The 57073-nt window shown below is 73.0% G+C and carries 51 protein-coding genes and 1 tRNA gene (2 of these 52 running past the window's edge); 27 read left to right on the forward strand and 25 right to left on the reverse strand.

Features of this window, described 5'->3' with window-relative positions:
- Positions 1–1204, forward strand: the 3' portion of a protein-coding gene (locus BJ958_RS05920) for a phospholipase D-like domain-containing protein (RefSeq protein WP_179725986.1). Its footprint begins 143 nt before the window's first position; 1204 of the gene's 1347 nt are visible here — the last part of the coding sequence; its start codon lies beyond the left edge, outside the window; the stop codon is at positions 1202–1204.
- Positions 1205–1472: 268 nt separating this feature from the next.
- Here BJ958_RS05920 and BJ958_RS05925 read toward each other — a convergent pair whose 3' ends face one another.
- Positions 1473–1955, reverse strand: coding sequence for a nuclear transport factor 2 family protein (locus BJ958_RS05925; protein WP_179725987.1), 483 nt, complete (start codon positions 1953–1955; stop codon positions 1473–1475).
- Between the two features lie 69 nt (positions 1956–2024).
- On the opposite strand from BJ958_RS05925, the gene BJ958_RS05930 reads away from it, so the two are divergent.
- On the forward strand, positions 2025–2354 hold the full coding sequence (locus tag BJ958_RS05930) for a TraR/DksA family transcriptional regulator (protein ID WP_179725988.1): 330 nt from the start codon (positions 2025–2027) through the stop codon (positions 2352–2354).
- Here the strand turns inward: BJ958_RS05930 and BJ958_RS05935 are convergent, their stop codons facing one another.
- Together BJ958_RS05935 and BJ958_RS05940 are read right to left on the reverse strand one after the other, a co-directional pair.
- Positions 2355–2795 carry a VOC family protein gene (locus BJ958_RS05935; RefSeq protein ID WP_179725989.1) on the reverse strand — a complete coding sequence of 147 codons (441 nt, stop codon included), beginning with the start codon at positions 2793–2795 and terminating at the stop codon, positions 2355–2357.
- A gap of 26 nt (positions 2796–2821) precedes the next feature.
- Entirely contained in the window at positions 2822–3784 is a 963-nt protein-coding gene (locus tag BJ958_RS05940) for an RNA polymerase subunit sigma-70 (RefSeq protein ID WP_179725990.1), read from the reverse strand.
- 95 nt (positions 3785–3879) lie between these two features.
- Here BJ958_RS05940 and arr point away from each other — a divergent pair, with 95 nt between their 5' ends.
- From arr to BJ958_RS05965, 5 genes are all read left to right on the forward strand, one after another.
- Positions 3880–4290 (forward strand): NAD(+)--rifampin ADP-ribosyltransferase, encoded by a 411-nt coding sequence (arr, locus tag BJ958_RS05945; RefSeq protein WP_179725991.1) that lies wholly within the window; start codon positions 3880–3882, stop codon positions 4288–4290.
- A 90-nt stretch (positions 4291–4380) separates the two neighbouring features.
- Positions 4381–6549, forward strand: a complete 2169-nt coding sequence (gene glgX, locus BJ958_RS05950) for a glycogen debranching protein GlgX (RefSeq protein ID WP_179730007.1) — start codon at positions 4381–4383, stop codon at positions 6547–6549.
- A complete protein-coding gene (treY, locus tag BJ958_RS05955) occupies positions 6546–8876 on the forward strand; it encodes a malto-oligosyltrehalose synthase (protein ID WP_179725992.1) in 2331 nt (776 codons plus the stop codon). Before glgX ends, treY begins: the two co-directional genes overlap by 4 nt.
- Complete coding sequence (treZ, locus tag BJ958_RS05960) at positions 8873–10606, forward strand: malto-oligosyltrehalose trehalohydrolase (RefSeq protein ID WP_179725993.1); 1734 nt, start codon at positions 8873–8875, stop codon at positions 10604–10606. Before treY ends, treZ begins: the two co-directional genes overlap by 4 nt.
- Before the next feature lie 106 nt (positions 10607–10712).
- Positions 10713–11540, forward strand: coding sequence for an SCO6745 family protein (locus BJ958_RS05965; protein WP_179725994.1), 828 nt, complete (start codon positions 10713–10715; stop codon positions 11538–11540).
- A gap of 3 nt (positions 11541–11543) precedes the next feature.
- Here the strand turns inward: BJ958_RS05965 and BJ958_RS05970 are convergent, their stop codons facing one another.
- The 3 genes from BJ958_RS05970 to BJ958_RS05980 form a co-directional block, all read right to left on the reverse strand.
- A complete protein-coding gene (locus tag BJ958_RS05970; protein ID WP_179725995.1) occupies positions 11544–12017 on the reverse strand; it encodes a VOC family protein in 474 nt (157 codons plus the stop codon).
- Positions 12018–12101: 84 nt separating this feature from the next.
- The gene (locus BJ958_RS05975; RefSeq protein WP_179725996.1) at positions 12102–12494 is read right to left on the reverse strand and encodes a VOC family protein; all 393 of its coding nucleotides are present in this window, start codon (positions 12492–12494) and stop codon (positions 12102–12104) included.
- 69 nt (positions 12495–12563) lie between these two features.
- A complete protein-coding gene (locus BJ958_RS05980; RefSeq protein WP_179725997.1) occupies positions 12564–12902 on the reverse strand; it encodes a PRC-barrel domain-containing protein in 339 nt (112 codons plus the stop codon).
- A 118-nt stretch (positions 12903–13020) separates the two neighbouring features.
- Between BJ958_RS05980 and BJ958_RS05985 the strand changes: the two genes are divergently transcribed.
- The gene (locus BJ958_RS05985; RefSeq protein ID WP_179725998.1) at positions 13021–16329 is read left to right on the forward strand and encodes an error-prone DNA polymerase; all 3309 of its coding nucleotides are present in this window, start codon (positions 13021–13023) and stop codon (positions 16327–16329) included.
- Positions 16330–16336: 7 nt separating this feature from the next.
- Here BJ958_RS05985 and BJ958_RS05990 read toward each other — a convergent pair whose 3' ends face one another.
- Entirely contained in the window at positions 16337–16855 is a 519-nt protein-coding gene (locus tag BJ958_RS05990; RefSeq protein WP_179725999.1) for a hypothetical protein, read from the reverse strand.
- A gap of 108 nt (positions 16856–16963) precedes the next feature.
- Here BJ958_RS05990 and BJ958_RS05995 point away from each other — a divergent pair.
- Positions 16964–17037: transfer RNA gene (locus BJ958_RS05995), tRNA-Pro, on the forward strand.
- Positions 17038–17209: 172 nt separating this feature from the next.
- On the opposite strand, the gene BJ958_RS06000 is transcribed toward BJ958_RS05995, so the two are convergent.
- The 9 genes from BJ958_RS06000 to BJ958_RS06040 form a co-directional block, all read right to left on the reverse strand.
- A complete protein-coding gene (locus BJ958_RS06000) occupies positions 17210–18127 on the reverse strand; it encodes a slipin family protein (protein ID WP_179726000.1) in 918 nt (305 codons plus the stop codon).
- Between the two features lie 57 nt (positions 18128–18184).
- Positions 18185–18733, reverse strand: a complete 549-nt coding sequence (locus BJ958_RS06005) for a flavodoxin family protein (RefSeq protein ID WP_179726001.1) — start codon at positions 18731–18733, stop codon at positions 18185–18187.
- Positions 18730–19575 (reverse strand): universal stress protein, encoded by an 846-nt coding sequence (locus BJ958_RS06010; protein ID WP_179726002.1) that lies wholly within the window; start codon positions 19573–19575, stop codon positions 18730–18732. The genes BJ958_RS06005 and BJ958_RS06010 overlap by 4 nt, the downstream gene beginning before the upstream one ends.
- Before the next feature lie 8 nt (positions 19576–19583).
- Positions 19584–20507 carry a universal stress protein gene (locus tag BJ958_RS06015; RefSeq protein WP_179726003.1) on the reverse strand — a complete coding sequence of 308 codons (924 nt, stop codon included), beginning with the start codon at positions 20505–20507 and terminating at the stop codon, positions 19584–19586.
- Positions 20497–23856, reverse strand: coding sequence for a thiol reductant ABC exporter subunit CydD (cydD, locus tag BJ958_RS06020; RefSeq protein WP_179726004.1), 3360 nt, complete (start codon positions 23854–23856; stop codon positions 20497–20499). The genes BJ958_RS06015 and cydD overlap by 11 nt, the downstream gene beginning before the upstream one ends.
- Entirely contained in the window at positions 23853–24872 is a 1020-nt protein-coding gene (gene cydB / locus BJ958_RS06025) for a cytochrome d ubiquinol oxidase subunit II (protein WP_179726005.1), read from the reverse strand. Before cydB ends, cydD begins: the two co-directional genes overlap by 4 nt.
- Before the next feature lie 22 nt (positions 24873–24894).
- Positions 24895–26328 carry a cytochrome ubiquinol oxidase subunit I gene (locus tag BJ958_RS06030; RefSeq protein WP_179726006.1) on the reverse strand — a complete coding sequence of 478 codons (1434 nt, stop codon included), beginning with the start codon at positions 26326–26328 and terminating at the stop codon, positions 24895–24897.
- Between the two features lie 83 nt (positions 26329–26411).
- Positions 26412–27077: a hypothetical protein gene (locus BJ958_RS06035; RefSeq protein ID WP_179726007.1), complete on the reverse strand. Its 666-nt coding sequence runs from the start codon at positions 27075–27077 to the stop codon at positions 26412–26414.
- Positions 27074–28060 carry an Acg family FMN-binding oxidoreductase gene (locus BJ958_RS06040; protein WP_179726008.1) on the reverse strand — a complete coding sequence of 329 codons (987 nt, stop codon included), beginning with the start codon at positions 28058–28060 and terminating at the stop codon, positions 27074–27076. Before BJ958_RS06040 ends, BJ958_RS06035 begins: the two co-directional genes overlap by 4 nt.
- A gap of 135 nt (positions 28061–28195) precedes the next feature.
- On the opposite strand from BJ958_RS06040, the gene BJ958_RS06045 reads away from it, so the two are divergent.
- The gene (locus tag BJ958_RS06045; RefSeq protein ID WP_179726009.1) at positions 28196–28867 is read left to right on the forward strand and encodes a response regulator; all 672 of its coding nucleotides are present in this window, start codon (positions 28196–28198) and stop codon (positions 28865–28867) included.
- Here BJ958_RS06045 and BJ958_RS06050 read toward each other — a convergent pair.
- A complete protein-coding gene (locus tag BJ958_RS06050; RefSeq protein WP_179726010.1) occupies positions 28842–29255 on the reverse strand; it encodes a pyridoxamine 5'-phosphate oxidase family protein in 414 nt (137 codons plus the stop codon). The genes BJ958_RS06045 and BJ958_RS06050 overlap by 26 nt on opposite strands.
- A 119-nt stretch (positions 29256–29374) precedes the next feature.
- On the opposite strand from BJ958_RS06050, the gene BJ958_RS06055 reads away from it, so the two are divergent.
- Positions 29375–30973: a GAF domain-containing protein gene (locus BJ958_RS06055; RefSeq protein WP_179726011.1), complete on the forward strand. Its 1599-nt coding sequence runs from the start codon at positions 29375–29377 to the stop codon at positions 30971–30973.
- Here BJ958_RS06055 and BJ958_RS06060 read toward each other — a convergent pair.
- Positions 30960–31859: a GerMN domain-containing protein gene (locus BJ958_RS06060; RefSeq protein ID WP_179726012.1), complete on the reverse strand. Its 900-nt coding sequence runs from the start codon at positions 31857–31859 to the stop codon at positions 30960–30962. The genes BJ958_RS06055 and BJ958_RS06060 overlap by 14 nt on opposite strands.
- Before the next feature lie 9 nt (positions 31860–31868).
- On the reverse strand, positions 31869–33413 hold the full coding sequence (locus tag BJ958_RS06065) for a YfcC family protein (protein WP_179726013.1): 1545 nt from the start codon (positions 33411–33413) through the stop codon (positions 31869–31871).
- 158 nt (positions 33414–33571) lie between these two features.
- Here BJ958_RS06065 and BJ958_RS06070 point away from each other — a divergent pair, with 158 nt between their 5' ends.
- The 6 genes from BJ958_RS06070 to BJ958_RS06095 are packed head-to-tail and all read left to right on the forward strand — an operon-like array spanning position 33572 to position 40524.
- Positions 33572–34795, forward strand: a complete 1224-nt coding sequence (locus BJ958_RS06070) for an arginine deiminase (protein WP_179726014.1) — start codon at positions 33572–33574, stop codon at positions 34793–34795.
- 4 nt (positions 34796–34799) lie between these two features.
- The gene (gene argF / locus BJ958_RS06075; protein WP_179726015.1) at positions 34800–35801 is read left to right on the forward strand and encodes an ornithine carbamoyltransferase; all 1002 of its coding nucleotides are present in this window, start codon (positions 34800–34802) and stop codon (positions 35799–35801) included.
- Position 35802: 1 nt separating this feature from the next.
- On the forward strand, positions 35803–36753 hold the full coding sequence (locus BJ958_RS06080; RefSeq protein WP_179726016.1) for a carbamate kinase: 951 nt from the start codon (positions 35803–35805) through the stop codon (positions 36751–36753).
- Positions 36750–39386 (forward strand): cation-translocating P-type ATPase, encoded by a 2637-nt coding sequence (locus tag BJ958_RS06085; protein ID WP_218865620.1) that lies wholly within the window; start codon positions 36750–36752, stop codon positions 39384–39386. The genes BJ958_RS06080 and BJ958_RS06085 overlap by 4 nt, the downstream gene beginning before the upstream one ends.
- Positions 39383–40312 carry a universal stress protein gene (locus BJ958_RS06090; protein WP_179726017.1) on the forward strand — a complete coding sequence of 310 codons (930 nt, stop codon included), beginning with the start codon at positions 39383–39385 and terminating at the stop codon, positions 40310–40312. The genes BJ958_RS06085 and BJ958_RS06090 overlap by 4 nt, the downstream gene beginning before the upstream one ends.
- Positions 40309–40524: a hypothetical protein gene (locus BJ958_RS06095; protein ID WP_179726018.1), complete on the forward strand. Its 216-nt coding sequence runs from the start codon at positions 40309–40311 to the stop codon at positions 40522–40524. Before BJ958_RS06090 ends, BJ958_RS06095 begins: the two co-directional genes overlap by 4 nt.
- On the opposite strand, the gene BJ958_RS06100 is transcribed toward BJ958_RS06095, so the two are convergent.
- The 3 genes from BJ958_RS06100 to BJ958_RS06110 are packed head-to-tail and all read right to left on the reverse strand — an operon-like array spanning position 40506 to position 42225.
- On the reverse strand, positions 40506–40919 hold the full coding sequence (locus BJ958_RS06100) for a hypothetical protein (protein WP_179726019.1): 414 nt from the start codon (positions 40917–40919) through the stop codon (positions 40506–40508). The genes BJ958_RS06095 and BJ958_RS06100 overlap by 19 nt on opposite strands.
- The gene (locus BJ958_RS06105; protein WP_179726020.1) at positions 40916–41788 is read right to left on the reverse strand and encodes a hypothetical protein; all 873 of its coding nucleotides are present in this window, start codon (positions 41786–41788) and stop codon (positions 40916–40918) included. The genes BJ958_RS06100 and BJ958_RS06105 overlap by 4 nt, the downstream gene beginning before the upstream one ends.
- On the reverse strand, positions 41785–42225 hold the full coding sequence (locus tag BJ958_RS06110; RefSeq protein ID WP_179726021.1) for a DUF1003 domain-containing protein: 441 nt from the start codon (positions 42223–42225) through the stop codon (positions 41785–41787). Before BJ958_RS06110 ends, BJ958_RS06105 begins: the two co-directional genes overlap by 4 nt.
- Positions 42226–42389: 164 nt before the next feature.
- Here BJ958_RS06110 and BJ958_RS06115 point away from each other — a divergent pair, with 164 nt between their 5' ends.
- The 7 genes from BJ958_RS06115 to BJ958_RS06145 all read left to right on the forward strand — a co-directional run bounded on the left by BJ958_RS06115 (position 42390) and on the right by BJ958_RS06145 (position 51685).
- Positions 42390–42635 (forward strand): SHOCT domain-containing protein, encoded by a 246-nt coding sequence (locus BJ958_RS06115; protein ID WP_179726022.1) that lies wholly within the window; start codon positions 42390–42392, stop codon positions 42633–42635.
- Between the two features lie 62 nt (positions 42636–42697).
- A complete protein-coding gene (ppdK, locus tag BJ958_RS06120; RefSeq protein ID WP_343052584.1) occupies positions 42698–45415 on the forward strand; it encodes a pyruvate, phosphate dikinase in 2718 nt (905 codons plus the stop codon).
- 5 nt (positions 45416–45420) lie between these two features.
- Entirely contained in the window at positions 45421–45978 is a 558-nt protein-coding gene (locus BJ958_RS06125; RefSeq protein WP_179726024.1) for a CBS domain-containing protein, read from the forward strand.
- 5 nt (positions 45979–45983) lie between these two features.
- On the forward strand, positions 45984–46427 hold the full coding sequence (locus tag BJ958_RS06130) for a pyridoxamine 5'-phosphate oxidase family protein (protein ID WP_179726025.1): 444 nt from the start codon (positions 45984–45986) through the stop codon (positions 46425–46427).
- Positions 46424–49051, forward strand: a complete 2628-nt coding sequence (locus BJ958_RS06135; RefSeq protein ID WP_179726026.1) for a bifunctional acetate--CoA ligase family protein/GNAT family N-acetyltransferase — start codon at positions 46424–46426, stop codon at positions 49049–49051. The genes BJ958_RS06130 and BJ958_RS06135 overlap by 4 nt, the downstream gene beginning before the upstream one ends.
- 109 nt (positions 49052–49160) lie before the next feature.
- Positions 49161–50246: a DUF2157 domain-containing protein gene (locus BJ958_RS06140; RefSeq protein ID WP_179726027.1), complete on the forward strand. Its 1086-nt coding sequence runs from the start codon at positions 49161–49163 to the stop codon at positions 50244–50246.
- Positions 50243–51685, forward strand: coding sequence for an MBL fold metallo-hydrolase (locus tag BJ958_RS06145; protein ID WP_343052585.1), 1443 nt, complete (start codon positions 50243–50245; stop codon positions 51683–51685). Before BJ958_RS06140 ends, BJ958_RS06145 begins: the two co-directional genes overlap by 4 nt.
- A gap of 51 nt (positions 51686–51736) precedes the next feature.
- Here the strand turns inward: BJ958_RS06145 and BJ958_RS06150 are convergent, their stop codons facing one another.
- The gene (locus BJ958_RS06150; RefSeq protein ID WP_179726028.1) at positions 51737–51979 is read right to left on the reverse strand and encodes a hypothetical protein; all 243 of its coding nucleotides are present in this window, start codon (positions 51977–51979) and stop codon (positions 51737–51739) included.
- Between the two features lie 176 nt (positions 51980–52155).
- Positions 52156–52749 carry an Rv1733c family protein gene (locus BJ958_RS06155; RefSeq protein ID WP_179726029.1) on the reverse strand — a complete coding sequence of 198 codons (594 nt, stop codon included), beginning with the start codon at positions 52747–52749 and terminating at the stop codon, positions 52156–52158.
- A gap of 213 nt (positions 52750–52962) precedes the next feature.
- Between BJ958_RS06155 and BJ958_RS06160 the strand changes: the two genes are divergently transcribed.
- Both BJ958_RS06160 and BJ958_RS06165 read left to right on the forward strand, forming a co-directional pair.
- A complete protein-coding gene (locus BJ958_RS06160) occupies positions 52963–53853 on the forward strand; it encodes a universal stress protein (RefSeq protein WP_179726030.1) in 891 nt (296 codons plus the stop codon).
- Positions 53850–56399, forward strand: a complete 2550-nt coding sequence (locus BJ958_RS06165; protein WP_179726031.1) for a cation-translocating P-type ATPase — start codon at positions 53850–53852, stop codon at positions 56397–56399. Before BJ958_RS06160 ends, BJ958_RS06165 begins: the two co-directional genes overlap by 4 nt.
- Here BJ958_RS06165 and BJ958_RS06170 read toward each other — a convergent pair.
- A complete protein-coding gene (locus BJ958_RS06170; protein WP_179726032.1) occupies positions 56351–56575 on the reverse strand; it encodes a DUF1918 domain-containing protein in 225 nt (74 codons plus the stop codon). The genes BJ958_RS06165 and BJ958_RS06170 overlap by 49 nt on opposite strands.
- A gap of 144 nt (positions 56576–56719) precedes the next feature.
- Here BJ958_RS06170 and BJ958_RS06175 point away from each other — a divergent pair, with 144 nt between their 5' ends.
- On the forward strand, positions 56720–57073 hold the 5' end (the start) of the coding sequence (locus tag BJ958_RS06175; protein ID WP_179726033.1) for a zinc-binding alcohol dehydrogenase family protein. Its footprint extends 651 nt past the window's final position; only the first 354 of its 1005 coding nucleotides appear in the window; it begins with the start codon at positions 56720–56722; its stop codon lies off the right edge, out of view.

Here is a 57073-nt window from a genome sequence, read left to right on the forward strand (position 1 = left end):
CGTCGTGAAGCCGGGGATCGTCTTCAACCACCCGTTCCGCAGTGCCAGGAAGAAGACGAAGATCCAGCGGCGGATCGTCAAGACGGTCAAGAACGTCCCGGCGGGGGAGTCGATCCGGCTGATGACCTGGAACTTCGACTCGCCGCGGCTGGCGAAGGTGTTCGTCAACGCCCACAAGCGCGGTGTCTCGGTGCAGATCATCATGTCCCGCGGGCTGGCGAGGAGCCAGGGCCCCGGGCGGTCCTACCCGACGCTGCGCAGGGCGCTCGCGAAGGGCAACGCCGACCGGCCCAAGCAGCTGCGCAGCTGGATCCGCACGTGCTCCTCGACGTGTCGCGGCAAGGGCGGCGCGATGCACTCCAAGCTGATGCTGGTGAGCCGCTCGGGCGCGACGAGGTGGATCGCGATGCAGGGCTCCGGCAACTTCACGGGTGCCGCGGCGGTGCAGCAGTTCAACGACTGGACCACGATCACCGAGAACCAGCCCCTCTACGACGGCTGGATGACGATGTGGAAGCAGGCCAAGAAGGACCGGAACGCCAAGCCGCTGCGGTTCACGGTGCCGAGCACCACGACCCCCGGCTCGACGATCACCTCGATGTTCGCGCCCCACAAGAAGAAGACCGATCCGGCGCTCAAGGTGCTCAACCAGGTCCAGTGCACCGGCGCGACCAACGTCCCCGGCGGGCGGACGAAGGTGCGCGTCGCCAACGCGGTCTGGGGCGACCAGCGCGGCGTCAGGGTCGCCCGCAAGGTCCGCGAGCTGGCGAACGCGGGCTGCGACGTGCGCATCGTGTTCATGATGATGCCGCTGAAGATCCGCACCATCCTGCGGGGGCTGCCGGCGAAGCAGATGGTCTACATCACCGGTGCGACGGCCAACAAGTTCAAGGACCGCTACGTCCACATGAAGGGGCTGTCGGTGCAGGGCAACGTCGCCGGACGCGCCGACGGCAACGCCGTGCTGTCCAGCAGCGAGAACTGGACCCAGCTCGGGTGGCACTCCGACGAGCAGGACGTCATCTTCTGGGACGACGCCGCGATGGCGGAGCAGTACGCCGCGTGGGTGGACCTGGTCTACCGCCAGGCGCCGCGCAGCCTCAACAACTACGTCAGCTCCGCCGACCCGAACGGCCGGGTCGTGCCGGGCACCGAGTTCCTCGCGCCGAAGGACTACCCGTTCGAGGAGCTCGAGCTCCACTGAGGCCGCTCACCCGCCGGGCGTCTGGCTGCTGTCCCGGCGGGTTCCCTCGGGGTCGTCCGTGCGCTCGTCGGACTCCTCCAGGATCGCGGCCGCCTGGTCCTCGGGGTCGTCGCTGCCCGCCTCCTGCTCCTCGGGCAGGGTCCGGCACGCCGGCCGACCCGGTCGTCCTCGCGCTGCTCGTCGTGCCCGTCGTTCGGTGTGTCGCCCATGGGGGCGACCTACCCGGTGCACGGGGCTGCAGACGGCGGCGTGGGCCGACGTGCTGTGCTCAGTGCTGGAGCGAGGGGTCCCAACGGTTGGCGATCAGCTTGAAGCTGGGGGTGTCGTCGAGCGAGGTCATCGCCTCGTAGATGCGCTCGTACTGCGTCGACGCGATCCGCCAGGCCCCGTCCGGGTCTCGGCGGTAGGTGTCGACGTAGTACCCGCCCCCGCGGATCTGGACCTTGAAGTCGGGCACGATCACGGTGTCCTCGAAGGCCCACGACCCGGTGGCCGTGTCGCCGTCGACGTCGATCTCGGGGTGGTTGGCGATGTGGATCGTGACGATCCCGGGACCGAGGTTCTTCGACATGTACTCGACCACCGCGTCCCGGCCGTCGAAGTGCAGCGGTTCGCCCATCGCCTGCGTGCCGTACCGCGCGTCGACGTCCTCGGCCAGGCAGTCGGCGTACTCGTCCCACTTCTTGAGGTCGAGCGTGCGGAAGTAGCGGTGCTTGAGGCGCTTGATCTCCTCGATCGCGACAAGGTCCATGGCCGCACTGTAGAACCTGTTCTAGAAATGGTCGAGGGTTGTCGGCACGTGGTGGCAGGATCGTTCGGCATGGAACGGGTGCGGGGGCTGCTGGCTGCCGAGCGCGACGAGGCCAGGCGACGCCTCGCCGACCTGACCGGCAGCTTCGACGAGGTCGTCGCCGCGTCCCGGGACACCAACGCCGACGACGAGCACGACCCCGAGGGCACGACGATCGCCTTCGAGCGCTCACAGCTGGCCACCCTGGTGGCGCAGGTACGACGCCACCTCGCCGAGGTCGACGCTGCCCTGGCCCGCCTCGACGCCGGTGCGTACGGCGTGTGCGAGACCTGCGGCCTGCCGATCGCCGCGGCCCGGCTCGAGGTGCGGCCGACCGCCCGGACCTGTGTCGGCTGCTGATCAGCCGAGCTGCTCGAACAGGGACACGACGATCCCCTCCGGTCCGCGCACGTAGGCCATCCGCACGCTGCCCTCGTACTCGCCGATCCCGCCGACCAGCCCGTAGCCGTCGGCCGCCACCGCGTCCACGGCCGCCTGCAGGTCCACGACCTCGAAGGAGACGTTGCGCAGGCCGACCTCGGTGGCCAGCGCCTGCGGCGAGCCGGGCGTGTGCTCGGGCGTCACGAAGCTCGAGAGCTCCAGGCGCGGCCCGCCGCCGGGCGTGCGCAGCATCGCGATCCGGCAGTGCGCGCCCGGGACGGCGCAGACGGTCTCGACGAACTCGCCTGCCACCTCACCGGTGCCCTCGACCTCGAGCCCGAGCCGGACGAAGAACTCCGTCGCCGCCTCGAGGTCCGCGACGGTGATGCCGATGTGGTCGAAGCGTCGTACGTGCGTCATGTGCCCCATCCTGCCCGGAGTGCGGCTCAGGCCGGGGCGTCCAGCCGCGAGGGCAGCGCCAGGCTGGGGAACCGGTCGGCGCCGAAGATGACGACGTCCGCGACGGCGCCGTCGGTGATGCGCAGGACGTCGATGGTCAGCGGCAGGTGGGCCGCCGCGTCCTCGCGCCACAGGTAGAAGGCGATCGCCGGCTGCCGGTTCACGGCGGTGGGTACGGCGCGCAGGCCGTCGAGCTCGGTGAACCCGTCGGCGACCCAGTCGGCCAGGACCGCGTCGCGCCCGACGCGCAGGCCCGGGGTGGGCGGCATCGAGGACGTGACGTCGGGACGCAGCATCGCCGCGATCGCCTCGACGTCGGTGGCCACGGTCGCCTCCGTGAACCGGCGCACCAGCTCTCGGGTGGCGTCGTCGTCGCCGGAACCTCCGCTGCCGCCGGTCCAGTCCTGCCGGTCGGCGGGCAGGTGCTCGCGCAGGGCGGCCCGGGCGCGTTGCAGGGCGCTGTTGACCGAGTTGACGGAGTCGCCGAGCAGCTCGGCGACGTCCCTGGCCGGCCAACCGAGCACGTCGCGCAGGATCAGCACCGCGCGCGGTCGCGGGGCGAGGTGCTGCACCGCGACGACGTACGCCAGCTCGATCGTCTCCTGCGCGACGACCGCCGACTCGGGATCCGCCGCCGGGTCGGCCAGCTCGTCGAGAAGGCGGTCGGGGTAGGGCTGCAGCCAGGGCACCTCGCCGCCCGTGGCCGGTTCCGGGCGCCGCTGGGCGAGCAGGTCCAGGGACGCGTTGGTGGCGATCCGGTACAGCCAGGCGCGGAACGACGCACGCCCCTCGTAGGTCTCGCGCCGCCGCCAGGCCCGCAGGAAGGTCTCCTGCACGGTGTCCTCGGCGTCCTCGAAGGAGCCCAGCATCCGGTAGCAGTGCACGTGCAGCTCCCGGCGGTGCCGCTGCGCCAGCCCCGTGAACTCGGCCTCACCGACCTCGATGCTCATCACGTCATCCTTCCCTCTCGTTGCTGTCGTGTCGTCCGTGTGACGGTGGCGCGCGGCAGAACTCATCACTTCGCCCGGCCACCTAGGCTGGCCCGGTGAGCGACGCGCTGGACGAGGGACCGTTCTTCCACGGCACGAAGGCCGACCTGCAGGTCGGGGACCTGCTCACCGCGGGCTTCCGGTCGAACTACCGGCCCGAGGTCGTGATGAACCACATCTACTTCACCGCCCTGCCCGACGGCGCCGGGCTGGCAGCCGAGCTCGCGGCCGGTGACGGGGAGCCGCGGGTGTACGCCGTCGAGCCGACCGGACCGTTCGAGAACGACCCGAACGTCACCGACAAGAAGTTCCCCGGCAACCCCACGCGGTCCTACCGCAGCCGCGAGCCGTTGCGGGTCGTGGGCGAGGTGCACGACTGGAACCGGCTGACGCCCGAGGCACTGCAGGGCTGGCGGGACCGGTTGGCTGTGCTGCTCGAGCACGAGCGGGGCGAGATCATCAACTGACCGCCGCGTCGGCACCCCGGGGTGAACGACGGCCCCAGGGGTACCCACTGCGCGGAGGCAGCCGAGCAACGAGGGGAGCGTGCGGCCGTGGTGGAGACCTGGCCCGGGGCGGCGTACCCGCTGGGGGCGTCGTACGACGGCAGCGGCACCAACTTCGCGCTGTTCAGCGAGGTGGCCGAGCGCGTCGAGCTGTGCCTGGTCGACGTCGGCGACGACGGCACGCGCACCGAGACCAGGGTCGGCCTCACCGAGGTCGACGGCTACGTGTGGCACGCCTACCTGCCGGGGGTCCAACCCGGTCAGCGCTACGGCTACCGCGTCCACGGGCCCTGGGACCCCGCGCAGGGACTGCGCTGCAACCCCGCCAAGCTGCTGCTCGACCCCTACGCCAAGGCGACGGTGGGCGAGGTCGACTGGGGACAGAGCCTGTTCGGCTACGACTTCGAGGACCCGGACTCCCGCAACGACGAGGACTCGCTCGACCGGATGGTGCTCGGCGTGGTCACCAACCCGTACTTCGACTGGGAGGGCGACCGCCACCCGCGCACGCCGTACGCCGAGAGCGTGATCTACGAGGCCCACGTGAAGGGCCTCACCGCCACCCATCCCCTCGTCCCCGAGGCGCTCCGGGGGACGTACGCGGGCCTTGCGCACCCGTCCGTCATCGACCACCTGCGCGCGCTGGGGGTCACCGCGGTGGAGCTGATGCCGGTGCACCAGTTCGTCCACGACGACGTCCTCCTCCAGCGCGGCCTGCGCAACTACTGGGGCTACAACACGCTCGGCTTCTTCGCGCCGCACGAGGGCTACGCATCCGGGGCGACGCCCGGTGGACAGGTGCAGGAGTTCCGGGCGATGGTCAAGGAGCTGCACGCCGCCGGCATCGAGGTGATCCTCGACGTGGTCTACAACCACACCGCGGAGGGCAACCACCTCGGCCCGACGCTGAGCTTCAAGGGCATCGACAACCCGGCCTACTACCGTCTCGTCGACGACGACCGCCGGTACTACATGGACTACACCGGCACCGGGAACTCCCTCAACGCCGGCAACCCGCACTCGCTGCAGCTGATCATGGACTCGCTGCGCTACTGGGTGAGCGAGATGCACGTCGACGGATTCCGCTTCGACCTCGCCTCGGCCCTTGCCCGGGAGTTCTACGACGTCGACCGGCTCGCTACCTTCTTCGAGCTCGTCCAGCAGGACCCGGTCGTCAGCCAGGTCAAGCTCATCGCCGAGCCGTGGGACGTCGGCCCCGGGGGCTACCAGGTCGGCGGCTTCCCGCCGCAGTGGACGGAGTGGAACGGCGCCTACCGCGACACCGTGCGCGACTTCTGGCGCGGCGAGCACAACCTCGGTGCCCTCGCGAGCCGCCTCGCCGGCTCGGCGGACCTCTACGAGCACACGGGCCGCCGCCCCGTGGCGAGCGTCAACTTCGTCACCGCGCACGACGGCTTCACGCTGCGCGACCTGGTGTCCTACGAGGTCAAGCACAACGAGGCCAACGGCGAGGACGGCCGCGACGGCGCCGACGACAACCGGTCCTGGAACCACGGCGTGGAGGGCCCCAGCGACGACCCGGCGGTCAACGAGGCGCGGGCGCGCGACCAGCGCAACCTGCTCGCGACGCTGCTGCTCAGCCAGGGTGTGCCGATGGTGCTGCACGGCGACGAGCTGGGGCGCACCCAGCAGGGCAACAACAACACCTACGCCCAGGACTCCGCCCTGAGCTGGATGGACTGGGAGCACACCGACCGGCCGTTGTGCGAGTTCGTCAGCGAGCTGACCCGGCTGCGTGCCGAGCACCCGTCGCTGCGCCGCCAGCGCTTCTTCACCGGTACGACGGTGCGCGCGGGCGAGGGCGAGCGGCTCAACGACATCGTGTGGTTGCACCCGCAGGGCCGGCCGATGGAGGACGGCGACTGGGACGCGCTGCGCACGCTGGGGATGTACCTCAACGGAGACGGCATCGCGGGCCGGGACCGGCAGGGCCGGCCGATCCGCGACGACCACTTCCTGATCCTGCTCAACGGCGACGGCGACCAGGACCTGACGCTGCCGGACGAGGAGTACGCCGCCGCGTGGCAGGTCGTCGTGGACACGAGCGGGAGCTGCGACACCGAGGCCCGGGTCGAGGCGGGCGGTGTGTTCGCGCTGCCGCACCGCAGCGTCGTGGTGCTGCGCCAGTGGCACGAGCCGACCCCCGAGGCGGACGTCAGCCCGGCCGCGTCCGTCGCGTCCATGGCGGGCGAGCAGTGAGCCGCGTCCCGAGCAGCACCTACCGGCTCCAGGTACGCGAGTCGTTCGACCTCGACGCGGCCCGTGAGCTGCTGGCCTACCTCGACGAGCTCGGTGTGGGCTGGGTCTACCTCTCGCCGATCCTGGAGGCGCACCCCGGCAGCGACCACGGCTACGACGTCGTCGACCCCACCCGCGTGGACCCGGCGCGCGGAGGCGCGGAGGCCCTCGCCCGGCTCTCCGCGGAGGCCCACCGGCGCGGGATGGGGGTGCTAGTGGACATCGTGCCGAACCACGTCGGCGTGGAGAGCCCGGCCACGAACGGCTGGTGGTGGGACGTGCTCAGGCACGGACGCGACTCGCGCTTCGCCCGCTTCTTCGACGTCGACTGGGCGGCCGGGCGCGGCCGGATCCTGCTACCCGTCGTGGGAGACGACGACCAGCCCGACGCCGGCGGGCCGATCGCGAACCTGCGGCTGGTCGACGGCCTGCTCGGCTACCACGACCACCGCTTCCCGCTCGCGCCCGGCACCGCCGGTGACGGGGACGACGCCCAGGCGGTGCACGAACGCCAGCACTACCGGCTCGTCAGCTGGCGCGCGGCGGACGACGAGCTCGACTACCGCCGCTTCTTCGCGGTCAACTCGCTGGCCGGCGTGCGCGTGGAGGACCGCGACGTCTTCGAGGCCAGCCACGTCGAGATCGCCCGCTGGTTCCGCGAGCGCCTGGTGGACGGGCTGCGCGTCGACCACCCCGACGGGCTGCGGCACCCGGCGGCCTACCTCGACGACCTCGCCGACCTCACCGGCTCGGCGTGGGTGGTCGTCGAGAAGATCCTCGAGCCCGGTGAGGACCTCCCCGCACGCTGGAGCACCTCGGGCACGACGGGCTACGAGGTGCTGGCGATGGTCGACCGGGTCCTCGTCGACCCGGCCGGCGAGTCGGCGCTCGGCGCCCTCGACGAGCGGTTGCGCGGCGGCGTACCTCCCTGGCCCGAGCTCGTGCGCGCCAGCAAGCGGCACGTCGCCGACACCATCCTGCACGCGGAGGTGCGCCGCATCGCCCGCGAGATCGCCGTCGAGCTGGACGTCGTCCCCGACCGGGCGTGGCGCCGGCCGGTCGAGGAGGTGCTGGTCGAGCTGCTCGCCGCGTTCCCCGTCTACCGCAGCTACCTGCCCGAGGGGCGCGAGCACCTGCGGCAGGCGGCCGGCGCCGTGCGCCGCGACCGGCCGGACCTGGGCGGTGCGCTCGAGCTGGTGCTTCCGCTGCTGGAGGACCGGGTGCGTGCGCCCTCGCTGCGCTTCCAGCAGACCAGCGGGATGATCATGGCCAAGGGTGTCGAGGACCGCGCGTTCTACCGCTGGTCGCGGCTCACCTCGCTCAACGAGGTGGGCGCGGATCCGGCGGAGTTCTCGCTCGCTCCCGTGGCCTTCCACGCCGCGATGGCCCGCCGGCAGGCCGTGGCCCCCGAGGCGATGACCACGCTGAGCACCCACGACACCAAGCGCGGCGAGGACGTCCGCGCTCGCATCAGCGTCCTCGCCGAGGACCCGGACTGGTGGGACAGCACGCTCTCCGGCCTGCTCGCCGCGGTGCCCGCGCCCGACGAGGGCTTCGCCAACCTGCTGTGGCAGGCCGCCATCGGCGCGTGGCCGCTCAGCCGCGACCGCCTGCACGGGTACGCCGAGAAGGCGATGCGCGAGGCCGGCGACCGGACGACGTGGACCGAGCCCGATGCGGCCCACGAGAAGGCGGTCCACGCCCTCGTCGACGCGGCGTACGACGACCCGGCCGTCGTCGCCCGCCTCGACGCCGCCGCCGGTCGGCTGGCCGGGCCGGGCTGGAGCAACGCACTCGCGGCCAAGCTGCTGAGTCTCACCGTGCCCGGGGTGCCCGACGTCTACCAGGGCAGCGAGCTGTGGGAGCAGAGCCTGGTCGACCCGGACAACCGGCGGCCGGTCGACTTCGGTCTGCGGCGCCGGCTGCTGGGCGCGGCCGGGCCGGTGCGGCCCGAGGGGCCGGCGGACGACGGCCGGGCCAAGCTGCACGTCGTACGGACGGCACTGCGGCTGCGCCGGGACCGGCCCGACCTGTTCGCCCGCTACGACCCGCTCACCGCCGCGGGAGCGGCTGCCGAGCACGTGCTGGCGTTCGACCGGGGCGGTGCGGTCAGCGTCGTCACCCGACTGCCGGTCGGTCTCGAGCGCCGCGGCGGCTGGGGTGAGACCCGGCTGGACCTGCCGGCAGGGGAGTGGCGCGACCTGCTCACCGACCGCCCCGCCTCGCCCGAGCTGGGCTCCCTCCTGGCCGACCTGCCGGTCGCCCTCCTCGTCCGGGAGGACCGATGAGCTTCGAGGTGTGGGCGCCGCGCGCTCGACGGGTCCGGCTCGCGCTCGACGATCACGTGCTGGCGATGGAGGCGACCGCCGGCGGGTGGTGGGCAGCGGACACGGGGCCGGTGCCCGACGGCACACGCTACGGCTACCTGCTCGACGACGACGAGACGCCAGTTCCCGATCCACGCTCGCGGCGCCAGCCCGACGGCGTGCACGGGCTGTCGGCGACCTTCGACGCATCGGCGCACCCGTGGGGCGACGGCGCGTGGACGGGGAGGCAGCTCGCCGGCGCCACCATCTACGAGCTGCACGTGGGCACCTTCACCCCGGAAGGCACCCTCGACGCCGTGGCCTCCCGGCTGGACCACCTGAAGGAGCTCGGTGTCGGCTTCGTGGAGCTCATGCCGGTCAACGCCTTCAACGGCGTGCACAACTGGGGGTACGACGGCGTCCTCTGGTCCGCGGTCCACGAGCCCTACGGCGGCCCGGCGGCGTACCAGCGACTGGTCGACGCCTGCCACCGGGCGGGCATCGGCGTGATCCAGGACGTCGTCCACAACCACCTCGGGCCGTCGGGGAACCACCTGCCGCGCTTCGGCCCCTACCTCAAGGACGGCCGCAACACCTGGGGCGACCTGGTGAACCTCGACGGCGAGGGATCCGCCGAGGTGCGCCGCTACATCATCGACAGCGCACTGATGTGGCTGCGCGACCTGCACGTCGACGGCCTGCGGCTCGACGCGGTGCACGCGCTGTCGGACGAGTCCGACGTCCACCTGCTGGAGGAGCTGGCCGTCGAGGTGGCAGCGCTCTCCGCCCACCAGAACCGCCCGCTCACCCTGATCGCAGAGTCCGACCTCAACGACACCCGGATGGTCATCCCGCGCGAGGCCGGCGGCCACGGTCTGGACGCGCAGTGGAGCGACGACTTCCACCACGCCGTGCACGTGGCACTGACCGGCGAGACCTCCGGCTACTACGCCGACTTCGCCCCGCTGGGAGCGCTGGCCAAGGTGCTCGACCGCGGCTTCTTCCACGACGGCACCTGGTCGAGCTTCCGCCAGCGCAACCACGGCCGACCGGTCGACACGGACCGCATGCCCGCCTGGCGCCTCGTCGTGTGCGCCCAGAACCACGACCAGATCGGCAACCGGGCGCGCGGCGACCGCACCGCCGAGCACCTCGACGACGAGCGCCTGCTCTGCGCGGCGCTGCTCACCTTGGCCTCGCCGTTCACCCCGATGCTCTTCCAGGGCGAGGAGTGGGCCGCGAGCACGCCCTTCGCCTTCTTCACCTCCCACCCCGAGCCCGAACTGGCGACGGCCACCGCCGAGGGCCGGCTCGCCGAGTTCGAGCGGATGGGCTGGGACCCCGACCAGGTGCTCGACCCCCAGGACCCGGCGACCTTCGAGCGGAGCAGGCTCGACTGGTCGGAGCTGTCGGGGGGCCGGCACGCCCGCGTCCTGGAGGGCTACCGGCGCCTTGCCACGCTGCGGCGCGAGCTCCCGGAGCTGACCGATCCGGGCTTCGGCACGACCACCCTCGACGAGGCCGAGGGCCGGCTCACCCTCGATCGGGGCACCGTCGCCCTCCACCTCAACCTCGGTGAGCGGGACTGGGAGGTGCCTGCCGTCGAGGTGCTCTTCAGCACGAGCGAGCGGATCGCCCCCGGCCGCGGTGACCGGCCGGTGGTCGTGCTGCCCGGCAACGGCCTGCTGGTGCGCACCTCGCCGGCCGCCTGAGCACGCGAGAACAGAATTCCTGCGACCTGCTGTCGTTTCCACGTCGGCTCGTTCGTAGCGTGGGTGAACGCACCCCACCGGGAGCAACGACCCAGGAGACGAGCCCATGCAGGACCCAGCACAGGTCGCCCGTCGGCTGTTCGAGCTGACCGAGCCGATCGCGGCGGTCGGCTTCACTGCCGACGAGCCCAACGAGGCGATGGCGGAGCTCGGCCTCCGCGGCTACTGGGACGGCTACTTCGCAGGACGCGCGGCGCCGCTGGGCGTCGTCCCCGCCGAGGTCGTGCACGCTGCCTTCTACAACTTCGCCGACGGCGAGGTCGCCCGGCACGTGCCCAGGGTGTGGGAGACGACCACACCCGACGCCGCGTACGCCGCGCGGCTGCGCGGATGTGTCGCGGCCTTGCGGCGCATCCTCGGAGAACCGGGCGGGGGAGGCGAGGTCTCGCGCGCTGCGGACCTCCTGGCGCGGGCGGCGACGAGCGCGCCGATCGAGGGGCGTGTCATGTACGCCGGGCTGCGTGCTCTGCCCCTGCCGGGCGAGCCGCTCGCGCTCCTGTGGCACGCCTCGAACATGCTGCGCGAGCACCGCGGCGACGGCCACGTCGTCGCACTCGTGGCGGCAGGGATCGGCGGCCTCGAGTCGCACGTCCTGTGTGCTCTCGACATGGGCATCCACCCGGCGGAGTCGTTCGGCCGCATCCACCACCTTCCCCGCAGGCAGCTGTCCGGGGTGATGGAGGGCTTGCGGCGGCGCGGCCTGATCGACCCCGACGGTCGCTTCACCCAGGCGGGACGGGAAACGAAGGCGAGGATCGAGGCGATGACCGACGCCCTCGCCGCAGCGCCCTACCAGGCGCTCGGCGCCGAGGAGCTGGACGAGCTGGTCACGGCGCTCGAGCCGATCGCCCGCCGTGTGGGAGCCGGCCGCTAGGGCTCACTCCCCGTCGTAGGCCGCCTGCAGCGCCGCGACGTCGATCTTGCCCATGGTCAGCATCGCCCGGCACACCCGCTGGTTCGCCTCGGTGGTGTAGTCGCCACTGAGCTCCTCGAGCTCGACGGGGACGACCTGCCAGGAGACGCCGTACCTGTCGCGGCACCAGCCGCACGGGCCGGGCTCGCCACCGTCGGCGGTGAGCAGGTCCCAGTAGTGGTCGACCTCGGCCTGGCCCTGGACGCGCAGGTAGAAGGAGAACGCCTCATTGAGGTGGAACTCGGGCCCGGCGTTGAGGCCGATCACCTCGTGGCCGGCGACGGTGAACTCGACGACCTCGGCGACGGAGTTGCCGGGTTCGGTCCAAGCGGTGGTGACGGGGCCGACGGACGAGCCGGGGATGTGCTCGGCGTAGAAGGTCGCGGCCTCGACGGCCAGGTTGTTGCCGAACCACAGGTGCGTGCGTACCGAAACCATCGCGATCTCCCTCGGGGGGACCCTCCGGTCGAGGGTCACTGCCGAGGACGACCGCACCGGACGCGCAGACTCATCGCGCGATCCTCAGTCGAGGCAGAACTCGTTGCCCTCGACGTCGTACATGTTCTGGCACGACTCGTTCTCCTCGTCAGCGGGCAGGAGCGTGCCCCGGCGGGCGCCGAGGGCCTCCAGGCGGGAGGCCTCCGCCTCGAGCGCGGCCAGCCGTTCGGCGCCGGTCAGGCCGGTGACGACCCGGACGTCGAGGTGGACCCGGTTCTTGGCGACCTTGGTCTCGGGGACGCGCTGGAAGTACAGCCGTGGGCCGACACCCGTGGGGTCCTGGCAGGCGGCCCAGGCGTCGTCGGGGTCGGGCGGGTACGGCGGATCGACGTACCCGAGGGTGGCCTTCCAGAACTCGGCGACGGCCCGGGGGCTCGCGCAGTCGAAGGTCACCTGAACCTGACGTACCGAGGTCATGGAGGCAGCCTAGGGAAGCGCTGGGCACGTGGCCCCGCCGGCGTACGACGGGGCCACGTGCGGCACCGATCACCAGGAGAAGGGCCCGTAGTAGTCGGAGTACTGTGCTCGCGACTCGTCCCCCCAGCGGTCCGCGTCGTGATCGGGCGCCGACTTGATCTGGTCCTTGGTCATGTTCACCCTGACCGACTCGTCGGCGTGGTCGACCCCGGTGATCGCGCCGGCCGGGATCAGCCGCTTCTTGCCGAAGATCCACGGCCCGGTGTCGACCACCACGTGCGCGGCATCGACCTCGTTGGTCGCCTCGTCGATCTTGCCGATCGATCCGTCGGTCGCCTCGACCGAGTAGCCGACGAGGTCGCCGCCCTCGAGCCACGACGTCTCCCGGTAGTTCCACACGTTGCTCATCTGAGCTCCCCCCTTGTTGTCGAGTCCTGCGCGGTACCCGGGCCTGCCCCCCGGAAACAGGAAGGCGGGTGATCGAGCGGATCTTGAGATCGAACAGGTGTTCGACTACGGTCGGGTCATGGGCTGGAACAACCCACCGGTCCCGTGGAGCGAGCTCGAGCGGCGGCTGTCCGGGCGCGCGCCCGCGCTCGAGGCGCCGGTGTCGCGTCGCAAGCGGCCGCGGGTCGAGCCCGACGACGTGGTCAGGCCGACAGCGTCGACGCCGTACGCCGAGCTCCACTGCCACAGCCACTTCAGCTTCCTCGACGGTGCCAGCTCACCGGGCGAGCTGGTCAAGGAGGCCGTCCGCCTCGGGCTCGATGCGCTCGCCCTGACCGACCACGACGGGTTCGCGGGGGCGCCGCTGTTCGCGGAGGCGGGGGCGGACTACGAGCTGCGGACGGTCTACGGCGCCGAGCTGACCCTCGACGTGCACCGCTCGCAGAACGGCATCCCCGACCCCGAGGGCAGCCACCTGCTGGTGCTCGCGCGCGGGGTGGAGGGCTACCACCGGATGTCGGGGGCGATCACCGAGGCCGGGCTGCGCGCGCCGGAGAAGGGCAGTCCCGCCCACGACCTCGACGAGCTCGCCGAGCGCGGACGCGGGCACTGGGTGGTGCTCACCGGGTGCCGCAAGGGCGCGGTCCGCCAGGCGCTCGCGGCGAGCGGTCCCGCCGCGGCGGCGAGCGCCCTCGACGCCCTCGTCGACAGGTTCGGGCACGACCACGTCGTGGTCGAGCTGACCGCCAGCGACCACCCGGGCGGCGAGGAGGACAACGACCTGCTGGCCCGGATCGCCGACGACCGCGGCCTGCCGGTGCTGGCGACGGGCAACGTCCACTTCGCCGTGCCGGAGAGGCGGCGGCTGGCCGCGGCGATGGCGGCCGTGCGAGCCCGGCGCAGCATCGCCGAGCTCGACGGCTGGCTCGACCTGTCCGGCGGTGCGCACCTGCGCAGCGGCGAGGAGATGCTGCAGCGCTTCGCGCACCGGCCCGATGCGGTGCGGCGCTCCGTCATGCTCGCCCGTGAGCTGGCCTTCGACCTGCGCAAGGCCTCACCGCGGCTGCCGAAGCAGGGCATCCCGGAAGGACGTACGCCGGGCGAGCACCTGCGCGACCTGCTGGAGCGGGGCTTCGCGCAGCGCTACGCGCGCGAGCCGCACGCGGAGGCCGCGCGGCAGCGGGTCGAGGCGGAGATGAAGGTGATCCTGGAGAAGGACTTCGCCGGCTACTTCATCATCGTCCACGACATCGTCGCCTTCGCGCGCGAGCAGAAGATCCTGTGCCAGGGCAGGGGATCGGCGGCGAGCAGCGCGGTCTGCTACGCGCTCGGGATCACCGCCATCGACTCGGTCTTCTACAACCTGCCGTTCGAGCGGTTCATCTCCCAGCACCGCGAGGAGGAGCCCGACATCGACGTCGACTTCGACTCCGACCGGCGCGAGGAGGTGATCCAGTGGGTCTACGACACCTACGGCCGCCGCAACGCCGCGCAGGTGTGCAACGTGATCAGCTACCGGCCGCGGATGGCGGTGCGCGATGCCGCGAAGGCGCTCGGGCACTCGCCGGGGCAGCAGGACGCCTGGTCCAAGCAGGTCGACAGCTGGGGGAGCGAGGTCGAGAAGGACCTCGGCATCCCCGAGCCCGTCGTCGCGCTCGCCGAGGAGCTGATCGGCGCACCCCGCCACCTCGGCATCCACTCCGGCGGCATGGTCCTCACCGAGCGACCGATCGGGGAGGTCTGCCCGATCGAGAAGGCGCGGATGGACAAGCGGACCGTGCTGCAGTGGGACAAGGACGGCTGCGAGTCGATGGGGCTGGTGAAGTTCGACCTGCTCGGCCTCGGCATGCTCGGCGCTCTCGACCACATGATCCGTCTCGTCGCCGAGCACCTCGGCCAGGAGTGGACGCTGGCGACACTGCCCAAGGAGGAGGAGGCGGTCTACGAGATGCTCGGCCGCGCCGACTCGATCGGCGTCTTCCAGGTCGAGTCCCGCGCCCAGATCGGCACCCTGCCGCGGCTCAAGCCCGACAGCTTCTACCAGCTGGCCATCGAGATCGCACTGATCCGCCCCGGCCCCATCCAGGGCGGCGCGGTCCACCCCTACATCCGCCGCAAGACCGGGCGGGAGAAGGTGACCTACCCCCACCCGCTGCTGGAGCCGATCCTCGGCCGCACGCTCGGCGTACCGCTGTTCCAGGAGCAGCTCATGCAGATGGCGGTCGCGCTGGGCGACTGCTCGCCCGACGACGCCGACCTGCTGCGCCGTGCGATGGGATCGAAGCGGGGGATCGAGCGGATCGAGAAGGTCAAGGACAAACTGTACGCCGGCATGGCGCGCAAGGGGATCACCGGCGAGGCCGCCGACGCGATCTACGTCCAGGTGCTGTCCTTCGCCGGCTTCGGGTTCGCCGAGTCCCACGCGCTCAGCTTCGCGCTGCTCGTCTACGCCTCGTCGTGGTTCAAGCTGCACTACCCGGCGGCCTTCCTCGCCGGGCTGCTGCGCAACCAGCCGATGGGCTTCTACTCCCCGCAGTCCCTGGTCGCCGACGCCCGCCGCCACGGCGTCGTCGTCCTGCCGCCGGACCTGGTCCACTCCGACGTCCAGGCCGGGCTGGAGCCGTGTCCGGCAGACGAGGTCGACGACGCCGTGCGGTACGACGGCTCGCTCGGCGTGCGCCTGGGACTCGACTCGGTCAAGGGGATCGGCACCGAGGTCGCGACCCGGATCGTGACGGCACGTGCCGACTCGCCGTACGCCGACATCCGTGACCTCTCCCGCCGCGCCGCACTGACCCAGGCCCAGCTCGAGGCCCTCGCCACCGCCGGAGCGCTCGACGGGTTCGGCCTCGACCGACGCCAGGCGCTGTGGATGGCCGGGTACGCCGAGGACGACGGCCAGCTGCCCGGCAGCACCCCCGCTCCGGCGCCGCCGACGCTGCCGGAGATGACGCCGCTCGAGGTGACCCTCGCCGACCTGTGGGCGACCCGGATCTCGACCGACGTCCACCCGATCCAGCACTTCCGGGAGACGCTGAGCGCTGCGGGCATCAAGCCGGTGGGCGACCTGCCGACCACCGAGGCGGGGCGCCGGGTGCATGTGGCCGGCCTGGTCACCCACCGCCAGCGGCCGGGCACCGCCGGCGGGATCACCTTCCTCAACCTCGAGGACGAGACCGGGATGCTCAACGTGGTGTGCTCGCAGGGCGTGATGCGCGCCCACCGGCAGGCCGCACGCAACCGGGTCGCCGTCGTGATCCGCGGGATGGTCGAGCGCCAGGACGGCGTCACCAACCTGGTCGCCGACCGGGTCGAGCCGCTGGACACCGTCCTTCCCGGTGCGGGCGACGCGCTCCAGGCCCGCCAGTCCTCGCGGGACTTCCGGTGAGTCGCGCCTACAGGCCGTCGGTGTTGAACTCGTCCCCACTGACCAGCCAGGTCCCGTCGGTCAGGGTGAGCTGGTAGAGCGTCGTGATGTTGGCGAGGTCCGAGCCGACCTTGACCGTGGCCACCCCGTCGCTGCCCTCGAGCTCGGTCAGCCGGACGTCGTCCTCGCCGAACAGCGGCTTGCTGAACACCTTCTCCCAGCTCGCGCACGCCTCCTCGCGCGAGGTCGACTCGTCGGCGAACAGGGCGATCGAGCGCAGGTAGTCGTCGGTCGCCAGGTCGCAGTCACCGGTGACGAGGAACTCCTTGAGCGTCGCCGAGATCGCTGCCTCGTCCCCGTCGGTGATCGGCCCGCTCCCGGACCCGGCCTCCGGCGAGGGAGCGGCCCCGGATGTCCCAGCCGTCGTGGAGGCACTGCTCGGCGTCGGCTCCGCCCCGTCCTTCGCGCCACCGCCGTCGCTGCCGCCGTCGCCGCAGCCGGTGAGCGCGAGTGGGAGCACGAGTGTCACGAGAAGTCGTCGATCCATGGAGCCAGTTCCTACCGCACGGCGCGCCGCGGCGAGGCCGATTCGGGAGAGCCCACAGGCCTGCGGTAGTGTTCCGTTCGCCTCGGGCGGTGATCCCGAACGAGGCATCGGGCTGTAGCGCAGCTTGGTAGCGCACCTGACTGGGGGTCAGGGGGTCGCAGGTTCAAATCCTGTCAGCCCGACCGAGAAGACCGGCTCTGACCAGCGGACACGCTGAGTCAGGGCCGGTGCTCATTTCGACCGTCCTGCGGCGCGGCAGGGCAGCGCGCATCACGTCGGATCGGTGGAGCGCCGGACGAGCACCTGCACCAGGCGTGAGGAGCTGCGCGCCGACTGCCTGTCAGCTGCCGCCCGTCAGCTGACCGTCGGCCGGATGCTGGCGCGTGCGGGCCGCGGATGTGGCGTGCCCGCGGGCGGGTCGCGCCGGACATCCACGACGGTGCTGCCCTCCGGGTGACCGTCGCCGACAGCCGGGACCGGTGCACCCGTCGTGGTGGACGCTGCCTGGGTCTCGCGTCGCAGGAACTCGCCGAGGTCTGCCACGGTGCTCATCAACGGCGCCGGGAACACGACCGTGGTGTTCTTGTCGACCCCGATCTCGATCAGGCTCTGCAGGTTGCGCAGCTGCAGCGCCAGGGGGTGCTGCATCATGGTGTCGGAAGCCTCGCCCAGCGCAGCGGCAGCTGCCGCCTCGCCCTCGGCCGCGATGATCTTCGCGCGCTTCTCGCGCTCGGCCTCGGCCTGCCTGGCCATCGCGCGCTTCATGCTGTCGGGCAGCTGGATGTCCTTGAGCTCGACCAGGGTGACCAGCACACCCCACTCGTTGGTCGTGCGGTCGAGGATCTCGCGGATGTTCGCGTTGATCGCGTCGGTCTCCGACAGCGCCTGGTCGAGGGTGTGCTGGCCGACGACGTTGCGCAGGGTGGTCTGGGCGATCTGGTTGATGGCGGCTGCGACGTTCTCGATCGCCACGACCGACTTCACGGCGTCCACGACCTGGAAGTACGCGACACCGGCGACGTCGATGCTGACGTTGTCCTTGGTGATGATCCCCTGGGACTGGATCGGCATGGTGACGATGCGCAGGGACACCTTCCTGAGCCGGTCGACGACCGGGATGATCACGCGAAGCCCTGGCTCGCGCACCCGTTGCACCCGGCCCAGCCGGAAGACGACGCCCTTCTCGTACTGGTTGACGATGCGCAGTGCCGCCCCGAGCAGGGCGAGGCAGACCGCCAGGACGACGGCGGCCACGACGAGGTACGTCTCCATGACACTCTCCTTGGCTGGGAGGAACATCTCCGGCACTCGGTGCGCCGCGCGACCGGATCAGGCCGCGCGGTCGATCTCGGCGAGACAGGCTGCCCCGATCATCTGGCCCCAGCGCTCCGCCCGCTCCTCCTCGCCGGACAGCAGCGGCCCCCTGGTGCCGTCGACGAGGAATGCCACGGGCTTGCGGATCAGGCGGAAGCCGCGGCGGTGCAGGAGCCGAGCGGCGGTGGTGCCTGCAGCCAGCGGCCAGCGGCGTACCTTCGCGGCGCGGGTGTCGAACACCGCGGCCAGGCTGGTCCCGAACCGGTCGGGGCCGATGAGCGGGATCCACTCCCGGGCACCGACCTTCGCCCGGTCCGGCGGCGCACCCTGCCGGACCGCATCGGCCCTGCTGCCGGGCCGACTGAGCGAGAAGGCGTGCGTCGGGGCGCCGAGCAGCAGGAGGTCGACGTCGACCGGTCCCGTCGACGCCACGGACGTCACAGGCACGCTGTGCGCCTCGAAACCGGCCGCCCGCAGTCCGCGCACGATCGCGCGCGCCACCCGGGCGGTGTTGTCGAACAGCGACTCGTAGACCACGAGCGCGCTCGGGTAGTCCCGACTCATGTCGGCAGGACGTCGGTCGGCTCGGGCACGACGGCGACGGTCGTGTGCGCCCGCTCGACGACGGCGGTGGCGATCGAGCCGGTGACCAGGCGCCCGACGGTGTCGAGGGGATGGCGCCCGACGACGACCAGGTCCCAGGCGGCCGTGCGACCGCCGAGCACGTCGTCGACCAGCCCGTGGGTGACCCGGAGGGTGACCGGGACGTCGGGGTACTTCTCGCCGAACCCGGCGACGGTCTCGGCCAGCAGCAGGTGGGCCTCGTCCTCGGGCCCCAGGTCGACGTCCTCCACGCGGACGTTGCGAAGGCCCGCGACGGCGGCGACGACGTCCCACACGCAGTGCACGACCGTCAGCGCCTGCCCCCGCAGGGATGCCTGCGTGAAGGCGAAGTCGAGGACGGCGAGCGAGGACTCGGTGCCGTCGACGCCGACGAGCACGCCCTTGCCGCGGTGCTCCTCGGCTCGCGGTCGGCACACGACGACCGGGCAGTAGGAGAGCCTGCTGACGGTGGCGCTGACCGATCCCAGCAGCATGCTGCGGACGGTGCCGCGTCCGCGGGAGCCGAGGACCACCAGGTGTGCGTCGTGGGAGAGCTCGACCAGGGCGCCACGGGGGTCGTCGGCGGCGGTCAGGCCGGTCACCTCGACGTCGGGCGCGACCTCGCGTGCCAACCGGACGGCCTCGGCGTTGATGCGGTGGACCGCACCCTCGTCGGCGCTCAGGACGACGAGGGGGCGGCGTTCGAGCGTTGCCTGCTCCGCCGCCCAGGCGATGGCGCGGGCGGCGTGCTTGGAGCCGTCGGCACCGACGAGGATGCTGCCCGGCCGGATCGTCTCGCTCATGGCGGGCCTCAGCTCTCGGCCGGCGCGTCGGCCTGCGGTACGACGGCCACCGTCGTGTGCGACCGCTCGACGACGGAGGTCGCCACGGCGCCGGTGACCAGGCGCAGCAGCGAGTCGACCGGGTGGCGGCCCACGACGATCAGGTCCCAGACCGCGCTGGTGTCGCTCAAGCAGTCCTCGGCCATCCCGCGGGCGAGGCGGAGGTCGACCGGCACCTCGGGGAACTTCGAGGAGATCCCCGCGACGCTCTCCCCGAGGAGCACGCGGTACTCGTCCAGACCGGTCTCCCGCGGCGAGACCATCACGGGACCGTGCACCGCACCGATCTCGTCCCACACGGCGTGCACGACGGTGAGGGGGAGGCCCGTCAGCGAGGCCTGCTGGAAGGCGAACTCGATGACGGGGAGCGACTCGGGCGTCCCGTCCGCTCCGACGAGGATGCCCTGCTGGGCCCGGTCGCCGTGGCGCTGGGGGCGGCACACGACGACCGGGCAGCCGGCGTCCCTGCTCACCGCGGCGCTGACCGAGCCGAGCAGCTTGCTGCGCAGGACTCCGCGGCCGCGGGAGCCCAGGACGAGCAGGGGGACCTCACGGGAGATCTCGACGAGCACGTGCCGGGGGTCGCCGATCCGGGCCGCGACGGTCACGTCCAGGCCGGGGTGCAGGTGCAGGGCGACGTCGGCGGCCTCCTGGGCGAGCGCACGGGCACTGACGAGTGCCTGGGCCGGGTCCCACGAGTAGACGGCACCCATGCCGCTCCAGGCGGCGGTCGGGACCTCGGGGCCGTGCACCGCGGTGACGACGGTCAGTGGCCGCCGCTCGAGGAAGGCCTGCTCGGCGGCCCAGTGGACAGCGCGGTCGGCGTCGTCGGAGCCGTCGGTGGCCACGACGATGCTGTTCGCGGCGACGGGGTCGATGGAGTCAGTGGTCATGGGTCCAGCGTCGTCCGGCGCGGTCGGCCCCGGTACGGGCCGATTCCCCGGACGCGGCGGGACCTTCGGCCTGCTGCTCCAGACGGACCGTGCGGTCGACGAGGTCGAGGCCCGCGGTGCCATGGGTGATCCACAGCACCGATCGCCCACGCTCCCCGGCGAGCAGCTCGCGGGCCAGCGCCTGTGCCGTGGGGTGGTCGAGGTGCGCGGTCGGCTCGTCGAGCACCAGGACGGGCTGCTCGGCGAGCAGGGAGCGGGCGACCCCGAGGCGCGCCCGTTCGCCGCCGGACAGGCCACCGTGGCCTGTCCCGAGCCAGGTGCCCAGGCCGTCCGGCAGGCCGTCGAGCCACTCACCCAGGTGGGCGCGCCGCACGGCGTCCTCGACCTCGGCGTCGCTCGCAGCGGGACGGGCGAGGCGGACGTTCTCGGCCACGGTGGTGGCGAACACGTGAGGGGCGTCGTCGACCAGACCGACCTGGCGTCGTACGTCGTCGGGAGCGAGGTGCTCCAGGTCGGCACCGCCCAGCCTGGCGTCGCCTGTCGCCGCGTCGAGGAAGCGCAGCAGGACGGCCGCGAGGGTGCTCTTGCCGGACCCGGAGGGGCCGGTCAGGGCGATCCGCTCACCGGGCGCCATGGTGAACGTGACCGGAGGCGTGAGGGGAGCGCGCAGGTCCCAGCGTGCGGTGACCGCGTCCAGCGCGACCGTGTCCCCGTGCGAGGCGGTGCGGCTGGGGAAGTCGGCGACCGCCGGTCGGGTCGTCTCGAGTGCCCGCAGGCGGTCGTCGGCCGCGGACGTCCGTGCGGCCAGGACGCCGGCGTCCGCGCAGGGCAGGGCGACGTCGGCGAGGGCCAGCGGGACGAGGACGAGCAGCGCCATGACCGGACCGGAGATCCGCCCCTCCGCCAGCGGACCGGCGCTCACCAGCGCCATGGTCGCGACGGCGGCACCGCTGCCCAGCAGGACGAGGCCCCGCGCGGTGGCGAGCCAGCGGGCCGTGGAGCTCGACACCGTCCCCATCCGGGCGCTGGTGCCGGCCGCGTGCCCGGCCGTCGGGAGCGCTCGCTGCCACATGCGCAGCTCGCTGCCGACCTGGACCGCCTCGACGACGGTGTCGGACAGGGCTGCGCGGAGCCCGACCAGGCGGCTCTCCGCCGCGCGGGCTCCGCGGCGCGCCAGGAGGAAGGCGATACTCCCGGCGAGCGGGACGCCGGCCGCGACGAATCCCGCCACGGGCAGGAGGAGCCCCGCCAGCAGGGATGCCAGCAGGCCGACCAGACCGAGCTGGACCAGGGGCATCCGGACCCGGAGCTGCCGGTCGACGACGCTGTCGACGTCGTCGACGACACTGCTCAGGACGTCGCCCCGGCGGCGGCCGAGGCGACCGGGCACCAGCGGCACCAGGGCGTCGTAGACCTCCACCCGGCGTCGCGCCAGCAGGCGCAGCGCCGCGTCGTGCGACCAGAGGCGCTCGACGTAGCGCAGCACCGGCCGCGCGAGGCCGAAGGCGCGCACGCCGACGACCGCCACGAGCAGCGTGAGCACGGCAGGTCTCGTCGAGGCCTGCACGATCAGCCAGCCCGCGGTCGCGGTGAGGGCCACGCCGGAGGCCGACGCGAGCGCGCCCAGGACGGTCGCGCCGAGCAGACCGCGGCGTTCCGCACTGCCGGAGCCGGCGGGCTCGGGCGGTGGCGGAACAGCTGCCGCGCGCACCACCGCCGGGGGGCGAGGGCCCGGTGTCGCGCCGGGCGGTGGCAGGAGCTCGATGCGCTGTTGCGCCAGGTCGACCAGTCGCGGTCGGTGCGCCACCACCACGACGCCGCGCGTGCGGGCCAGGGCGACGACGGTGTCGGCGATCACCTGCTCGGTGAGGTCGTCGAGGTGGGCCGTCGGCTCGTCGAGGAAGACCCACGGGCGGTCGGCGAGCACGACCCGGGCCAGCGCCAGACGGGCTCGCTCGCCGGCCGAGAGGGTCACGCCGTCCTCGCCGAGCGGGGTGCCGAGCGCTTCGGGAAGGGCGCGGACGCGTTCCTCGAGGGCCACCTCGCGCAGCACCGTCCACAGGTGGTCGTCGGTGGCCGAGGGGAAGGCGATCCGCAGGTTGTCGGCGATGCTGCCGGCCACGAACTGCGGTTGCTGCGGGAGCCACGCGACCTGGGACTGCCAGGCCGGGCCGCCAACCGGTCGGCCGCCCGCAGCGACGGTGCCGTCGTCGAGTGGCACCAGACCGGCCACGGCGGCGAGCAACGTGGACTTGCCGCACCCGGACGGGCCGGTGAGCGCCGTGATGCCGCGGGGCGGGATCAGCGCCGAGACGTCGCGCACGGCGGGCGTCGCGCGGCCGGGCCAGGTGACGGTGAGGTGCTCGAGGACGAGCGGGCAGTCGGCCGGAGCCGCCCGGTCGAGGGAGCTCTGCGGTGTCGCGGACAGCACGTTGTGCACGGCAGCGAAGGTGGTGGCGCCCTCCGCGGCAGCGTGGAACTCCGCGCCGACCCGGCGCAGCGGCCAGTACGCCTCCGGTGCCAGGAGCAGTACCACCAGCGCGGTGGGCAGCCCGAGCCCGCCGCCGGCGAGCCGGACACCGACGGTCACGGCGACCAGCGCGACCGAGAGGGTCGCGACCAGCTCCAGGACCGCCGAGGACGCGAACGCGATCCGCAGGGTGCGCAGCGAGGCGCGCCGGTAACGGTCGGTGACCTCGGCGATCCGCGCGGACTGGGCGCGGGCCCGGCGGTGCGCGACCAGGGTGGGCAGGCCGCGCACCACGTCGAGGAAGTGCCCGGAGAGCGAGGCCATGGCCCGCCACTGCTCCTCGGCGCGGTCGCGGGTCGCGAGGCCGACGAGTGCACCGAAGACCGGCACGAGCGGCAGGGTGGCGAGCACGATGACCGCGCTGAGCAGGTCCTGGGTGGCGATCGCCACGATCGTCAGGGGAGGCAGAACGGTGGCGACGACGAGGGCGGGTACGTATCGCGTCACGTAGGGCTCGACAGCGGCGACCCCCCGGGTCGCGAGGACGGCCTCCTCGCCGGTGCCGGCGGTCGGACCGGCCCGGTCGACGTACGTCTGGACCAGGCGGTGGCGCAGGACCGTCCCGACCACCGAGGCGGCCCGTGCCGCGCACAGGTCGGCCGCCGCGCCGCTCGTCGCCCTCAGCAGGAGCACGCCGACCACGGCGAGCGCCCAGCCCGATAGGTCCTGTCCGCGCAGCACGGCGACGAGGAGCCCGGTCACGACCCACGCCTGGGCGAGGACCACGAGACCGCCGGCCACCCCGGCGACGACGACACCGGCGAGCTCGGCCCGTGCCGGCGCCAGGAGGGCGCGCAGGCGCGGGTCCGACGGCCTCATCGGACGCTCGCGCTCTCGGCCGCCGCGGGGATGTGGTGGGTGGCGATCCGCTTGCGGAACACCCAGTAGGTCCAGCCCTGGTAGGCGAGGACCAGCGGGGTGAACACGACCGCGGTGACGGTCATGATCTTCAGCGTGTACGACGTCGCGGCGGCGTTGGTCGTCGTCAGGCTCGCTCCGCCGGCCAGCGTGCTCGGCATGACGTCGGGGAACAGGGCGAGGAACATCCCGGCGACCGCCAGCGCGATCGTCACGAAGGTGCCGGCGAACGCCCAGCCCTCACGCCCGACGCGGGCGGCGAGACCCGCGCCGACCAGTGCGAGCGCGGCGAGCACGAAGGCGACCGCGGAGCCGGTGGTGCCCGTCTGCTGCTGGGTCCAGGTCAGGAACGCGACGGCCAGCACGGCCGTGACCGCGACCGAGGGGACCGCGAGGTTGCGCGCCCGGTGCCGGATCTCGCCGTCGGTCTTGAGGGCGACGAACAGGGCGCCATGGGTGACGAACAGGGCCAGCGTGGTCAGGCCGCCGAGGAGCGCGTAGGGGTTGAGCAGGTCGAAGAACCCGCCGGCGTACTCGAAGTCGCTGTCGATCGGCACGCCGCGCAGGATGTTGGCGAACGCCACGCCCCACAGCACCGACGGCACGAGCGAGCCGACGATGATCGCCAGGTCCCAACGGGCCTTCCAGCGGGCGTCGGGTCGCTTGGCGCGGTACTCGAAGGCGAGTCCGCGCACGATCAGCGCGATCAGGATGAGCAGCAGCGGGAGGTAGAAGCCGCTGAACAACGTGGCGTACCACTCCGGGAAGGCGGCGAAGGTCGCGCCACCGGCGACCAGCAGCCAGACCTCGTTGCCGTCCCACACGGGGCCGATGGTGTTGATCATGACGCGTCGCTCGGTGTCGTCGTGCGCCAGGACCGGCAGCAGCAGCCCGACGCCGAAGTCGAAGCCCTCGAGGGTGAAGTAGCCGATCCACAGGACGGCGATCAGGACGAACCAGACGGTGGTGAGCTCCATGGGTGTGTCTCCTCGCGAGCGCTCAGTAGGCGAAGGCGAGGGGACGGTCCTCGCCGGTGTCGGTCGGTACGTCGGGCGGCAGCTCCTCGGCGCCCTTGCGGATCCACGTGAGCAGCAGGCGCACCTCGACGACCGCCAGCACCCCGTACACCGCGGTCAGCGACAGCAGGGAGATCCAGGCCTCGGTCGTCGTGAGCCCGGGGGAGACCGCGCGCTCGGTCGTCATCAGCCCGAAGACCGCCCAGGGCTGGCGTCCGACCTCGGTGAAGATCCAGCCGAAGGCGTTGGCGAGCAGGGGCAGGAACGGGAGGGCGAGCGTCGCCGCGAGGACCGATCGGCCCTGCGGGGCCCGGTCGTTGCGGGTCGCCCACAGCGCCCAGGCGGCGACGGCTGCGCCGGCGATGCCCAGACCCATCATCAGGCGGAACGTCCAGTAGGTGAGCGGGATGACCGGCGTGTAGTCGCCGGGGGAGTAGTACGCGGCGCCGGGGTCGGTGCCGTAGGTCTGCTCGTACTTCGCGCGCAGGTCGTTGATGCCCTCGACCTCGCCGTTCGGCGTACCTGTGGCCAGGAAGGACAGCAGGCCCGGGATCTTGACGGAGAAGGTCTCGTGCTCGCCGTCGAGGGTGCCCAGCTGGAAGACGGAGAAGTCGGCCGGCTGCTCGGTCTCGTAGAGGCCCTCGGCCGCGGCCATCTTCATGGGCTGGACCTCGGTCATGATCTTGCCCTGCACGTCGCCGCTGACGAAGACGCCGAGCGCGGCCACCAGCACGAGCCAGGCGCCGGTGCGGACCGCGGGGCGGTAGACGTTGCGGTCCTCGTCGGTCCGGGCGCGGCGCAGGTGCCACAGCGCGACGCCGAGGACGAAGGCGGCGCCGGTCATGTAGGCCGACAGCACGACGTGCGGGAACGTGACGAGCTGGACCTTGTTGAGGAGGACGGCGGCGAAGTCGTCCATCTCGGCGCGGCCGGTGTCCGGGTTGAACGCGTAGCCGACCGGGTGCTGCATCCAGGAGTTGGCGGCGAGGATGAAGTACGCCGAGAAGAGGGTGCCGACGTGGACGAGCACGATGCAGGCCGCGTGCAGCCTGGGCGAGAGCCGGTCCCAGCCGAAGATCCACAGCCCGAGGAAGGTCGACTCGAGGAAGAACGCGAGCAGCCCCTCGACCGCCAGGGGGGCGCCGAAGACGTCGCCGACGAAGCGGGAGTAGTCGCTCCAGCTCATCCCGAACTGGAACTCCTGCACGATGCCGGTGACCACGCCGATCGCGAAGTTGATCAGGAACAGCTTGCCGAAGAACTTCGTCAGCCGCAGCCAGCGCTCGTCCCGGGTCCGCAGCCAGGTGATCTCGTAGCCGGCGATGATCGCCGACAGGCCGATCGTGATGGGGACGAACAGGAAGTGGTAGACGGTCGTGATGGCGAACTGCCACCGCGCGATGTCGGTCGGGTCCACGGGTTCTCCTGGCAGGGTCGGGAGTGGCGCGCTGGGGCAGGCGCCCGGTGCCGACCACGCTAGGAAGCGGCACGGGCCCGGCCCTACGGCCGGATTGCCCGCACGGAGGGGACCTTTGGCCTCCCGGACTCCGCGGCCACGTCGGTGAGGGCGGCAGCGCCGCGCCGGGTGAGCACGCCCAGGACCGCGCCGGCGGCGGTACCGGTGACGGTGCCCAGCGCGACGACGAGCGGCGTGGGCCAGTCGGCGGCCGGCAGGCCGGCGCCGAGGAAGATGACCGGCATCGCCACGGTCCAGCCGACCGTGCTGCTCGCGACCCAGCGCCAGGGCCGGGCCGCCTGCCGCCGCACCGCCGCGGCTTGTGCGGTCCCCAGCAGTGCTCCTGTCGTGGCGCCGAGCGCAGCTCCACCGGCCACGACGAGCAGCAGGGGCGGCGGCGTGCCACCGCCGGGGCCAGCGAGCGTCGCGGGAGCGGATCCAGCGGCCCACGCCAGCCCGGCGACCAGGACGGTCGCGGTCGTCCACCGACGGGCCGCTGCGTCGCCGAGGCGCCGACGGAGCACGACCGACTGCAGGACGCCGAGGGACGTGCCCTCGACGAGACCTCCGGCGACCACGACCGCCAGCCCCCAGCCGGGCGCGACGTCACGGACGTCGGTGAGCCAGGTCGCGAGGCGGGCGGCCCCGGCAGCAGCGGTGATGCCGACCGCCTCGGCGAGCGTGCAGGCGCCCAGCCAGGTGGGCCTCATCCCACGAAGACGTCCCGCAGCGGGCGGCGCGGCGTTCGGGGCAGGTCCCGGCGGCCGATGGCCTGCCAGCCGACCCGGAGCAGCAGGTGGGGCTCGAACCGGGACGTGAGCACCGTCCTGGCGATCTCGTGACGGGTGCTCTCGACCTCGATGGGCTGGGTCATCGGGACGACCGACATGCCGGCGCGCGTGGCCTCGAGCCAGAGGTCGCTCATCGCCTCGCCGGTGCGCAGCCAGCTGCCGACGTCGTCGCCGTCCCCACCGAGGGCGATCACCCGTTCGCCACCGTGGATGACCAGACGGGTGTCCTCGAGCACTCCCGGTCGGAAGCGGGACCGGGCCTGGAGCGGGTCCGGGTCGTCCGGCAGCAACTCCAGCGGGATCCCGTCCGGACCGCCGCGGTCGATCCACCGGTCCTGCTCGAGCAGGCGGCGGCCCTCGACCTCGAGGAAGCTGATGGCGCGGTTCGCGAGCAGCTCGAGCCGGAACCGGGCGGCATCGCTGGTGACGGCCTCGGCCCGGGCCCCCCACAGGCCGGCACGACGACATAGGTCGTCCAGCCGGTCGGGCGGGACGGGCCACGCGGTGAACCGGCGCCGGTCGGTGCACCGGGTGCGCAGCAGGTCGATGTCACCGCGGGCCACGGCGTGGTGGACCGTGCGGGACACCACGATCCGGGCGAGGACGGTGTCCGGGGCTCCCGCGGGCAGCCGGTCGACGGAGGTCTCCCAGCCCAGGGCGCGGGCCGCGAACTGCAGGTGGTGCAGCGCTGCGCCGCAGCTCAGGGTGAGGTTGCGTCCACGAGGATCCTCGGCAGGCAGCCGACGGCGCAGGTCGGCCTGCAGCTCGAGCACGCCGTCGTCGTGGCGCCACAACCAGGGCTGGGTGTTGTGGACGCTCGGGGCCAGGCACGCCAGCGACACCAGGCGCTCGACGACGGCGGCCGGTGCTCGCTCCGTGCGCGTCCCGAGTCGGTTCGTCATGGCTGTGTCCCCCTCGTCCTTCACTGGACCTCCACGCTGCCGGATCCGCTCCGTCCGCAGCAGGGCACAAGGTCCTCAAGTCGCGGGAGCGCAGTCCTGCCCCAGCAGCCTCCGAACGGGACTACCGTGGGTCAGGTGAACGACGACGCTGCCCGGGAGGGCGCCCAGCAGATCCGGGTCTACCTGCTCGACGACCACGAGATGATCCGGCGCGGGATCCGTGACCTGCTCGAGAGCGAGGGCGACATCGTCGTCGTCGGCGAGTCCGACTCCGCCGCGGAGGCGGCGCGCCGGATCCCCGCCCTGCGCCCCGACGTCGCGATCCTCGACGGCCGGCTGCCCGACGGGTCCGGCATCGACGTGTGCCGCGACGTGCGCTCCCAGGACCCCTCGATCAAGGCGCTCATCCTGACGTCGTACGACGACGACGACGCGCTCTTCTCCGCGATCATGGCCGGCGCGGCCGGCTACGTGCTCAAGCAGGTCCGCGGCAACGACCTGCTCGACATCGTCCGGCGCGTGGCCGCCGGCCAGTCCACCCTCGACCCGTCGGTGACCGCGCAGGTCCTCGACCGGATCCGGTCGGGTCCGCCGGTCAACAAGGAGCTGGAGTCGCTGACGGACCAGGAGGGACGCATCCTCGACCTGATCGGTCAGGGCATGACCAACCGCCAGATCGCGCGGGAGCTCCACCTCGCCGAGAAGACGGTGAAGAACTACGTGTCCTCGCTGCTCGCGAAGCTCGGGATGTCCAGCCGCACGCAGGCCGCGATCTTCGCGGTCAAGCACCCGCCGCGCTCGAGCTGACGATCCGCCGTCCGGTCAGGGAGCGGACCGTGATCCGCATCCCGAGCAGTCGTGACCCGGTTGCCCACGGCCGGGGCCCGTCGGACGGGCGCTCCTCCCTCTCGCACCGTCCGCGGACCAGCACGCTCCATCCCTCGTGACGCTCCTCGTCGACGTCGTCGACCTCGAAGGCCACCTCCCGGCCGACGCAGTCACGCGCCATCAGGGAGTAGGGCGTGGTGCGCAGCAGGACGGTGTCGCCGTCGACGGCGAAGTTGACCGGGACGACCGACACTCCCTGGACGCCGGACCAGGCCACGCGGCCCACGGGGCGCGAGCGGAGGAGGTCCCAGCACTCGTCGTCGGACAGCACCACCAGCCGGCCCGGCCGGACATCGGACGTCGACATCGGGACCACCTCCTTCTCGGGGACGTCTCCATCGTCGTGCCGCTGGGGACCGGCGGACAGGTGCGCGGGTCCCGGAGATCGAGGGTCCTTCGGCCCGGTCCGGGAGTAGCCTCTGCGTCGTGGAGGGAGTGGAGCCCGCGCGGCCGGTCGACCTGGGGGCAGTGGAGTTCGAGGAGCTCGTGCGGGAGGTCCTGGACCGGATGCACGGCGCCCTCGACCAGCAGGCGAGGCTGCAGCTCCTCCTCGACGCGGTCGTCACCATCTCGGCCGACCTGAGCCTCGACGGCGTGCTCTCGCGCATCGTCGCGATCGCCAGCCGCCTCGTCGATGCGCGCTACGCCGCGCTCGGCGTGCTGAGCGCGGGCCGCCAGCGCCGACTGCGGACCTTCGTGCACCACGGGATCTCCGCAGACCTGGCCGCCGAGATCGGCGACCTGCCGACGGGACACGGGCTGCTCGGCCTGATCATCGACCGTCCTGAGCCGCTGCGGCTGCACGACATCGCCGAGCACCCGGCGTCGTACGGCTTCCCCGAGCACCACCCGCCGATGAGCTCGTTCCTCGGCGTCCCCGTGCGGATCCGCGACCGCGTGTTCGGCAACCTGTACCTGACCGAGAAGGCGGGCGGCGGGGACTTCACGGCCCAGGACGAGGAGATCGTCGTCGCGCTGGCCGCCGCTGCCGGCGTCGCGATCGAGAACGCCCGGCTCTACGAGGAGACCACGACCCGCGAGACCTGGGCGCTGGCGACGGCAGCACTCGGCGCCGCGCTGGCGGACCCGGACCCGGCCGAGGACCCGGTCGCCGACCTGGTGGCGCAGGCACGGGGCCTGGCCGGGGCCGACGCTGCCTGGGCCGAGATCACCGCGGAGGACGGACAGCAGCAACCCCTCGCCCACAGTGGTTCCGACGGACGCGGAGACGGTGGTCCGGTGCTCACGGTCCCGTTCGCACCCTCGGCAGGGACGACGGGAACGCTGTCGCTGGCGTGGTCGCCCGAGCACGAGGACCGCTACCACGCCCTCGACGCCAAGCTGGTCGCGGCGTTCGCCGAGCAGGCGGCGCTGTCCCTGCAGCTGGCCGAGGCACGAGAGGACCAGCGCCGGCTGGCGGTGTTCGAGGACCGCGACCGGATCGGCCGCGACCTGCACGACCTGGTCATCCAGCGGCTCTTCGCCGTGGGGCTGGGCCTGCAGGGCGCGACGCGCCTGGTGCAGCGCCCGGAGGTCGCGGCGCGCATCGAGCAGGCGGTCGACGACCTCGACGCCACCATCAAGGACATCCGGCGTGCGATCTTCGGCCTGAGCTCGCTCGAGTCGGACGGCGACGTCCAGGCCGAGGTGACCCGGCTGGTGGACCGGGCCGCAGCGACCCTCAAGTTCCGGCCGTCGCTCAGCTTCGAGGGCCCGGTGCGGACCCTGGTGCCGGACGAGGTGGTCCCCGACCTGCTGGCGGTGCTCGCCGAGGGACTGTCCAACGCGAGCCGGCACGCCGAGGCGACGGCCGTGCAGGTGGTGCTGGAGGCCGGCGACGAGGTGGTGCTGACCGTACGTGACAACGGACGAGGAATGTCGGGCGCCGTGGCCGAGAGCGGCCTCGCCAACATCCGGGCCCGCGCCGAGCAGCGTGGGGGCAGCCTGACCGTCGAGACCGGCGCGGGTGGCGGAACGGCCCTGGTCTGGGCCGTGCCGACGCAAGGGAGCGCTACTCGACCGTGACGGTGCGGGTGTCGGTCATGGGCGTGCCGCCCTCTCCTCCGGACGGGTCGTCCTCCTCAACCTGGACCACGTAGCGCCCGCGGGTCAGCGCGACCGTGAACGAGTACGGCGCGAACCGCTGTCCCTCACTCGTCATGGCTGAGCCCTGCTGCACGACGGTGCCGTCCGCCGACAGGACGCGCCAGGACAGGTGGGCCTCGAAGACCGCGGCCGTGCCCTCGACCGTCAGGGGTGAGGAGACCACGGCATCGTCGCCGGGACTGTCGACCTGGACGAGCATCCGTACGTCGAGCGGTGGTTCCCGGCGCACCGGCCGGTCCCAGACCAGCACGCCCCACAGCTCGCCGGCCGGACGGCCCTCGATGAGCAGCTGGACGGGTTCCGTGCGGCCGAGGACCTCGGTGACGGTGTACACGAGCTGCTGGACCATCCGCGCGGCGGCCTCGGACCCGGCGTTGGCGCGCCGGGCCTCGCCGGACAGGTCGACCTCGACGACACCCGCCGCACGCCGCACCGCGAGCACCCGGGTGTCCGGCGCCCAGGTCGACGTGTAGTCCGGGTCGTTCGGCCCGGCGATCATGGCCTCGACCGCCGCCGTGGCGGGATCGGCGCCGGTGAGCACCCGTCGCTCTCGCGCCAGGCGTACGCCGGCCCGGGTGTCGATGAGGAAGTACACGAACGAGCTGACGGCCGGGGCAGGGCTGGTCGTGGGTGGCGTCGGGGTGGTCGGCGGTGTGACGCTGGGCGACGACCCGCTCGGCCCGCTGGTCGTCGGCGCGACCGGGCCTGCGTCCGGCTCGCCGGCGCACCCGGCGAGCAGGACGAGCGCAAGGGCGAGCCCGGACAGGCCGTGCCACCACGGCGGGGAGGCGGATGAGTGGTTCACGGCGGCTCCTCAGGACATCACGGCCCCGAACGCCAGCGCGGCGGTGCCCAGGACGAGGAGGATCCCGACCAGCGGGAGGACGAAGCGCAGGTACTGGTCGTAGCGGACCTTCGCGAGCGCGAGGCCGCCCATCACGACCGCCGAGGTCGGGGTGATCAGGTTGACCACGCCCGAGGCGGACTGGAAGGCGGTCACGACGATCGAGCGCTGGACGCCGGCGAAGTCGGCGAGCGGCGCCAGGATCGGCATGGCCAGGGCGGCGTGCCCGGACGTGGAGGGCACCAGGAATGCAAGCGGGACGTTGATGAGGAACATGACGGCGCCGAAGACGCCGGACGAGGTGCCGCTGACGGTGTTCTCCATCGCGTGCAGCACCGTGCCGGTGATCTCGGTGTTGTTCATGATCACGGTGACGCCACGGGCGAGCACGATGATGAGGCCGACCCCGACGAAGTCGCCGGCACCGCGGGTGAGCGCCTCGCTGACGCCGTGCTCGCCGAGGCCGCCGACCACGCCGACCACGAGGGACATGACGAGGAACAGGGCGGCGAGCTCGGGGAAGTACCAGTCGAGCTGCCAGGCGAAGCTGGACGCGTCCGGACCGTGGATGACCTGCGCCCACGGCACGATCGCGAAGATCATGAAGGCGAACGTCGCCGCGACGATGGCCAGCACGGACTTCTGGCGTCCGGTCAGGTGTGCGACGTCGCGCAGCCCGTGGCCGCGCAGCTCGTCGTCGCCGACGACCGGGCCGACCAGCGAGCGGGACGGGTCCGCCTTGACCCGGCGCGCGTAGCGGGTGACCCACCACACGGCCACCGGCACCAGCACGAGGTACATCAGGAACCGGTAGCCGATGCCGTCGCCGATCGAGATGTCCGCGGCATCGGAGGCGACGCCGGTCGCGAACGGGTTGACGGTCGAGGCGAGCACACCGATGCCCGCGCCCACCAAGATGGTGGCCGCGGCGACCATCCGGTCATAGCCCAGCGCGAGCATCAACGGGATGAGGAGCGCGTAGAAGCCGAGGGTCTCCTCGGCCATGCCCTCGGTGGTGCCACCGATCGAGAAGAGGATCATCAGCACCGCGATGAGCGCGGTTCCGCGCCCGCTCATCCGCTGGGCCACCCGGGCGACGCCGTCGTCGATCGCGCCCGTGCGCATGGCCATGGTGATGAAGATGCCGATCGCCAGCACGAAGAGGAAGACGCCGGCGGCACCGTAGAGCTCGCCGGACTCGTACGGCCCGATCTTCCCGTCGGAGTTGAGGATGCCGTACAGCCCGTTGACCGGCGCCATGAAGAGGTCCATGAGCCGGTCGCCGAAGGACAGCCCGCTGTCCGAGGCGGCGTAGCTCCCGGGGATGGGACGGCCGCTGTCGGCGTCGGTCTGGTAGGTGCCGGACGGGATGACGAAGGCGAGCAGCCACACCGCGATCGTGACGCCGAACAGGACGGCGAAAGCGCTCGGGAAGTGGAAGCTGCGACGAGCGGGGGCGTCGCCGCCGGCGGGTGGTGGAGCGCTCGGTCGGTCGGCTCGGTGGGTCGTGCTCATCGTGGGTACCTCCTGTGGATGCCGTGTCCGTACCACGCAATCACCGCCGCACCGGCGCCGAGATCGGTCGATGTGCCCCAGGCCTCGGGACCTAGGACCCCTCCGCACGGGCGCCGCGCCACGCAGGATCGGCTCCAGGAAACGAGAGAGGAAGCTCCATGAACCTGCACGTCGACTCCGAGGTGGGCGCGCTGCGCCAGGCGATCCTGCACCGGCCCGGGCTCGAGCTGATGCGCCTGACGCCGACCAACAAGGACGCCTACCTGTTCGACGACGTGCTGTGGGTCAAGCGCGCCAAGCAGGAGCACGACGCGTTCGCGGAGGTGCTGCGCGACCAGGGTGTCGTCGTGCACCTGCTCGACCGGCTGCTCGCCGAGACGATGGAGATCCCGGAGGCGCGGCGACACGTCCTCGACCTCACCTTCGACGAGAGGGTCTACGGGCCGCTCGCGGCCGACGCGCTGCACAACCTCGGCAGCGCGCTCGGCGCGGAGGAGCTCGCGACGCTGCTCATCGGGGGACTCACCAAGCGAGAGCTGCTCGAGCACATCGAGGAGCCGCGGTCGGTCGTGGTCCAGACCATGGCGCCCGACGACTTCGTCGTCGCGCCGCTCCCCAACCACCTGTTCACCCGCGACACCTCGGCATGGGTCTACGACGGGGTCTCGGTCAACGCCATGCGCAAGCGGGCCCGGACCCGCGAGACGGTCCACTACGAGGCGATCTACCGCTGGCACCCGGCCTTCGCCAGGGCCGGCTTCCGGTGGTGGGCCGACGGCACGGCCGGGGCTCCGGCGACGACCGAGGGCGGTGACATGCTGGTCCTGGGTCGCGGCTCGGTCCTGGTCGGCATGAGTGAGCGGACCACGCCCCAGGGCGTCGAGCGGATGGCGCGGCGGATCTTCGACGCCGGCAGCGCGCGGCGGATCGTGGCGCTCGCGATGCCGCAGAAGCGTGCCTTCATGCATCTCGACACGGTGATGACGATGGTCGACGAGGAGACGTTCACCCAGTACGCCGGGCTCGGCGCGCTGCCGGCGTACACGATCGAGCCGGGCGACACCGACAAGGAGCTCGCGGTGACGGCCCACGCTCCCGAGGAGATGCACTCCGCGATCGCCGCGGCCCTCGGGCTGAGCCGGATCCGGGTGCTCACCCCGACCCAGGACGTGCGCTCGGCCGAGCGGGAGCAGTGGGACGACGGGTGCAACGTGCTCGCGGTCCGCCCCGGCGTGGTCGTCGCCTACGAGCGCAACGTCACCACGAACACGCACCTGCGCAAGAGCGGCATCGAGGTGATCACGATCGAGGGCAGCGAGCTGGGTCGCGGCCGGGGCGGTCCGCGGTGCATGACCTGCCCGATCGAGCGTGACGGGATCTGAGCAGATGGGATCTCCGCTGCGCAACCGGTCCTTCCTCAAGGAGCTGGACCTGACCCCGGACGAGTGGCACTACCTCCTCGACCTCTCGGCGACCCTGAAGGCGGCCAAACGGGCCGGGACCGAGCAGCCGCGCCTGACCGGCAAGAACATCGCGCTGATCTTCGAGAAGACCTCGACCCGGACCCGGTGCGCCTTCGAGGTCGCCGCTCGCGACCAGGGCGCCGGCGTGACCTACCTCGACCCGTCGGGCTCGCAGATCGGCCACAAGGAGTCGATGGCTGACACCGCCCGCGTCCTCGGGCGGATGTACGACGGCATCGAGTACCGCGGCTCGCGGCAGGCCGACGTCGAGGTGCTCGCCGAGCGGTCCGGCGTCCCCGTCTGGAACGGTCTGACCGACGAGTGGCACCCGACCCAGACGCTGTGCGACATGCTGACGATGCGCGAGCACGCCGGGAAGCCGGACCACGAGATCGCCTTCGCCTACCTCGGCGACGCCCGGAACAACGTGGGGAACTCGCTGCTCGTCGCGGGCGCGATGATGGGCATGGACGTCCGCGTCGTGGCGCCGCGCGCACTGTGGCCCTCGGACGACGTCGTGGCCCGGGCACGCAGCCTCGCGGAGCAGACGGGCGCGCGGCTGAACCTGACCGAGGACGTCGCGCAGGGCGTTGCCGGTGTCGACTTCCTCTACACCGACGTGTGGCTCTCGATGGGTGAGCCGAAGGAGCGCTGGCCCGAGCGGATCGCGCTGCTGCGCGACTACCGGGTCGACGCCGAGGTCGTGAAGGCCACCGGCAACAGCACGGTCCGGTTCATGCACTGCCTGCCCGCGTTCCACGACCGGCACACGACGGTCGGCGAGGAGATCTTCCAGCAGACCGGGCTGAGCGCGCTCGAGGTCACCGACGAGGTCTTCGAGTCGCAGCACTCCATCGTGTTCGACCAGGCGGAGAACCGGATGCACACCATCAAGGCCGTCCTCGTCGCGACGCTGGGGGACTGAGGTGCGCATCGTGGTCGCCCTCGGCGGCAACGCCCTGCTGACCAGGGGAGAGCGGCCCGACGCAGACGTCCAGGAGGCCAACGTACGCCGGGCGGTCGCCGCCCTGGCACCCCTCGCCGCCCGGCACGAGCTGGTGATCACGCACGGCAACGGTCCACAGGTCGGGGTCCTCGCCCTGCAGAGCGCCTCCGACCCACGCCTGACCACGCCGTACCCCTTCGACGTGCTCGGCGCCCAGACCCAGGGGATGATCGGGTACTGGCTGCTCCAGGCGCTGCAGAACCGCCTGCCCGGACGACAGGTCGCGGCGATCGTCAACCAGACCCTGGTGTCCGCGGCGGACCCCGCGTTCGACCAGCCCACCAAGTTCGTGGGCGAGGTCTATCCCGAGGCCGAGGCACGGCGCCTGGCCTCCGAGCGTGGCTGGACGGTGCGCCCCGACGGCGCCGGGTGGCGCCGGGTGGTCGGCTCGCCACGGCCCGAGCGGGTGGTGGAGACGCCGCTCATCCGCGCGCTGCTGCGCCTCGGTGCCGTGGTGGTGTGCGCCGGCGGCGGTGGCGTGCCCGTCGTGCGCGACGAGGTCGGTGAGCTCCAGGGGGTCGAGGCCGTCGTCGACAAGGACCTCACCAGCGCCGTGCTGGCCGAGGCGCTGGACGCGGACGCGCTGCTCGTCCTCACCGACGTGCCGGCCGTGATGCGCGGATTCGGCACGCCGAACCAGGCCGCGATCCACCGGGAGACCCCCGCCGGCCTTCGCCAGCTCGACCTGCCTGCTGGGTCGATGGGCCCGAAGGTCGAGGCCGTGTGCCGGTTCGTGGAGCTCACCGGGGGCATGGCGGCCATCGGTGCGCTCGAGAACGTGGCGGCGATCCTCGACGGGACCTCGGGCACCGTCGTGACGCCGTCGGGTCGCTACGAGGGACCGGTGCCGGCACCGGGAGCGGCACCGTGAGTGGCTCGGTCCACACCGTGTCGCTCGGTGGTGGCCTCGTGGCAGGGCTCGACGAGGAGCAGGTCGAGGAGAGCCGTCGTGTGCACGGCGCGAACGTCGTACCTCCTGCTCGACGCAAGCCCACGTGGCGGCTGCTCGCCGACCAGATGACCCACCTGCTCGCGGTCCTGCTCTGGGTCGCGGCCGGGCTCGCCGTGATCGCGGGAATGCCGGAGCTGGGCGTGGCGATCTCACTGATCGTCGTGCTGAACGCGCTGTTCGCCTTCTGGCAGGAGTTCCACGCCGACCGGTCGACCGAGCGCCTGCGCGCGCTGCTCCCGACGCGGGCGCTGGTCGTGCGGTCAGGTCACCAGGTGGCACTCGACGTCGGCCAGCTCGTGGTCGACGACATCGTGCTGGTCGAGGCCGGCGACCGGGTCGGGGCCGACCTCCAGGTGGTCTCGGCCGAAGGGCTGGCACTCGACGAGTCGCTGCTGACGGGGGAGAGCGCCGCGGTCCCGCACGAGGCCGGGGACACGCTCATGTCGGGCACCTTCGTCACGCAGGGGCGGGCCCGGACCCGGGTGGTGGCGGTCGGTCCCGAGACCACGCTCGCGGGGATCTCCCGGCTCTCGGAGACGGCCCATCGTCCGCCGAGCCCGCTCACCGTGCAGCTGCGCAAGGTCGTGCGGGTGGTGGCGGTCGTGGCGTTCACCGTGGGCATCGGGCTCGGCCTCGGCTCCCTCGCCCTCGGACTGGACGCCACCCAGGCGTTCCTGTTCGGCGTCGGAGTCTCGGTCGCGCTCGTTCCGGAGGGGCTGCTGCCGACCGTCACCCTGTCGCTGGCGCGCGGCGCCCAGCGGATGGCCGGCGAGCGGGCGCTGGTGCGGCGCCTCGACGCGGTGGAGACACTGGGTGCCACCACCTTCATCTGCACCGACAAGACCGGCACCATCACCCAGAACCGGATGAACGTCGTCACGGTGGTCACGCCGTCCGGGCGCCACGACGTCGCAGGCATCGGCTATGCACCGACCGCAGCAGTGACCGGGACCGGCGACCCGAGCGAGCTGCGGCAGGCCGCCCTCTCGGCCCTGCGGTGCGTGACGGGCCGGGTCCGGGAGAAGGACGGTGCCTGGTCCCCGCTCGGCGACCCGATGGAGGCGGCGTTGCACGCCCTGGCCCTCCGGGTCGGCTCCCCGGTGGAGGACGTGGTCGTCCGACGCCCCTACACAGCCGAGCGGATGGTGAGCTCGGCGTGGTACGACGGACAGGTCTCCGTCCTCGGGGCGCCGGAAGCAGTGCTGACGCGCTGCCGGGACGTTCCGCCGGGCATCCGTGCGGCCCTCGTCGAGCTCACCGACGTCGGCCTGCGCGTCCTCGCCGTCGCCGGTCGCACCAGTGCCGAGGACGCCGGGGAGGCCGACGAGCACGACCTGACGTTCCACGGGCTGCTCGGCCTCCAGGACCCGCCGCGTCCCGACGTCGCCCAGGCTCTCGGGCAGTGCCGTCGCGCGGGGATCCGGGTCGCCATGCTCACCGGCGACCACCCGCGCACGGCGCAGGCGATCGCGCGCCAGGTCGGCCTGCTGCACGACGGCGGGGTGGTCGTCGAGGGCAAGGACCTGCCTGCGGACGACCGCGAGCTCGCCGTCCTGCTCGACACGGACCGGGGTGCGGTGGTCGCCCGCGTGGCGCCCGCCGACAAGCTCAGGATCGCCCGCGCGCTGCGGGGCCACGGGCACGTGGTCGCGATGACCGGCGACGGTGTCAACGACGCCCCGGCACTGCGCACCGCGGACGTCGGCGTCGCGATGGGAGCCAGCGGCAGTGACGTGGCACGCGAGGCGTCCGACCTGGTGCTCCTCGACGACCACTTCGCGACCATCGTCAGCGCCGTGGAGCTCGGCCGCGCGACGACGCAGAACGTGCGCCGCTTCCTCACCTTCCACCTGACCGACAACGTCGCCGAGCTGGCGCCGTTCGCCGCCTGGGCCCTGAGCGGCGGCAGCTTCCCCCTCGCCATCGGCGTGCTCCAGGTCTTGGCGCTCGACATCGGCACGGACATGCTGCCGGCCCTCGCACTGGGGGCCGAGCCGGGGCGGGCCGACGTGATGCGCGGACGTCGTCGCCGCACGCTGATCGACCGCGCCCTGGCGGTCCGGGCGTTCCTGGTGCTCGGGCTGACGGAGGCGGTCCTCGCACTGACCGCCTTCAGCGTCGTGCTGCTGGCGCACGGCTGGCGGTGGGGGCAGACCCCGCCGGGACCGACCCTGGCGCTCGCCTCGGGCACCGCCTTCGCGGTGATCGCCGGCACCCAGGTGGCCAACGCCTTCGCCTGCCGAAGCACCCGCCTGCCCGTGTGGCGCCTCGACCTGCTCGGCAACCGGCTGGTCCTGCTGGCCGTCGGCGCCGAGCTGCTGCTGCTCATGGTCTTCCTCGGTGTCCCACCGGTCGCGGACCTGCTCGGCGGCAGCTTCCCGGACCCCGGCGGCTGGCTCCTGGTCGTCGCGTCGGCCGGGGCCCTGGTCCTGGTCGACGGCGTGGCCAAGACGCTGCGTGGGACCAAGGTCCCCGCGGGCACGGGCGCGGCGGCCCTGCCAGGGCCCGGGGCCGGCAGCGAGGCTCGGAGCGACCCCGAGGAGGAACCATGACCACCACCCCGCCACGCCCGGTCGTCGTCGGGCACGACGGCACCTACGCCAGCAGCGGTGCGCTCCGCTACGCGCTCGCCGAGGCACGCCGCAGCGACGTGCCCCTGCGGATCGTTCATGCCATGCCGCTGCAGACCTCGGCGTTCCTGGACCTCCCGGTCCTCGCGGAGGAGCTGGACGCCGAGCGCCAACAGGTCGAGGCCACGGTACGGTCCGAGGTCGCACGGCTGGCCGACGACGTCGAGGTGCAGGTCGTCACCTGCCATGGTGCGCCGGCCTCCGTGCTGCTGGGTGCGGCCGAGGACGCCCGCCTCCTCGTGATCGGCCGGGAGCACCGCACCGGACTGCGCCGACTCCTCGGCGGAGCCACCACGGAGGACGTCGCGGCGCACGCCGGTGCGCCGCTGGTGGTCGTACCCGAGGGCTGGCGTGACGACCAGGTGCCTCGGCAGCGGGTGGTGGTCGCCCTGAAGGCGCCCGCACACAGCACCGAGCTGCTCGGCGCGGCATTCCGGCGGGCCGAGCAGTCCGGCGCGGCGCTGCGTGTCGTGCACGCGTGGGAGCCCGATGACCGGGTCGTGGGCCACCGCCCGGACGGGTGGACACCCCAGGTCCTGCTGGTCGAACGAGCCGTGGCAGCGATCGACGACCTGCTCGGTCCCTGGCGGCGAGCGTTCCCCGGCGTCGTCGTCCACGTCGAGGTCCACGTCGCCGACCCGCGCACCGACCTCCTCGAGGAATCGGCCGCGGCTGACCTCGTGGTGCTGCTGCGCGGCGAGGCACCGGTGCTCGGTCCCCACCTCGGCGGCGTGCTGCGTCCCGTGCTGCACGCCGCGGACTGCCCGGTCCTGCTGGTGCCCGCCACGAAGGCGGAGCTCCCGCCCCTGGACCTCGAGCTGGAGCACGCGGGCACCCTGCTGCGATGATCGGGGCGCTCGAGGACTTCTTCGAGGGCGACCGGACGGCGCTGCGCATCCACGCTCGTCTGCTCAGCGAGCTCACCGCGGTCGGCGGCGTGGAGGTGCGGGTCAGCCGTGCCCAGGTCGCCCACCGCTCCGTGCCCCGGCCGAGGTCGACGACGAGGTCCGGGGCTGGATCCGTCAGGGCCCGGGACCAGGCTCAGGAGCGCCGGGGCTGAGGCCGGCTGAGGTCCCGCCACGCGAGTGGCACGAGGACGGCCAGGGCCGGCACGACCCAGAGGAGGAACCCCCAGCCGAAGAGCACCAGCAGCAGGTGGAAGGCGATCACGCCCGCCCAGCCGACCCGGGCCGCGCGACCGCCGACGAGCAGGCACACGCCGAGCGCGATCTCGCCTGCCATGAGCAGCAGGCCGTAGAGCTCGGGACGCGCCATCACGATGTCGGCCCACCCCTCGCGGACGAACGGCAGGAGAGCGCCGTCGGCGAACGGCCGGTAGAAGTCCGGGTCCGCCGCGACGATGCCGAGGTGGACGCCCCCGGTGACGAGGAAGAAGCCGCCCACGACGAAGCGTCCGAGGCCGCCCGCCTCCCCTCGACGTGGTGCCGTCGTCATGGCTGTGCCAACGCCCTGCGCAGCAGCAGGCTGCCGGCCCGCACCGCGGGCACGGCGAACGCGATGCTGGCCGTCGTGGTGACCGCCAGCGTCACCACCGAGGCGTGCGGGTCGTCGCGCACGACCATCGCCGCGACGGAGGGCGGGACGAGCGCGAACCAGGAGACCACCCCGAACCAGGCGGCGCTGGCCGATGGGCGGTCGAGGCCGATCGCGACGGCCGCCGCGACGGTGAGCGGTACGACGACACCCAGGTCGAGCAGCACGATCGTCCAGAAGAACGCAGGGGCCTCGGCGTACTCGGCCGGGATCGGGCCCGCCGTCACCGAGCCCGCGAGCACCGGAAGGTACCGCGCCACGACGAAGGCCACGAGGAGGAGCAACCACGCGCCCCGTGCTCGCCTGGTGCGCTCACCGATCCCGGCGACCGGGGTCGCGACGGCCCGGCGCCAGCACCACACCCCCGCAACGCCCGCGAGCGTCGCGATCGCGAGATGCAGCAGGACGGCCGGTGAGTAGGCGAGGCGCTCGGGTCCGACGACGTACTGCACGAACATGTAGGCCGCGTAGCCGGTCGGCCCGAGGGCGAGCGTCGCCGCTCCCGGCCGGGCGTGCAGCGCCAGCACGGCCGCGGTGACCAGGACCGGAACCACGAGCAGCACCGTGACCAGCTCGAGGCCGATCAGCTGGTTGAGCAGCGAGTCCGGCAGGGGATACGCGAGCGCGTCGGTCCCCAACGGGCCGAGTGCGCTGTTGAGGACGAGCAGGACGGCGAGCGTCAGCAGCACGGGACCGAGGGCTCGGTCGGAGCGTCCGGTCGGGGCGGCGGGTGACGGCACCGGGGTCGTCACCGCGCCCGGGCTGCTCATGCCTCGACGCCTTCGGTCGGCCTCGCGCCGGTGTCGAGCAGCCGACGGTGCAGCTCCTGGGTCAGCGCGTGGATCTGGCGGGTGAGCTCGGTGTTGGTCTTCAGCTCGAGCTCCTGCTCGACGAAGTCGTGGTCCGCCTTCGCCCGCTGGACCTCGGCCTGGCGGTTCTGGCCGATCATGACGAAGGTCGACAAGAAGATCGCCTCGAGCGAGACCACCAGGGTGAGGGTCGGCCACGGGCTGCGCTCGGCGGCGAGCATCCAGAGCGCGAACACCGCAGTGTGGATCCACACGAACGGCATCGACCCGGCGAACGCGGTGATCGCGTCGGCCAACCGGGCCTGCCAGTCCTCCGCGCGGCGCTGGAAGTAGCGCTCGATGCCCGGGTGGCGGGCGACACCGGAGCTGCGGTGGCCCGGGGCGGGAGGTCGTTGCATGCCTCCGACGCTAGGAGCGCGGCGCCGAGCCGGGCAGGGACGGAGTGTTCCCGGCCGGCAGGCACTTGGTCCCGGACGCGGAGGCGGTTGGCCCCTGACCTGCGTCGGACCGCGGCGGCATGGTCGGGAACGACACCACTGCCACGACGAGAAGGAGCAGGACGATGATGTGGGACGACGGGCACTACTACTTCGGCTGGCCGGGCATGCTGCTCGTGATGGTGGTGTCCTGGGGCCTCGTGGGCGCGGCGGTCTACCTCGGCGCCCGGTGGCTCGGGCGGGACCGGGTGTCGTCCGACCCGCTCGACATCCTCGACGAGCGGCTCGCCCGGGGCGAGATCGACGTCGAGGAGTACACCCGGCTGTGGCAGGCGATCACCGACCGCCGCCCGGTGGCACGGCCCCGATGACCTCCCGGTCTGGGGACCTTCGGCCCTGCACCGGGCCCACCCGGTCCGGTGAGGATCCTCGCGTGACCAGCTACGTCCACTCCTTCGACGCCCCCGGCACTCCCGACCGCGACCTGCTCGGCGGCAAGGGCGCCGAGCTGGCCCGCATGGTGCAGCTCGGCCTGCCGGTGCCACCGGGCTTCACGATCACGACCGCTGCCTGCCGCCAAGTGCTCGAGCACGGCCGCCGGCCGGCCGGGATGGCGGGTGACGTCGAGCACCAGCTCGCGCTCCTCGAGGACCGCACCGGACTCGTCCTCGGCGACCCGGAACGGCCGCTCCTCCTCGCGGTGCGATCCGGCGCGGCGAGCTCGATGCCCGGCATGATGGACACCATCCTCGACATCGGCCTCAACGACGAGACCGTTCTCGCCGTCGCCCGGATCTCGGGGGACGAGCGGTTCGCCTGGGACTGCTACCGGCGGCTCGTGCAGATGTTCGGGGAGACCGTCCTCGGCGTTGCCGCCGCACGGTTCGCCGCGCTCACCGCGACCGTGGTCGCCGAGCGAGGTGTCGACGGCCTCCCGGCGCTGGACGCCGACGGACTCCGCGACCTCGTCGAGCGCGGCAGGGCCCTGTGCCAGGAGGTCGCGGGCCGTGACCTTCCCCAGGACCCGCGCGAGCAGCTCGATCTCGCCATCGACGCCGTGTTCGCGTCCTGGCAGGGCGAACGTGCCCGCGTCTACCGCCGCAGGTTCGGCATCCCCGACCATCTCGGGACCGCCGTCAACGTCCAGGCCATGGTCTTCGGCAACCGAGGCGCGACGTCCGGGAGCGGGGTCGCCTTCACCCGTGATCCCGCCACCGGCGCGCTCGGCGACTACGGGGAGTACCTCGCCGACGCCCAGGGCGAGGACGTCGTCTCCGGGGCCCGGACCGCCGTGCCGCTGGCGCGACTGAGGGAGATCGACCTGCCGTCGTACCGGCGGCTCCGCTCGATCCTGAGCACCCTGGAGCACCACTACCGCGACCTGTGCGACATCGAGTTCACCATCGAGGACGGCCGGCTCTGGATCCTGCAGACCAGGGTCGGCAAGCGCAGCCCCGCCGCGGCCTTCCGGATCGCGGCCGACCTGGTCGAGGAGGGGATGATCACCGACGACGAGGCCCTGGTGCGCGTGAGCGGTGACCAGCTCACGCAGCTGATGTTCCCGCAGCTCGACGCAGGCTCGGCCGGGCGGCCGGCCGCGGTGGGGCTCGCCGCCTCGCCGGGCGCCGCGGTCGGCAGGGTCGTGCTCGACAGTGCCACCGCGGTGACCCTCGCCGCGCGTGGCGAGGACGTCGTGCTGGTCCGCCCCGAGACCCGGGCCGACGACCTGCCGGGCATGGTCGCTGCGCGCGCGGTGGTCACCGCCCGGGGCGGCCGCACCTCGCACGCGGCCGTCGTCGCACGCGGCATGGGCCTGCCCGCCGTGTGCGGTGTGGAGGGACTCGAGATCGACCTGGCCAGCCGCCGGGTGAGCCTGGCCGGACATCGCCTGTTCGCCGAGGGAGACGTGGTCTCGGTGGACGGCGGGACCGGGCGCGTCTACCACGGTCATCACCGCACCGTGCCCTCGGAGGTGACCCGTTGGCTCGACGGGGAGGCCATCGACTCCCCACTGGTGTCTGCCGTCGAGAGACTGCTGGCCCACGCCGACCGGACCCGTCGTGTCGGTGTCCGCGCGAACGCCGAGTCCGGGCACGACATCGCTCGGGCCCTGCGGTACGGCGCCGAGGGTGTCGGCCTGGTCCGCACCGAGCACATGTTCCTCGGCGACCGCCGGACCTACGTCGAGCGCGTCCTGATCGGCACCGACGCCGAGCGGGAGGCGGCGCTGCGCGAGCTGACCGCCCTCCAGCGCGAGAGCTTCGCCGTCCTGCTCGCCGCAGCGGACGGCCGTCCCGTGACGATCCGTCTGCTGGACGCCCCGGCACACGAGTTCCTGCCGGACCTCACGGACCTGGCGGTACGGGTGGCGACCGCTGCCGCCCGGGGCTGCCCGGACGAGGCGCTCCAGGCCAGGCTGGCCGCCGTACGACGCCACCACGAGGCGAACCCGATGACCGGGTTGCGCGGCGTGCGGCTCGCGATCGTGCGGCCCGAGCTGGTCGTCGCCCAGGCACTGGCGGCCTTCGAGGCAGCGGCCGACGCACGCGACCGCGGACGCGCCTTCGACCTCGAGCTGATGGTTCCGATGGTGAGCTCGGTGGAGGAGCTCACCGCGGTCGCCCGGTCCGTCGCCCGGGCCGCGGACGACGTCGCGACCCGCCGCGGCCGGGTGACCTACCGGCTCGGAGCCATGGTCGAGACGCCCCGCGCCGCGGTGACGGCCGCCCGGATCGCCGAGGTGGCCGGCTTCGTGTCGTTGGGCACCAACGACCTGACCCAGCTGACCTGGGGGCTGTCGCGCGACGACGCCGAGCGCTCGTTCCTGCCCCGCTACCTCGACGAGGGACTGCTGCGGGTCTCGCCGTTCGCGACCCTCGACCAGGAGGGAGTCGGCGAGCTGGCCGCTCGTGCGGTCGTCGGTGCCCGGCGGACCCGCCCGGGCATCCCGGTCGGCGTGTGCGGGGAGCACGCGGGAGATCCCGCCTCGATCGGCTTCCTCGCCGGGATCGGCGTCACCTACCTGTCCTGCTCGCCGTTCCGGGTCCCGGTCGCTCGCCTGGAGGCCGGCCGGGCAGCGGTCCTGGCGCAGGGGTGCCCACCGGACCGCTTCGACGAGCTCGACGTACCGCTCCTGGCGACGGTGGGGTGATCGCGGTGCTGGTGAAGGACATCATGAACGCCCGGCCGGTGACGATCCGGACGGACCAGCCGATCGGCGCCGCAGGACGCGTCCTCGCCCGCCACGCCGTCACCGCACTGCCGGTGGTCGACGAGGAAGGGCGGATCGTCGGCGTGGTCAGCGAGGCCGACGTCATCGCCCGGGCGCGTCTCACGGACCCGGTGGGGGAGGCGATGAGCCGGGTCGTCGCACTCGTGCACCCAGAGACGGACGTGGCCGAGCTGCGCGAGGTCCTGACCCGCACCGCGGTCAAGAGCCTGCCGGTCGTGGACGCCGCTGACCAGGTCGTCGGGGTGGTCAGCCGTAGTGACCTGGTCCGCGTCTTCGCGCACGACGACGAGAAGCTGGAGGAAGACGTGGCCGATGTCCTCGCCCACGCCCGGGTGTCGGGGTGCCGGGTGCGGGTCCGCAACGGCATCGTGCAGCTCACCGGTCTGGACGCCCCCGACGACCCCCGGGAGGCCTCCGTCATCGATGCCGTCATCGATGCCGTCGTCGCCACGCCGGGCGTGGTCGCGGTGCGGAGGGGGTGAGGGACATGAGCGCTCTCGAGGAGCTGGACGTCGCCGAGTGCGAGCGGCTGCTCCGCCGTGGCGTGTTCGGGCGGATCGTCCTCGTCGCGGGCGGACGCCCGGAGATCGTCCCGGTCACCTACACCACGCACGGGGACGCGGTCTGGGTCCGCACCTCCCCGGGATCCCTCCTCGACCGGTACGCCGACGGCGAGCCGGTGCTCCTGGAGATCGACCACGTCGACCACGAGCGCGGGCACGGCTGGTCGGTCGTCGCTCGCGGCCACGGCGAACGGGTGCCCGAGGGCGAGCGCTCCGACGCCGAGCGTCGCACCTCGGGGCCGCCGCGGTGGGTCCGACGTGAGGACGAGGTGTGGATCCAGCTGCGCTGGGAGGAGCTCACCGGTCGTCGTACCGGATCGGGCTGGGACCTCGCGGCCGGGCTGCCCGTGGACAGGATCGGGCGATGACGACGGCCGAGGTGCTGCTGAGCGACGGCGGGCTGGCGCAGATCCGGCCGCTCGAGCACCGGGACGGACCGGGACTGCACGAGCTGCACGAGAGTGCCTCCGACGATGCGCTGCGGCTGCGGTTCTTCAGCGGCGGACCCCGGGCGGCCCGGATGTACGTCGACCGGGTGCTCGACTCCCCGGCGACATTGGCCCTGGTCGCCCTCACGGGCGAGCGACTGGTCGCCCTGGCCACCGCGGAACCCGTCGACGACACGACCTACGAGGTGGCCTTCCTGGTGGCCGACGAGCTCGCCGGTCACGGGCTCGGCACCCTCCTCCTGGAGCACCTGGCCGCACGGGCCCGGGACCGGGGGATCCGGCGGTTCATCGCCCTGGTGCTCGCCGAGAACCACCGGATGCTCGACGTCTTCGCGAAGGCGGGCTTCACGCTGACGCGCACCAGCAGCCACGGCGAGTGCGAGCTGAGCATGGACACCGCCGTCACCCCCGCGGTCCAGGAGGCCGCCGACCAGCGTGAGTTCGCCTCCGAGGCTCGTTCGCTGCGCCCGCTGCTGGCGCCGCGGTCGCTCGCCGTCTACGGTGCCCGCCGCGACGGCACCGGCATCGGTGCTGCGGTGCTGAGTGCCGTCCGTCGCGACGGGTTCACCGGGGACGTCGTGGCGATCCACCCCCGCGCCGACGCCATCGGCGAGGTCCCGGCCCGGGCCTGCCTGGCCGAGGGGGCGTCGGTCGACCTGGCGGTCATCGCCGTGCCGGTCACGGACGTCCTCGATGCGCTCGAGGACGCGATCGCCGGGGGAGCGCGCAGTGCCGTGGTGATCTCGTCCGGCTTCGGCGAGATGGGCGCGGACGGGGCGCGCCTCCAGCAGGAGCTGGGCCGCACCGCCCGGCGCCATGGCGTCCGGCTCGTCGGACCGAACTGCCTGGGCGTGCTCGACAACGCTCCACAGGTGCGGCTCAACGCCACCTTCGGCCTGCGGGCGCCACGACCGGGCGGCCTGGCCGTCGCCAGCCAGTCCGGCGGCGTCGGCATCGCGCTCATGGACCTGCTGGCCCACGACGGGGTCGGCGTGCGCACCTTCATCTCGCTCGGCAACAAGGTCGACGTCTCGGGCAACGACCTCCTCGCTGCCTGGTACGACGACCCGGAGGTCACCTGCGCGGCGCTCTACCTCGAGTCGTTCGGCAACGCCCGCAAGTTCGCCCGGTTCGCCCGCCGCTTCTCCCAGCGCAAGCCCGTGGTCGCGGTGGTCGGCGGGCGCTCCGCCGGTGGTCGCCGGGCGGGTTCCTCCCACACCGCCGCTGCGGCGAGCCCGGTGGTCGGCGTGGCGGCCCTCCTCGCGCAGAGCGGGGTCGACGCCGAGGAGCTGGCCGACACCGTGACGGTGCTGACCCGCGAGCCGCTCCCGGCCGGGACGCGGCTCGGGGTTCTCAGCAATGCCGGCGGGCTGGGTGTGCTGGCGGCCGACGCGGCGCAGGACGCCGGGCTCGACGTCGCGGCGTTCTCCCCGTCGCTGCGCGCCGAGGTCGGTGCGCTCGTCTCGCAGACCGCCGGTTCGGCGAACCCGGTCGATGCGGGCGCAGGTGCGGACGCCGGCCGGCTGGCCGCGATCGCCGACGTGGTCCTCGCCTCCGCCGAGGTCGATGCCCTGCTGGTCGTCCTGGTCGCCACGGACACCAACGACGTCGCGGGTGCCCAGGACGCACTGGCCGACGTACGCCGGCGCTACCCGCACCACCCCGTGGTCGCGGTCGGCCTGGGCGCCGGCGACGACGGCCCGCACCCCGGGGTCACGACGCTGCGGTCGAGCGGTGCGGCCGTGGCCGCACTGGGGCGGGCGTCGTCCTACGCCGCGTGGCGGCGCGACGTCGTCCCACCCGCGCCTGCGCCGGACCCGGTGCGGGCCCGCCAGGCGCGTGACGACGCCATCGACCTGCTGGCTCGCAGCGGGCTCGACGGCTGGGTCGTCCCGGGGGATGCTGCGCCACTGCTGCAGCGCTACGGGCTCGAGTCCGTCGGCGTCGTCGTGGCCGCCTCGGAGGCACCGCAGGTGGCCGAGCGGATGGGCTTCCCGGTCGCGGTCAAGGTCGCGAGCGCTGACGTGGTCCACCGCACCGAACGGCGGCTGGTCGTCACCGGCGTGATGTCCGCCCCGGAGGTGGCCGTCGCCGCCGACGACCTGGAGCGCCGCGCCGGCCGGCCCTGCAGCCTGCTGGTGCAGCCGATGGTGTCCGGCGTCGAGATGGCCCTGGGCATGGTCCGCGACCCGGTGCTCGGGCCGTTGGTGATGGTGGCGCCCGGAGGTGTGGGCACCGACCTGGCCGATGACCGGGCCTTCCTGCTGCCACCGTTCGGTGCCGGGGAGTTCCTGCGGGTGCTGCGCACCCTGCGCACGTGGCCGCTCCTCGACGGCTTCCGGGGTGCGGCGCGGGTGGACGTGGACGCGTTCGCGCGTGCCGCGTCAGCGCTGGGGCAGCTCGCCGTCGACGTGCCCGAGATCGCCGAGCTGGACCTCAACCCGGTGATGGTCACCGAGGACGGGATCCACCTCGTCGACGTCAAGGTGCGCCTGGCGGCGGGGGAGTCCCTGGACCAACCGCGCCAGCTGCGGCCGACCTGACGGCACCACGGCCCCCTGCCCGGGGACCAAGGACCCTGCCGGCGCGCCCTCGGCGCTCCTAGCGTCGATGAGTGAGACCACCGTGCCGGAGACCAGGAGGGTCGTTGCGATGTCGACCACACGCATGTCCACGTCGGAATCGCCCCGCGCGCCTGAGCCGCGTGGCGAGGACCGCCGGCTCGAGACCCAGCTGGCCGCCTGGACCTCCGAGGGGCTGATCTCCGCCGACCAGGCACGCCGGCTCCGGGAGGCCGAACGCGACGCCCGTGCCACGCGTGAGAGGGCACGGTCGTCGCTGGTGCCCGAGGCCCTGGGCTACCTCGGTGGCGTCGTGGTCGTGGTGGGCGCCGCGTTGCTCGCAGACCGGTTCTGGAGCGACCTGGACACCACCTGGCGGCTGGTCGTCCTCGGCCTGGCCGCGGTGGGACTGGTCACCGCCGGCACCTTCGTGCCCCGGGCCGCCGGCCCCGCCGGGGTTCGCCTGCGAGCGGTGCTCTGGGCCGCCTCGGTCGCCCTCGCGGCGGGTTTCCTGGCCGTGCTCACCGGCCAGGCGATGGACCTCGCGGAGCGGCCGGCCGCCGTGACCACCGGCGCAGGAGCGGTCGTCGTCGCCGTCGCACTGTGGCGCGCCCGTCCCACGATCCTCCAGCAGGCCGCGACCCTGGTCGCGGTGTCCGCGACGGCGGCGTCGGCGGTGGTCCTGGCCGACGAGCACAGCAGGGTCACAGGTCTCGGTCCGTGGGCGGTCGGCCTCGTGTGGCTGCTGCTGGCCCGGGGCGGGGTGCTCCGCCCGGCACGCACCGCGTTCTGGCTGGGCGCGGTGGCCTCGGTCGTCGGCGGGATCTTCGCGGCGGAGACCGACGCCGGCACGGTGCTGGCCCTGACCACCGCCGGTGGGCTGGTGCTGCTCGCCCTGCGCCTGCGCGACGTGCTGTTGCTCGGGGTGGGTGCCGCCGGCGTGCTGCTGGTGCTGCCGATGGCGGTCCGGGACTGGTTCGGCGGCTCGCTCGCCGCTGCGCTCGTGCTCATCGTCTCCGGCAGCGGACTCATCGGTGCGGGTGTGTGGATCGCCCGGACGGGTCGGGACGAGGGATCCCGGCACCGCAGGTACGACGACGGAGACCCGCGCCTCGCCGTGCTCACATCCCTCGTGGTGGTCGTGGCCGTGGCCCTGGTCGTCGGAGCGACCCGGTGAGCGCGCCGGTGGCCGACCGGGCCCCCGCCCGTGCCGATCACGGTGCGCCCGCCGGTCCGGCCAGCCCGATCCTGACGTTCCTCGGCGCAGCGGGGACGGTCACGGGCAGCTGCTTCCTGCTCGAGCACGATCGCAGCCGGGTCCTCGTCGATGCCGGGCTCTACCAGGGCCCTTCCGAGATGCGGCGCAGGAACTGGGAACCGCTACCGGTCGATCCGGCGAGCGTGGACGCCGTCCTGCTCACCCACGCCCACCTCGACCACTGCGGGCAGCTCCCACGGCTGGTCAAGGACGGCTTCTCCGGGCCGATCCACTGCAGCAAGGAGACGGCGGCGCTGGCCGCGATCGTGCTGAGGGACAGTGCCCACCTGCTCGAGGAGGAGGCGCGCTACGCGAACGAGGCCGGCTGGTCTCGGCACCGGCCCGCGCTGCCGTTGTACACCGCGGACGACGTCGAGCGAACGCTGCGTCGGTTCGCACCGCTGCCGTACGACGAGCACGTGGCGCTCACCGGATCCGTGGGTGTCCGGCTCCACCCGGCAGGGCACATCCTCGGCTCGGCGACGATCGAGGTCGACATCGCGGGCGACGTCGTCGTCTTCAGCGGCGATCTCGGCCGCGCCGGGCACCCGCTGCTGGAGCCACCGCCTCCGCCCGCCGCGGCGACCGCACTGGTGCTCGAGTCCACCTACGGCGACCGCGTGCACCCCGAGGCGGAGCCCGGCGTCCTCGCCGGTGCCGTCCGGCGCACCGTCGCCCGCGGCGGCACCGTGCTCATCCCGGCGTTCGCCGTCGACCGGACCGAGCTCGTGCTGCTCGAGCTCGAGCGGCTCGAGCGGGCCGGGGCGATACCGCGGGTGCCGGTCCACGTCGACAGCCCGATGGCGCTCGAGGCGCTGGGGGTCTACCTCCGGGCCCTGCACGAGGGTTCCTCGCAGCTGAGGGCCGACCGGGCGGAGGCGCTGGAGAGGTTGCGAGCGCTCGACCTCCACGCCGTGCGCGATGCTGCCGAGTCCCGTCGTCTCAACGACCCCGAGCAGCCGTGCATCATCGTCTCGGCCTCCGGGATGGCGACCGGCGGCCGCGTCGTCCACCACCTGGCCCACCAGCTCCCGGATCCGCGCAACTGCGTGGTCCTCACCGGCTACCAGGCGCCCGGTACCCGGGGGCGTCAGCTCCAGGACGGCGCCCGGCACCTGAAGATCCACGGTCACTACGTCCCAGTGCGGGCCGAGGTCGTCGACGTCCCCGACTTCTCGGTGCACGCCGACGCCGACGACCTCGTGGCCTGGGTGGCCTCGGCCGCCGCGCCCCCGACGACGGTGTACGTCGTCCACGGCGAGCCGGCCTCGTCCGCGGCGCTCGCGGAGCGGATCGAGGACGAGCTGGGCATCTGCGCGGTGGTCCCCATGCTCGGCGAGCGGGTGCGCGTGGACTGAGAGGGAACACCGGCGAACAGCCCTTGGCCCCCGCAGCTGCTCACGCTGAGTTCAGGACGCGATCACGAGATGGGGCGCTGGACGTCGTGTCGCGCTCTCGGCGAGCCGGTGCCGGACGAGCTCCTCGCACAGAGCCATCCGCTGCCCGTCGTCCCGGTGGTACGCCTGCAGCAGCTGCTCGGCACGTAGGACCGCGGCCAGCACCTGGCCGGCCGGGACCGCACCCGCGTACTCGAGGATCAAGCGGTCAGCGAGGTGTTGGCGGGCCTCGCGGCGCGCTCGCGGGTCCGACATGGGCAGCCTCCTTGCACTCAGCGACCACCTTGCATCCCCGCTCGCAAGCGGAGCAGGGTCCAAGGTCCCGAGATCGGCGGGTACCCGGCGGGGTGCGTGTCATGCCCCGCGCTGGTTCTCGGGGCAGATGTGGCTGGACTCGGCCGCTGATCACGGGCAGCCGGTGGGCACCACGGTCACCGCCGACGGCCGGTGTCGAGCTCGGCCCATTCGTTCTCCCAGTCGCGGAAGCGGTTCCGGTCGAGCAGCCATCGCAACGCGCGAAGCAGCACCAGGCTCAGGGCGACGACGCCGAGGAGCAGCCCCGATGCGGCGAGCGCAGCCAGCGCGAGCACGTTCCGCCCGGAGAGGGGCGGAGCGGTGAGGGCGCCGTTTCGCGTGCTCCAGACGGTCATCCGGTCGCCACGTCTGGTGCCGGCCGGTGCGAGGGTGATCGCTTCATGCCGCTCGCCCGCCCTGTCGGTCCACGCGACACGCGCGGTGGTCACGACGACGGACCGGGCGGCGCTCAGGGAAGGGTCGTCCACGACCGTTGCCGTGTGATGCTCCCTGCCCGCGAAGTCACGAGCAGCCCTGGTGGACAGGTGGTCCTGCGCCAGCACGCCGGCCACCATCGCGAAGGGGACGGTGACAGCGCAGAGGACCAGGGCCGCCAAGCGCGCACGGGCCTCGACGTGGTCGCTGCGTCGGCACAGTGGATTGCGGTCGAGCCCGATCCGGCGGACCAGGTTGCCGCTCGACGGACGGCCTACCCGCGTGAAGTCGTGCATCGGCCTCCATCTCCTCCGCATCGGTGTCGTGCTCCTCGAGTCGATCCCACTCCTGCGAGCCCCTGAGCGACAGGGGCAAGGGATCGGGACCGGGAGGGACCAAGGTCATGACGGGACCAAATGCCTCCGGCCTCCCGACGCCGGACCCTGCAGCGGCGCAGCCCGCGGCCGACACGATCGCAGTGAGTCACTCCCGAGTCCGGAGGTTCTGCCATGCAGGTCGACAACCGCGCCCCCGTCGTCGTCGCGACGGACGGAACCGCACGCAGTGCCGGGGCGCTGCGGTACGGCGTCCACGAGGCACGACGCCGCTCCGTGGTCCTCAGGATCGTCCACGTCGCGCCACCGGCGGCGCTGTCCGAGCCGATGTTCGGCTTCGCACCGGAGATCGCGCAGGACCTGCGGGCCCACGGACGCTCGGTCCTGGACCGTGCCGAGACCACCGCCCGTTCGCTCGAGCCCGGCCTCGACGTCGAGACCGTCCTCGCCGCCGGCCCGCAGGTGGACGAGCTGGTGGAGGCGGCGCGCGCAGGCCAGATGGTGGTCCTCGGTCGCGAGGCGAGGAGCGGGCTCCAGCGGTTGCTGACCGGAGCGACGACAGCGGCGGTGGCGGGACGTACCTCGGTCCCGACGGTGGTCGTCCCCGGTGACTGGCAGCTGGTCGAGCACGGGCGGATGGCCGTCGGCATCGAGTCCGAGGAGTGCGCACGGCCCCTCCTCGCCCGCGCCTTCGAGCGAGCAGCACAACGCGGCGCGCAGCTCGTCGTGACCCATGCCTGGGACCTGCCTGTCCCGAACAGCGACGTGATCGATCCCCAGCGCTACGTCCAGGAGTGGCGCGCCGCAGGAGCCCACCTGCTGTCGACCGTCCTCGAGGAGTGGCGGCAGGCCTACCCCGGAGTCGCGGTCGAGACCGTGGTGGTCCACGGTCAGGCCGCTCACGCGCTGGTCGCGGGAGCCGAGGCGAGCGACCTCCTGCTGATCGGGCGTCGCCCGCACGGTCCGTTGCACTGGGCGCACCTCGGTGCGACCGCCCGGGCCGTCCTGCGTGCGTCGCGCGTGCCGGTGGAGGTCGTTCCGCTCGGCACGAGTGCCGACGGATGACGGCGATCGTCCCACCGGTCCGGCAAGGCGGGGGGCTGACCTCCGGTGAGGCTGCCCGGCGCCTCGAGCGGGACGGCGAGAACGTGGTGCCCCGTGCCGCACCGCGCAACCTGCCCGGAAGGGTGGCCCGCCAGCTCGCCGACCCGATGATCCTCCTGCTCTGCGCGGCGCTGGGGGTCGTGCTGGTGCTGGGTGACCGGGTGGATGCGGCGATCATCGGCGCGGTCGTGGTCCTCAACACGGTGATCGGGGTCGTGCAGGAGGTCCGCGCCGAGCACGCCGTCGCCGTGCTGGACGAGCTCGCCTCGCCCGAGGCCCGGGTGCGACGCGACGGCCGGTACGTCGAGCTGCCTGCGGCCCAGCTGGTGGTCGGAGACGAGGTACGGCTCGAGGCCGGCGACGTGGTTCCTGCGGACCTGTCGCTCGTCGAGGCAGTCGCGCTCGAGGTCGACGAGGCTGCGATGACGGGGGAGTCGGTACCGGTGCGGCGCGACACCGGTGCGGAGGTCCTGTCCGGCACCGTCGTCACCCGGGGCCGTGCGGTGGCCGAGGTGGTGCGCACCGGAGCCGAGAGCGGGCTGGGCCGGATCGCCGGCCTGATCGCGGCCACGGGCCTGCGCCCGACCCCGCTGCAACGCCGGCTGTCGCGGCTGTCGCGACAGCTGGTCTGGATCACCGCCGGACTCGCCGCGCTCGTGCTCGTGCTGGCCGTCCTCCGCGGAGCACCCTTGGCCGACTCCCTGATCCTCGCCGTCAGCCTCGCCGTCGCGGCGATCCCCGAGTCCCTCCCGGCGGTGGTCTCGGTGGCGCTCGCGCTCGGGGCCCTGCGCATGGCGCGCAGGTCGGCGATCGTCCGGTGGCTGCCCGCGGTGGAGACGCTGGGCTCGGTCTCCGTGCTCGCCTCCGACAAGACGGGCACCCTGACGGAGGGCCGGATGGCGGTACGCCGGACCTGGACGGCCGAAGGTGGCTGCGAGGTCGACGGCCCGGCCTACGGACGCGGCGGCGCGCTGCGGGGCGAGAGCGCCAACGGGGCGGCAGTCGAGCGGCTGCTGCGCGACGTCGTGCTCTGCAACGACGCACGGCTGACCCCCGCCGGGGACACGTGGACCGGGATCGGGGACCCGTTGGAGGTGGCGCTCCTGGTGGCCGCCGCACGCCTGGACGAGCGGCTCCTGGAGGCGTCCCACGAGTGGCGCCGGATCGACGAGGTCCCGTTCGACAGCGAGACCCGCTCGATGACGACCGTGCACGAGAACGACGCAGGAGCCCGCCTGTCGGTGGTCAAGGGTGCGCCGGAGGTCGTCCTGGACCGGCTCGCGGACACCGCAGGGGCGAACCGGGCGCGTGCCGAGGCGCAGGCGATGGCCCGAGCCGGTCTGCGTGTCATCGCGGTCGTCGAGGTACCGGTGGCCGGGGCACCGGAGCTCGCCGGTCTGATCGGCATGCTCGACCCGCCCCGCGACGACGCCGCGGCCGTCGTGAGCGCCTGCCGGGCCGCCGGGATCCGGCCGCTCCTCGTCACCGGCGACCACGCCGAGACAGCGCTCGCCGTCGCCCGTCAGGTCGGCATCGCCCGCCCCGACGGCGAGGTCGTCGACGGCGACGTCGTGGCGCGCGGTGAGCACGTCGACCGGGTCGACCGGATCGACGTGTACGCACGGACGCATCCCGAGCAGAAGGTCGACATCGTCGACGCTTGGCAGGCGCGGGGCCACGTGGTCGCGATGACCGGCGACGGGGTGAACGACGCACCCGCACTGCGGCGGGCCGACATCGGGGTCGCGATGGGCCGGCACGGCACCGAGGTGGCCCGACAGGCGGCGGACCTGGTGCTGGCTGACGACGACCTGCGGAGTGTCGTCACGGCCGTGGCCGAGGGGCGGCGGATCTATGCCAACATCCGGACCTTCCTGCGCTACGGACTCTCCGGCGGGCTGGCCGAGGTGCTGGTCATCCTGCTCGCGCCCTTCGTCGGCATCGCGACGCCGCTCCTCCCGGGGCAGATCCTGTGGATCAACATGCTCACCCACGGCATTCCCGGCGTGGCCTTCGGCGGTGAGCCGCTGGACCCCCGCCTCATGCAGCGACCGTCGCCGTCGCCGGAGCGGTCGGTGCTCGGCGACGGACTGGTGCGGCGCATCCTGGTGGGAGGTGCCATGATCGCCGCCGTCAGCATCGCCGGCGGTCTGCTGGCCAGGGCGTTCGCGTGGCCGACCACGACCGTGGTGTTCCTGACGCTCGGGCTCGCACAGCTGGCCCTGGCCCTCGCCCTCCGCGCACCGCGGTCGACCCGCGGGCTCGGCGAGCGGGCACTCGAAGTGTCGGTCGCTGTCGCGATCGGCCTGCAGGTCCTGGCCGCGTCCTGGACGCCGTTGCAGGACCTGCTCGGCACCCGGACGGTCGAGCCGGCGGCCTGGGCCGCCGTGCTCACCCTCGCGCTGGTCCCGGGCGTCGCGGTCAAGATGACGACCGATCGGCGCCGTGGCCGTACGGCTCAGCCCGCGTCGTCGCCGGGATCGGGAGCCAGTCCGTCCTGGAAGTGATGGACCTCGGCATCGGGGCCGGGGAAGAAGACCGTCTCGTGTCCGTTGTCCGACCAGCGCACGACGTACGGCGGGCTGCCGTCGGCGTGCCTGACCTGCAGGATCTCGCCGTCGCGGACCGGTCCGCCGACCCGGTTGCTGCGGACGATGAGCCGATCACCGACGGTTGCGTACATGTGGTGCTCCTCTGCTCGGGACGCGGTCGCGCCGTTCACGTCGACTCTCGGACGTGGCTCGACGGCCCGACAGAGCCGGAGGTCCTCCTCCCCGGGTGACGTGCGTCCTTGCTGGGCCCGGCCGGGCCGGCGCACGATGGCACGGTGCGGGCGTGGGAGGTGTCGGGAGCACCCGGCCGGATGGGGCGGCTGCGCCCGGTCGACCGGCCGGTGCCGGTTCCGGGGGAGGACGAGCTGCTGGTGCGGGTGACGGCCTGCGGCGTGTGCCGCACCGACCTGCACCTCGCCGACCTCGAGCTCCCTCCGCGGCGCCCGGGCGTCGTACCCGGTCACGAGGTGGTCGGGGTCGTGGTCGGCTCGGGGGCGTCCACCTCTCGCTTCGGCGTCGGCACGCGCGTCGGGTTCGCCTGGTTGCGCTCGACCTGCGGGCGTTGCGCCTGGTGCCGGCGTGGCGCGGAGAACCTGTGCCGCCGCGCGGCGTTCACGGGCTGGGACGCC

Source organism: Nocardioides kongjuensis (assembly GCF_013409625.1).
Lineage (GTDB): Bacteria > Actinomycetota > Actinomycetes > Propionibacteriales > Nocardioidaceae > Nocardioides > Nocardioides kongjuensis.

Bases quoted from the DNA above. Each gene is read 5' to 3' on its own strand.
- BJ958_RS06165 (WP_179726031.1), top strand. From the start codon at position 53,850: ATGACGGCGATCGTCCCACCGGTCCGGCAAGGCGGGGGGCTGACCTCC.
- BJ958_RS06035 (WP_179726007.1), bottom strand. From the start codon at position 27,077: ATGAGGCCCACCTGGCTGGGCGCCTGCACGCTCGCCGAGGCGGTCGGC.
- BJ958_RS06050 (WP_179726010.1), bottom strand. From the start codon at position 29,255: ATGTCGACGTCCGATGTCCGGCCGGGCCGGCTGGTGGTGCTGTCCGAC.
- BJ958_RS06000 (WP_179726000.1), bottom strand. From the start codon at position 18,127: ATGGAGACGTACCTCGTCGTGGCCGCCGTCGTCCTGGCGGTCTGCCTC.
- BJ958_RS06140 (WP_179726027.1), top strand. From the start codon at position 49,161: ATGTCGACCACACGCATGTCCACGTCGGAATCGCCCCGCGCGCCTGAG.
- BJ958_RS06090 (WP_179726017.1), top strand. From the start codon at position 39,383: ATGACCACCACCCCGCCACGCCCGGTCGTCGTCGGGCACGACGGCACC.
- BJ958_RS06065 (WP_179726013.1), bottom strand. From the start codon at position 33,413: ATGAGCACGACCCACCGAGCCGACCGACCGAGCGCTCCACCACCCGCC.
- BJ958_RS06005 (WP_179726001.1), bottom strand. From the start codon at position 18,733: ATGAGTCGGGACTACCCGAGCGCGCTCGTGGTCTACGAGTCGCTGTTC.
- argF (WP_179726015.1), top strand. From the start codon at position 34,800: ATGGGATCTCCGCTGCGCAACCGGTCCTTCCTCAAGGAGCTGGACCTG.
- BJ958_RS06015 (WP_179726003.1), bottom strand. From the start codon at position 20,507: ATGACCACTGACTCCATCGACCCCGTCGCCGCGAACAGCATCGTCGTG.
- BJ958_RS06170 (WP_179726032.1), bottom strand. From the start codon at position 56,575: ATGTACGCAACCGTCGGTGATCGGCTCATCGTCCGCAGCAACCGGGTC.
- BJ958_RS06155 (WP_179726029.1), bottom strand. From the start codon at position 52,749: ATGCACGACTTCACGCGGGTAGGCCGTCCGTCGAGCGGCAACCTGGTC.
- BJ958_RS06070 (WP_179726014.1), top strand. From the start codon at position 33,572: ATGAACCTGCACGTCGACTCCGAGGTGGGCGCGCTGCGCCAGGCGATC.
- BJ958_RS05930 (WP_179725988.1), top strand. From the start codon at position 2,025: ATGGAACGGGTGCGGGGGCTGCTGGCTGCCGAGCGCGACGAGGCCAGG.
- BJ958_RS06130 (WP_179726025.1), top strand. From the start codon at position 45,984: ATGAGCGCTCTCGAGGAGCTGGACGTCGCCGAGTGCGAGCGGCTGCTC.
- BJ958_RS06100 (WP_179726019.1), bottom strand. From the start codon at position 40,919: ATGACGACGGCACCACGTCGAGGGGAGGCGGGCGGCCTCGGACGCTTC.
- BJ958_RS06110 (WP_179726021.1), bottom strand. From the start codon at position 42,225: ATGCAACGACCTCCCGCCCCGGGCCACCGCAGCTCCGGTGTCGCCCGC.
- BJ958_RS05925 (WP_179725987.1), bottom strand. From the start codon at position 1,955: ATGGACCTTGTCGCGATCGAGGAGATCAAGCGCCTCAAGCACCGCTAC.
- BJ958_RS05935 (WP_179725989.1), bottom strand. From the start codon at position 2,795: ATGACGCACGTACGACGCTTCGACCACATCGGCATCACCGTCGCGGAC.
- BJ958_RS05990 (WP_179725999.1), bottom strand. From the start codon at position 16,855: ATGGATCGACGACTTCTCGTGACACTCGTGCTCCCACTCGCGCTCACC.
- BJ958_RS05965 (WP_179725994.1), top strand. From the start codon at position 10,713: ATGCAGGACCCAGCACAGGTCGCCCGTCGGCTGTTCGAGCTGACCGAG.
- BJ958_RS05980 (WP_179725997.1), bottom strand. From the start codon at position 12,902: ATGAGCAACGTGTGGAACTACCGGGAGACGTCGTGGCTCGAGGGCGGC.
- BJ958_RS05940 (WP_179725990.1), bottom strand. From the start codon at position 3,784: ATGAGCATCGAGGTCGGTGAGGCCGAGTTCACGGGGCTGGCGCAGCGG.
- cydD (WP_179726004.1), bottom strand. From the start codon at position 23,856: ATGAGGCCGTCGGACCCGCGCCTGCGCGCCCTCCTGGCGCCGGCACGG.
- BJ958_RS06040 (WP_179726008.1), bottom strand. From the start codon at position 28,060: ATGACGAACCGACTCGGGACGCGCACGGAGCGAGCACCGGCCGCCGTC.
- BJ958_RS06135 (WP_179726026.1), top strand. From the start codon at position 46,424: ATGACGACGGCCGAGGTGCTGCTGAGCGACGGCGGGCTGGCGCAGATC.
- BJ958_RS06010 (WP_179726002.1), bottom strand. From the start codon at position 19,575: ATGAGCGAGACGATCCGGCCGGGCAGCATCCTCGTCGGTGCCGACGGC.
- BJ958_RS05970 (WP_179725995.1), bottom strand. From the start codon at position 12,017: ATGGTTTCGGTACGCACGCACCTGTGGTTCGGCAACAACCTGGCCGTC.
- treZ (WP_179725993.1), top strand. From the start codon at position 8,873: ATGAGCTTCGAGGTGTGGGCGCCGCGCGCTCGACGGGTCCGGCTCGCG.
- cydB (WP_179726005.1), bottom strand. From the start codon at position 24,872: ATGGAGCTCACCACCGTCTGGTTCGTCCTGATCGCCGTCCTGTGGATC.
- BJ958_RS05975 (WP_179725996.1), bottom strand. From the start codon at position 12,494: ATGACCTCGGTACGTCAGGTTCAGGTGACCTTCGACTGCGCGAGCCCC.
- BJ958_RS06115 (WP_179726022.1), top strand. From the start codon at position 42,390: ATGATGTGGGACGACGGGCACTACTACTTCGGCTGGCCGGGCATGCTG.
- BJ958_RS06105 (WP_179726020.1), bottom strand. From the start codon at position 41,788: ATGAGCAGCCCGGGCGCGGTGACGACCCCGGTGCCGTCACCCGCCGCC.
- BJ958_RS06160 (WP_179726030.1), top strand. From the start codon at position 52,963: ATGCAGGTCGACAACCGCGCCCCCGTCGTCGTCGCGACGGACGGAACC.
- BJ958_RS06095 (WP_179726018.1), top strand. From the start codon at position 40,309: ATGATCGGGGCGCTCGAGGACTTCTTCGAGGGCGACCGGACGGCGCTG.
- BJ958_RS05985 (WP_179725998.1), top strand. From the start codon at position 13,021: ATGGGCTGGAACAACCCACCGGTCCCGTGGAGCGAGCTCGAGCGGCGG.
- BJ958_RS06150 (WP_179726028.1), bottom strand. From the start codon at position 51,979: ATGTCGGACCCGCGAGCGCGCCGCGAGGCCCGCCAACACCTCGCTGAC.